The following is a 46303-nucleotide window of genomic DNA, read 5'->3' as shown; positions in this document are numbered from 1 at the left end:
GCTTCGACTGCTGCGTTCAATGCAAGGATGTTCGTCTGGAATGCAATGCCGTCGATCACGCCGATGATGTCCACGATCTTGCGCGACGATGCATTGATGGAGCCCATCGTGTCGACCACCTGCGAGACGACACTGCCGCCCTTGACCGCTACTTCGGAAGCGGACACCGCAAGCTGATTGGCTTGGCGCGCGTTGTCGGCGTTCTGCTTGACGGTCGAGGTGAGCTCTTCCATCGAAGCGGCGGTCTGCTCCAGCGAGCTCGCCTGCTCTTCGGTGCGCGAGGACAAGTCCTGATTGCCCGTGGCGATCTGGCTCGATGCCGTCGCGATGGTGTCCGTGCCCGTACGCACTTCGGCCACGATCTTTGCGAGATTGCTGCGCATGTGCTCGACTGCATGCATGAGGCTCGATTCGTCGCCTGCGTTGACGCGGATGTCCGCCGCAAGATCACCGTCTGCAATGCGGCGCGCCACTTCGACAGCGGTTGCCGGTTCGCCGCCCAGCTGCCTGAGCATCGCGCGCCGGATGATCCAACCGAGAGCCAGCAGGAGCACCGCCAGCAGGAGTGTGACGAGAGAGAAGTTCACCAGCCGTCCGAGGATGGTGGTGTTCACGGTGTCCACGTAGACGCCCGACCCGACGATCCAGCCCCAGGGCTTGAAGCCCTTGACATACGACACCTTGGGCACCGGCTTCTCGCTGCCAGGCTTGGGCCAGTCGTAGGCCACGAACCCCGCGTCCTTCGCCTTGACCGTGTTCACGAACTCGGTGAAGAGCTTCAACACGGACAAGTCCTTGCGTTGCGAGAGGTCCGAGTTTTCGAGCGCCGGGGTGATCGGATGCATCAGAACCAGCGGCCCCATGTCGTTCACCCAGAAATACTCCTTGTCGTTGTAGCGCAGGCCGCGAAGGGACTGCAACGCCTGCTCCTTGGCCTGTGCTTCGCTCAGCTGGCCTTTCTCCGAGAGGCCGTGGTAGTAGGCAACGAGGCCGTAGGCAGTCTCGACGGTCTGGCGGACGCTGGCCTGCCGCTCTTCCATGATGAGCTTCTGCTCGGAATGAAGAAACAACCCTGTCAGGGCGATGACGCCGACGATGGCGCCGCAGACGAGCATGCCAAGCATTCGCGCAATGCTCATGGATGGGGAGTTCGGCGACTCTGGCATGAAATGCTCTTTGGGTGAATTGATCGGGTTGTCTCGTCCGTTGTTATCGGCAGTCGCCAGTGGGTGTTGAAGGGCTGAGTGGTGCCGAACGCCGTACTTTCTGTAATACGCTAACGGACTTCCGATCAAGTCCAAACCGCAAAATCCCAAATACGCCATCTAGAATCAACCCAACATCAAAGGCCGTTAGCGTATTCATGACGCCGATTTCTCTCTTCGACGAAGCACCCGCTGAAACCCATCGCCTCGCATTCGAGCGATGGCTCGATGCGCACCGGGCCTCAGGCTCGATGCGTCGGCCCGCTTCGATTCAGGTCTATCGAGACATGTGGGGCGCGTTCACCGCCTGGTGTCTGGGCCAGTCCCCTGCCGTCACACTGGCCTCGCTCGATCTGCAAGATCTGCAGGCCTTTCAGTCCGCGCGTTTCGGGCGCAAGAGTTCGGACCTTTCGCTCTCGCCCCGCCATGCACTGAAACTGGTGCGGCTGATCGATCGCGTGCTGCGGCACCATGCCGCCGAGACCGACACGCCGCCGAACACGGCAGCGCACGACTGGCTCGCCGCGCATCCCGAGGTGCGCTATGCCGAGTCGGCACACGCCGATCCATTGCCCGAGTTTCTGTCCGTGGCCGAAGCCCGTCTCCTGATCGCCTTTCTGTCCAACGCCCGGCCGCGGCCGGGCCTTTCGGCAGCGCGGAGGGACAGCCATGCGGCTCTCACCTGGCAAGAACTTCGCAATCGCACCTCGGTGGCGTTGCAGTTGGGCGGCGGACTGACGCCCGGCGACGTGCGCGTGCTGACGCTGGCCTCGCCCATATCGCGCGGAGGGCAGGTCCGGGACCGTCCCTGGAAAGTGGCAGTGCCGGGCGACGGCAATTCGCTGGCGCGGGAGACACCGATCGCGGCCTGGGCGGGTGAACTGCTTCAGCACTGGCTGCACGTTCGTGCGAGTTCGCGCATCGAGGGAGGCTTTCTGTTTCCGTCGACGCGCAGCGGAAAGCCATGGGGCAAGGAGTCCCAGTACAAGTGCGCCAAGGCCGTGCTGGAAGATGCCGGCATCGACAGCCGCGAGGGTGGCTCGTTCCGCCTGCGGCATACCTTTGCGCTGCGGCAACTGCGCCGTGGCTTCGAGCCCGAGGCCGTCGCGCGTTGGCTCGGTGTTGAGCCTGCGGTCATGGACCGCTACCGACGCGTGGTGGCCACTCCCATCGACATCGCCTGAAACGGGCGGCGCCAATGTGGACATGCCCGGGATTCACGCCGGTGGCTATGAGGCACGATTGCGAAGCACGACAAGCCGCGAAAGATCCAGCAGGTTGACCGATTCGACATCCACCAATTCCCAATCGTAGGAGAGCACCTGCTCCTCGAAGCGAAAGTCGGAACGAAACCCCACATGTGCCGCAGCGGAGCGGATGGAGCGTTCGAGCAACCACCAGAACTTGCTTCCGCTGAAGTGATTGAGGATGAAGATGGTGCCGTCGGGCTTGCAGACTCTGCGGATCTCTCGCACCAGTTCGGCCGGATGGGGCGTGACGGACAGCACATAGGGCACCGTGACACAGTCGAACGTCGCATCGGCAAAACTCATCCGCTCCGCATTCATCTGCGCAATGCGAATGTCGTGATGCTCAAGACGCGCGGCGCGCTCGCGCGCTCGCGCGAGCATTTGAGGCGACAGATCGATGCCCACGATGCGAGTCTTTGCAGGGTAGCTCGCGAGAGCGAGCCCTGTGCCCACGCCGACTTCCAGCAGCGAAGCCGGCCCGAGTTGACTCACCCGCTCGCCCATGCGCTTGCGCCCTGGTTCCAGCACCTGGCCGAAGAGCAGGTCGTACAGGGGCGCCGCCTGGTTGTAGACGCGCTTGACGCCAGATTCGCAGATCTGCACTTGAGTACGCTTCATCGGCCAACTTGCTGGCGGCGCCGGCTCCTGGCGCGCGTTGCTCGTCGCACGGGCGAGTTGCTGTTGCTCTGCGCGGCTCCTGTCTCTCATAGCGTCCTTTCAGCGGTTCGCAAGAAGCTGTGCCGACACAAAGCCGGGCAGTGTCGGACGCCYCCGATTTCCGATGAAGACGTTGCTCCCCTCTCCGACATGGCGTGTGCTCCGCTTCTCACACCGGGCAGACTCAGCATTGCCAGATTGGGTGGGGTCATCCATAGAAAGGAAAGCCATGGCCACCAGCAGCCTCCTCGGCGGCGAGCATGCTTCGCCCAAGCCCTCAGGCACGGACATCGATGCGCTCGGCCCCAGCGACAGCAGCGACAGCGGCAGCGACGTCCAGACAGATCGAAACCATTCCGCGCTCCCCGACCAGAGTTCCGAAGGCGCCTTGCCGATCGCGCACGAAAGCGATACCGCTGCCTCCGGCACCGGCGAACTGGCATCGGCGGACACGAGCGCGCCGGAAGAAAACGCGGACATCCTGCCTGATCGCGTCGGCTACGTGCCCGGCGATGGCGGGAGCGCAGACGGCATTGCCGACGAAGATGCCGCGCAGCCCGACCAACTCGCGGTGCCCGAAGGCGATCGCTCCGATGAAGACGAAGACGAAGACGAAGACGACGATGACACCGCGTGACCTCGAGATGACTCAGCGGGTCTCTTCGGCCTCGGGCTTGTCTCCGCTCTCCGGCGCGCGCGATGGGTCGTCCTTGGCGCGCTCCGGGCGGGGTTTGCCTTGGGATTTGTCTGTCAATTTGCCGGTCGTGGACGTCTCCGAGTCCTGCCTCGCGCCGCCCGTGTCTCTCGCTTGATCTGCTTGGCCGCCTTGCGGCTTGCCGCCGGGGACTGTCATCCTTGCTGCTCCTTTAAGGCTTTGGAGTGTCAAGGCACAGTCCGGCGCGCCGGACGCGGTGGGCGTAGGAAATCCGCGCATCGCATTACCGGACTGTTCGACGTCGAGCGGTTCCGCCTGCCAAACCGGCAGGCGCCTACATCCCCGGCTTGCGATTCCGGATAGCTTTGCAGCACTCCCATGGCCGAATCCAAACTCGCCGTCTACGGTGCCATTGCGGCGAACGTCGCGATCGCGACCACCAAGTTCATCGTCGCCGGCATCACGGGCAGCTCGGCCATGTTGTCCGAAGGCGTCCACAGTGCCGTCGACACCTTCAACGGCATCCTGCTGCTGGTGGGCCTGCGGCTGAGCAAGCGTCCGGCGACGGACGAGCATCCATTCGGCCACGGCAAGGAGTTGTACTTCTGGAGCCTGATCGTCGCGGTGCTCATCTTCGGACTGGGCGGCGGAGCTTCCTTCTACGAAGGCTTCCAGCACATCGCCCAGCCTGAGCCCATGCGGGACCCCACCTGGAACTACGTCGTACTGGCCGCCGCTGCCCTGTTCGAGGGGTCGAGCTTCGCGATTGCACTCCGGCAATTCAGGAAAGAGGCCGGCGCCCGGCCTTTCTGGCGCGCACTGCATGCGAGCAAGGATCCGACCACCTACACAGTGCTGGCCGAAGATTCCGCGGCGCTTCTGGGTCTCGCGATCGCGGCGGCGGGCGTGTATCTGAGTCATCGACTCGGCATGCCGGAGCTCGACGGTGTGGCATCGCTCCTCATCGGGCTCCTGCTGGCGGGCGTCGCGGTGCTGCTGGTCCGCGAATCGCGCGGGCTCTTGATCGGCGAAGGTGTGCGCCCGGAGACCGCACGAGCCATTCGCGCCATGGCACGCGAGCAGCCCGGCGTGCATGCGGTCGGGCGCGTCCTGTCGATGTATCTGGGGCCGAGCGAGGTGCTGGCGGTGATCGATCTCGACTTCGATGACGGCACCTCGACCGAGGAGGCCGGCGATGCCATTGCCGCGATCGAAGCTCGCGTGCGGTCGCGCTATCCGATGATCAAGCGCCTCTTCATCGAGGCAGGCGCTGCCGCTTCAAGCGAATCGGCGCCTGCCGTTCACTAGGGCGTGGTGCGCATGACGGCCGTGGATTCGCGCGGGCTGGAGGCCTGGAGCCGCTCCAGCAGCACCCCGAGCGCCGTCACCACGATGATCAGCGTTCCCCAGATGGCCAGGGTCAGGAAGGGGCTGAAGTCGAGCAGGTTGAAGGCAGACGAAATCACCTGCAGGATGATCAGGGCCATGATCAGCCCGCCCACCTTGCCGAAGCCGCCGAACGGGTCCACGCCCCCCAGCACGGCCGCCAGGATGGTCACGAGCAGATAGCTCTCGCCGTAGCTCGCGTTGGCCGAGTTGAAGCGAGCCATCATGACCAGCGCCGCCACCATCGCGAGAAGGCTCGACAGCACGTACACGCCCAGCAGAACACGCCGCGTATCCACGCCCGAATAGCGTGTGGCCTTCTCACTCGATCCGATCATGTAGAGCTTGAGGCCGAACGGGCTCTTGCCGAGCATGACCGCCATCGGCACGCACAGCGCCAGAAAAATGAGGAGCGCCACCGGCACACCCAGCAGCGTTCCGTTGCCGAGGAACACGATCGACTCCGGGAAGCCCGAGATCACGTTGCCGCGAGTGAGGCCGATCGACAGGCCCTTGCACATCGTCATCGTGCCGAGCGTGGCGAGGATGGGCGACACCCCCAGCCACGCAATGATGAAGCCGTTGATGAGGCCAACCAGAAGCGCCACGCCAAGGCCGGCAAGGACGGCGATGACCTGCCATGCGACCACCATGGAGCCTTGCGCGCCGGGCACGTGCGTGGTCAGCACCCAAGCCATCGCGAGTGCGCACAGGTTGGCGCAGGCGATGATCGACAGATTGAGTCCGCCCGAGAGCAGGGTGACCATCATCGCCAGCGACAGGATGCCCAGCTCGGGCAGCTGGAAGGCCATCGACTGCAGCGCGCCCACACTGAAGAAGCGGTCGCCCAGCAGCAGGCCGAACAGCGCGAGCAGCGCCACCAGCACCAGCGAAAGCATCGGCACGGTGCCCCCGTGCAGGAAGCGTCGGAAGCTCATCAATTGATCGCCTTTGCCGCGCGGCGCCGGCGCTCCGACCAGGCGGTCATCGAGACCGCCACCAGGATCGTCAATCCCACGAACCATTGGTTCCAGTAAGACGACACACCGATGAGCACCAGCCCGTTCTGCAGGATCGCCAGCAGCGCCACGCCCAGCATCGCACCCCAGACGGTGCCCACGCCACCCGTGAGGCTGGCCCCGCCCAGCACCACCGCCGCCAGCACGTCCAGTTCCTTGCCGACCAGCACCGTTGGCGTGACCGACTGCGCGAGTTGCGCCTGCACGAGCGACGCAACGCCGGCGACGAAGCCAAGATAGCCATACACCAGCAGGTTGAGCCGGAACATGTGAAAGCCGAGCCGTTGCGCCGCTTCCTTGTTGCCGCCCATGGCGTAGATCTGTCGACCGATGTTGGTCCGGTTGAGCAGCAGCCATGCGGCCGCGAAAGACAGCACCAGCACGATGATCTGCAGGTTCAGCGCATAGGGCACGCCGCCTGCGTCTTCCTGCTCGAACCACCAGATGCCGTCGCGGAAGAACTTGGGGAGCGAAGTGATGTACTTCCCGCCGGTGGTGAAGATCAAGAGGCCATAGAAGATGTTGAGCGTCGCGATCGACACAATGATCGACGAGATGCGCAGCTTCGTGATGAACACTGCATTGATGAGCCCGCACATCAGCCCGACCGCCGCTGCAATGGCGAACAGTGGCACCCAGCCGAGCCCATGCTTGATGCCGAGTGTCAGCGCTACGTATTGCGCCACCGATGCTGTCGCGGTGAACGAGATGTCGATGCCGCCCGACACCAGCACGACGAGCAGTCCCGAAGCCAGGATGCCGACGAAGGCATTGGAGGTGAGCAGGTCGTACGCGTTCTGCATCGTGAGAAAGCTGCTTGTCGCCAACGAGAGCACGAGCGACAGGACCAGGATCACCGCCAGCAGCCAGAACTCGTGGCTGCGAACAAAGCGCCTCGCGAAGCCGCTATGCATCGACCACCGCCTGCAACTGTGCCTCGGACGCCTCACCCGGCACGCATTCGCCCGCCATGCGTCCGCGGCGCATCACGAGCACGCGATGTGCGTGATAGAACACTTCCGGTATTTCGTCTGATATCAGCAGGATCGCCATGCCCTTCGCGGCCAGTGCGCGCATCACCTCATAGATCCCGTCCTTGGCTGCGATGTCGACGCCGACCGTCGGGCTGTCGAGGATCAGCAGCCTGGGCTGCGTCGCCATCCATTTTGCAAGCACCACACGCTGCTGGTTTCCGCCGGACAGCGTGCGCACCGCGTTGGCCGGATCCGGCGCCTTGATCGAGAGTTCGCGTATCCAGTGCTGCGCCGTGCGCTCGCGCGCAGGCTCCGGCACGAGGCCGATGCCATTGGCCAGCTTGTCGAGCACCGTCAGCAGGATGTTCGAGGCGATGGGCTGCTCCAGCACCAGGCCCAGGTTCAGCCGGTCTTCGGACACATAGGCGATGCCCTCCTCGATGGCTTGCGCGTTGCTCTTGAGCGCAAGCAGCTTGCCTTCCAGCCGGATCTCCCCGGAGGTGGGGCGGTTCATGCCGAAGAGCGAAAGCGCGAACTCGGTACGGCCAGAGCCGAGCAAGCCCGTGAGCCCGACGATCTCGCCAGCGCGAATGTCCAGGCTGATGTCTTCGTACTGCCCGCGGCGCGTGAGATGACGCACCGACAGCACCGTCTTTGCCTGAGGCATCGCCGACACGGAGGTCTGATAGGCAAACGCCTTTCCGGTCATGAGGTGCGCGAGCTTCCTGTCGTCCATCTCGGAGGCCGGGTAGTCGCCGACCTTCGCTCCATCGCGCAGTACCGTCACGCGCTCGGCAATCTTCATCACCTCATCGAGTCGGTGCGAGACAAAGACGATGCAGATCCCATGGCGCTTGAGATCGGCAACGAGGCGCACCAATGCGTCGACCTCGTGCCGCGACAGGGACGCGGTCGGCTCGTCCATGATCACCAGCTTCGCATCAGCGGCCATTGCGCGGCAGATCGCGACCAGCTGCCGGTTGGCAATGGACAAGTCTTCCACACGTGCATCCGGGTCGAGCGATGCGCCGATGCGCGCCATTGCCTCTGCGGCAGTGGCACGCAGGCGCTTCCAGTTGACCGTCTGCAACGGCCCCAGGTGAGTGGCGACGGAGATGTTCTCCGCAACGGTCAGGTTCGGAAACAGCGACAGGTCCTGGTAGATCACCTGAATGCCTGACGCCGTCGATTGCACCGGATCGAGATGCAGGTACTCCCGCCCGTCGATGGCGATGCGCCCGCCCGGTTCCGGAGCCAGCACGCCCGCGATGATCTTGATCAGCGTCGACTTGCCCGAACCGTTTTCACCGACCAGGCAGTGCACTTCGCCCGCCGGCAACGTCAGATCGACATTGCGCAGCGCGACGACGCCGCCGAAGTGCTTCGAGATGCCCCGCAGTTCGAGGAAGTTGGCCAAGCCCTAGAGCCCACCGGCGATCAGGCCCGCGATCGTGTCGTTGTTGATCCGCATGATCTTGTCGACCTTGATCAGCTTGCCGGGCACGTCGACCGAAGCCTTGCCCAGGCCGGGGATCTCCACGCCGTCGGTGATCGGCTTGCCGTCCACCACCAGGCGGGCGACCGCGACCATTGCATAGCCTGCATCCGTCGGGTTCCAGAGGAAGCCCTCGCGGATGATGCCGTCGGCGATGAGGTCCTTGGCCTGCGAAGGCAGCACCGTGCCGACGATGGCGATCTTCTTTCCAAGCCGCTTCTCGCGCACCGCATTGCCCGCACCGATCGGGCCGTTGGAGCCAAAGCCCAGGATGCCCTTGAGGTTCGGATAGGCCTTGATGACGTCGAGCGTCGTCTTGTAGGAAGAGTCGATCTCGTCCGCGCCCGGAAAGCGATCGGCCGCGAGCTTCATCTTCGGGTAGTTCGCCTTCTGGTAGGCGATCGCCGCGTCGGCCCACTTGTTGTGCAGCGGCGTGGTCAGCGTGCCCACGTACACGACGTACTCACCCGACTCGCCCATGTCCTTGGCGATGCGCTGCATCTGCACTTCGCCGAACTTGACCGAGTCGATGAGCTCCACATTCCAGTCGCGCCCGGCCTGCTCCGGACCTTCGTGCGTGATGACCTTGATGCCGGCCGCCTGCGCGCGCTTGAGCACTGGCTCGCACACCTTCACGTCGAGCGGCACCAGCCCGATCACGGTCACCTTTCGGGCGATCTGGTCTTCGAGCAGCTTGACCTGCTGTGCCGGATCGACATTGGCAGGCCCGACCATGGTGGCGTCGATGTTGAACTCCTTGCCACCCTTCTGGATGCCCTTCTCGACGGCGTTGAACCACGGGATGCCCGCGATCTTGACCACCGTGACCATGGTCGGGTTCGCCGCAAAGGCCATCCTCGCCGTGAGTCCGCTGGTTCCGGCCACGGCCGCGCTTCCCAATACCTTGAGAGTCTTGCGTCTGTTCACTGGATGTCTCCATGTAGTCCCGCTCATGGCAGGTTCTGTTTTCCTCCCAGGTCAAAACAGCAAGCTGAGCGATGCTAGTCCCGCCGCTGCCGGTTGACAACGGGGTCTGTACCGCGAAGACGCAAGCTCGAAGAGGCGCTCAGCCGACGGGCGCAGCCAGATTGAGCAGGCCGGCGGCCTGAAGGTCGCGCCACAGCGCAGGCGGCACCGCCTGGTCGGCATCGGCGGAGTTCGCCAGCGCCTCCTGCGGCGTCACACCGCCGAGCAGCACCGTGACGACGGCGGGATGCGCCATGGCAAAGTGCAGCGCGGCGCGGCGCAGCGGCGTGGCGTGCGTGGCGCAGATGGATTCGATCTTGCGCACGCGCGCCATGATCTCGTCCGGCGCGGCCCCATAGTCGAATTTGGCGCCAGGCATGGCACCCGTCGCGAGGATGCCGGAATTGAACACACCCGCCAACATGACGCCGAGGTTCTTCTCGAGCGCGAGCGGCAGGAATTCGTTCAGTGCGTCTTGAACCAGCAGCGAATAGCGCCCTGCCAATATCGCCACGTCGAAGTCCCCGGCCTTCGCGAACTTCACCGACACGTCCGACTCGTTGATGCCGAAGCCGATGGCTGCGACAGTCTTCTCGCTGCGCAGCTTGTCCAGGGCCTTGTAGGCGCCGTCCATCGCCTCCTTGAAGCGCACTGGGGCATCGACTGGACCGTGTGTCCACACGTCGCAATCGTGGATCAACAGGATGTCGAGTCGATCGAGCCCGGTGCGCAGCAAGGATTGTTCGACCGAGCGCATCGTGCCGTCGTAGGAATAGTCGAAGCGCGCGGCATGGGGGTGGCCTCCCGCGAAGCCGGGAGAAAAGACATCGGGGTTCTTCGGTGGCGGCCTGGAGAAGGGATCCATCACGCGGCCGACCTTGGTCGACACGATCACATCCTCGCGCGGCACGTGGCGCAGACCCGCACCGATGCGCGCTTCGGCGAGCCCGTTGCCATAGTGCGGAGAGGTATCGAACACGCGCACCCCGCTGGCGTAGGCCTGCTCAATGGTGACGATGCAGGTTTTCTCGTCGAGCAGCTCGTACAGGTCGCCCATCGGCGCCGTCCCGAGCCCAAGGGCCGAGAAGGCGAGTTCCGTTCCGTTGCGAGTCGTGAATCGACGTGACTGCATGGCATGTCTCCTCTTTGGGTGCCGGGTAATCAACCTCGGCCCAGAGAATAGCGCCAGACGGACGGGTTCGACACCCTTCCGTCATGCCATGCGGCGCGTCAGGGGTTCCTTGAAGATGTCGATTTCGCGGGGTCTCGCTTGCCGCGCACATCTTCTTCGTCGCCGACACGGTGCCCCTCGGTGACCGGGCCGTTGTAGACGGAATCGAGGACAGGGCCGCGGTCGGTATCGACACTCGTCACCGCGTCGTGATAGGCGGCTTTGCCGACGTGGTCCATTGACGCATTGCCCGGCTCCTGACTGCTGGCGGATTCGTCGATCTCGTTCGGTTGCTGTGGCACCGGCTTCTGAAGCCCCTGTCCGCTGGCTTGCGACCAGCGGGTTTCGCCAGGGGCAGCGGTTTGCTCGGACCTGGTCTTCGCACCGTGGGTTTCGGCTTTCGCGGCTGGATCTTTGCTGTTCATGTGTGGTCCTGTTGGGGCGCACGGGCTGAGACAAAGTCGCTCTAAGCCCGGCGAAACCTTCAGGCTGCGCCAACCGCGGCCGGATCCGGTAGGCGCGTATTTACAGCGTCCGTAGGAAATGTCGCGCGACCGCCAAGCAGGAGCGCGCGTCAACCCGAGATGGAGATGGGGAGATGTGCCCTGCAAAGCAGGTCGGCCATTCAGAGCACGGTTTCGCCCCGGATCACATCCGATGACCTGCGCAGCTGCGCGGCCAGAAGGCGTTCGAGGCGTGTGGGTGGCGTACGGTGCACGAGGAGATCGATGCCCCAGCCGACAGCCACCAAAGCGCCAAGTGCTGCAAGAGTGAAGATTGCTGATTCCATAAAGCCGGCTCCGTCGGTGTGCTCGCTGTCGCAGCGCGCACTTTGCCTGCGTCGGATCGCCCGCCGAAGGCATCAATGACACCTTCGGAAGTGACAAATTCACTTTTCGGACCCGGAGGGATTTGATAAGTCCCGATCGTCGAAAGGTATTGACGAAACGCTGCCTCTCGCATAATCTGCAGGTTATATAACATTTTGGTTATGCACAAGACCATCCGGCTATGCAAGAACAGGCACTGAACGCGGCGTTTGCCGCACTGGCGGACCCCACCCGAAGGGCCATCCTTTCGCGGCTCGCCCTGGGCGAAGCGAACGTCACGGAACTTGTCCAACCTTTCGAGCTGAGCCAGCCCGCGATGTCGAGGCATCTCAAGGTCCTGGAGGAGGCGGGACTGATCACGCGAGGCCGGGTGGCGCAGTCGCGTCCGTGCCGCCTCGCTCCCCAAGCGCTCAAGGAGATGGCCGATTGGCTCGACGGATACAGGGAGTTTTGGGCCGAGAGCTTTGACCGGCTCGATGGCTATTTGGACGAACTTCAGCAACTGGAGAATCAGCATGCAACTCACAAGACAAAACACCGTTGACGCGCGGGCCGACAACGAGCTTTCGATCACCCGCACGTTCAAGGCGCCGCGCAGCCTCGTGTTCAAAGCCTGGACCGAGCCCGAGCACTTGGCGCACTGGTCGGGGCCACTGGGTTTCACGACTCCGCACCACGAGATGGACCTGCGCGTCGGAGGGGTGTATCGCGCATGCCTGCGGGCGCCGGACGGCGTGGACCACTGGGTCAAGGGCAGCTATCGCGAAATCACGCCGCCCGAGCGGCTTGTGATGACGCACTGCTGGACCGATGCCGAAGGGCGCCCGACGGGTCCGGAGACCGTCATCACCGTCACCCTGACCGAAAACAACGGCGAGACACTGATGCGCTTTCATCAAGCGCTCTTCGAGACTTCCGCATCTCGCGACGGGCATTCGCAAGGTTGGTCGCAAAGCTTCGATCGACTCGTCGACTACCTCGGCAACGTTGCACCACGAGCGCAGTCATGAAGCTGTACTACAGCGAAACCATGAACCCGCGAAAGGCATGCGCCGCGGCTCGATACCTTGGCTCGCCTGTTGAGTTCGTCCGAGTGGATCTCCAGGCCGGCGAGCACAAGACGCCCGAATTCCTGAGTCTCAATCCAAACGGACGAGTCCCCGTCTTGCAGGATGGGCCAACGACGCTGTGGGAGGCCAACGCCATCATGTGCCGCCTTTCGGACAAGGCAGGCCGGGATTTCTGGCCCCATGACGAGCGGCAAGTCGAAGTGCTTCGATGGTTCAGCTGGGACTCCCAGCATTTCACGCGCCATGCCGGGACTCTTTATTTCGAGAACCTCATCAAACCGGCCATAGGCTTGGGTCCTGCCGATGTTGCCGTAGTCGAAGCAGCCACATCCAACTTTCGTACGGCTGCGGCGGTGCTGGAGTCTCACCTGGCTCGAAACAGCTATCTGGTAGGCGAGACGTTGACGGTCGCGGACTTCGCTGCCGCCGTGACCTTGCCTTATGCCGAGCAGATTCAATTGCCGCTCGGTGAGTTTCCGGCAATCCGAAGGTGGCATGAGCGGTTGAACGAGTTGCCCGCCTGGCGAGAACCCTTTCCCTGAAGCCATCCACTCGCAGCGAGGTGCTTCAGATGGTTTTCTCATTTCGAATCAACGATTCGGTCGTTTGGGAAACCGGGCCGCGACCACAGAATCGCGCGCTCCGATTCATCACCTTCTTCCGAGCACCATCCGATGAGCACCCATGCACCCTCCTCCAACGACACGAGCTTCGGCGATCTGCGGATTCGCCGGGTGGCCGGCCACATCGGCGGCGAAGTCGAGGATTTCCAGCTCCGTCCTGACCTGGCGCCGCAACAGATCGAGCAACTGAACGCAGCCCTGGTCAGGCACAAGGTTCTGTTCTTCCGCGGCCAAGGCCATCTCGACGACGCGTCGCACCAGGCTGTGGGCGCACGCTTCGGCCGCACGGTGTCGCACCCGACAGTGCCCTCGCCCGAGGGAACGCGGCTCTTCGAGCTCGATGCGTCCAAGGGCGGCGGCCGCGCCGACTCGTGGCACACCGACGTCACCTTCGTGGAGGCATTCCCGAAGATCTCGATCCTTCGCGCGGTGAAGATCCCGGCCTATGGCGGCGATACCGTCTGGGCCAACACCGCGCTCGCTTACGAGCGGCTGCCCGAACAGCTCAAGCAGCTCGCGGATCGGCTGTGGGCCGTGCACAGCAACGACTACGACTATGGCGCCGACCGCGTCCAGGTCGAGTCAGCGCGGCTCGACCATCACCGCAAGGTGTTCGTCTCGGCGGTGTTCGAGGCCGAGCATCCTCTCGTGCACGTTCATCCGGTGTCTGGCGAACGCGCGCTGCTCCTCGGCCACTTCGTGAAGAAGCTTGTGGGCCTGTCGAGCAGCGAATCGGCACGCATCTTCGAGCTGCTGCAGAACCGCGTGACACGGCTCGAGAACACAGTGCGTTGGAGTTGGCGGCAGGACGATGTGGCGATCTGGGACAACCGGGCCACGCAGCACTTCGCGATCAATGATTACGGAGACCAGCCGCGCCTCGTGCGGCGTGTGACGGTGCACGGCGAGCCGGCAGTGTCCATCGATGGCCATCGCAGCCGCACGCGAAGCCGCCCCGAAGCCATCAATGACGCACGCATCGATGAAGTCATCGTTGCCACCGCCTGAATTTCCCGTGACTCCGCAAGCCCTGACCCATGACCCATCCTGATTTTCAGCGCCGCCGTCTACTCCAGACCTCGGCCGCACTCGGCGCCAGCGCACTCCTGCCGCACATCGCCGGTGCCCAGGGCAGTGCCAAGAAGTTCGCAGGCGTCACGCTGAACGTCTCTACGTTCAGCGCGGCCTATCCCAAGCTGCTGCAGCAGTGGCTACCGGAATTCGAGGCGCTCACCGGTGCGAAGGTCAACTTCGATGCGCCATCGTTTCCGGTCTACAACCAGCGCGCGGACCTGGAACTCTCCACCAAGGGCTCTGCCTACGACGTCGTCAATGTCACGTTCATCTACTCGAGCCGCTGGATCAATTCGGGCTGGCTCACGCCGCTGGACGACTACATCCGAAACCCGAACCTCACGCCTGCGGATTGGGACATCAACGACTTCCTGCCCGGCGCGCGCGCGCCGGAGACCGGCAGGGACGGGAGGCTCTATGGCGTGCCATGGACGGCCGAAGCGCTGCTGACGGCATCGTCGCGCTTCGATCTCGTGGAGAAGGCCGGCCTGGCCTTTCCGGACACCACCGACGATCTGGTGAAGGTGCTGCGCGCCGTCAACAAAAAGGAGCGCGTGGCCGGCTTCGTCGCGGACAACCACTATGGCTGGACCTTCGTGCCCTATCTGCAAGCCTTCGGCGGCGACGTGTTCCGGAAGGCGCCGGACGATCTGTTTCCGACCCTTGATACGCCCGAAGCGATCGCGGCCGGCGAGTACTACGCCAACCTGCTGAAGGAGTTCGGTCCGGACGGGGCCATCACCTACCAACCCGACCAGGTGACGCAGGCGCTGAAGCTCGGGCGCGTCAACTTTACGGACGCCGGCCAGCTGTACCTGACGCAGCTCGGCGACCCGGCCATCAGCAAGACGGTCAAGACCGTCAAGTTCGGCCTCGTGCCGAAGGGGCCCGCGGGACGCTTCCCCGGCACCGCCGTGCACGGGCTCGGCATCCCGGCCGGTTCGAAGCAGAAGGAGGCCGCCTGGGCGTTCATTCAGTGGGCGCTGAGCAAGCAGATCACTTCGCGCGCGGTGGCGGCAGGCTATGGCTCGCCGGCGCGGCGCTCCAACATCGACTCGCCGGAGTTCCGCAGGAAGCAGGTCATCAACGGGAGCGACCTCGCGAAGCTGTCGCTCGACTCGATCGAGTTGGCGGCGAAATCGGGCCACATGAAGTACAGGACGGTCTCGGTCTATCCACAAGTCGACCAGCAGATCAACAAGGCGATCGAACTCATTGCGAGCGGCCAGCTCTCCGCGAAACAAGCCTTCCAGCAGGCCCAGGCGAACACCATCGCGGAACTGAAACGTGGCGGCGCCAAGCTGTAGCCGACTCGCCATGGCACATGCACTTCCCGCGGCGCATTGGCAGGCCGAGCGGCGCCGGGCGTTGCTGCTCGGCCTCTCGCCATCGCTGGTCGTCCTGCTGCTCATTACCCTGGTGCCGGCCGCGGCCCTGGTGGTCGCGAGCTTCACGCCGCTGAGCCTGACCGACCCTGTCGCAAGCTTTCGCTTCGATGACCCGCTGGTCAACTACCGGCAGTTGCTGCATGACGACCGGTTCCTGGCGTCTGCCCTCGTGCAGATCAAGCTTTCAGCGTCGAGCGTGCTCCTGCAGTTGATGGCTGGCCTCGGACTGGCCCTGCTGCTCAACGGCAAGTCGCGCCTGCTCGAAGGCATGCGCACGCTGTTCCTGATCCCGATGGTGCTGCCGCCAATCGTGGTCGCGCTGATCTGGAAGATCATGTACACGCCCGAGGTGAGCCCGATTCACCGCACGCTGGAGACACTCGGCTGGCCAATCCGCTCAGTGATAGCGAATCCGGACACTGCGCTGTGGGCCATCTCGCTGGCAGACACCTGGCAGTGGTTTCCCTTCACCATGCTGATGGTGCTCGCGACTCTGCAGATGATCCCGGACGATCCGATCGAAGCGGCCACATTGGAAGGCGCGAACCGCTGGCAACTGTTTCGCCACATCGTCCTGCCGTACCTCCGGCCCGTGCTGGTCGTGTGCGGCTTGTTTCGCCTGATCGACAGCTTCAAGGCGTTCCCGCTGATCTACGTCCTGACCAGCGGCGGCCCCGGATCGGTCACCGAAGTCACCAATTTCTACGGCTTCATCCAGGCCTTCAATTTTTCATACTGGGGCTATGCGAGCGCGATCGCGACCGTGATGCTGGCCGCGGTGTTCGTGCTGAGCTGGCTTGTGGGGCGGCTCGGCTGGAGTGACCATGACCGGCGCTAGTTCCGTGATCGACACCGCCGCCGTGCGGACCATGGGCTTCGACACGCCCCCTCCCCTTCGCGCGACTGAAGCAGGCTGGTTCTCGGCCCATGGACGCGCCATTGCAGTCTCGCTGTTGCTGCTGCTCGTGTTGTCGCCTTTTCTCTGGCTCGTTCAGCTGGCTTTTCGGCCCGCGGCCGACGTCTTCGATGAGCACCTCCTCTTTGTGCCCACTCTGGAGGGCTTTGCGAGCCTGCTGCAAGGCAATTTCCTGAAGTCCTTCTGGAACAGCCTGGTCGTGAGCGCGCTGTCGACCGGCTTCTCGCTGGTGCTCGGGGTGCCGGCGGCCTACGCGCTGACCCGCTGGAATTTCAAGGGCCGCGACCGCATCGCCCTCTGGATCCTGGTCACGCGCATGGCGCCGCCAATTGCATTCACCATCCCGTTTTTCCTCGCCTACCAGTACCTTGGGCTGCAGGACACGGTGATCGGCCTGGCGATCGTCTACCTGACTTTCAACCTCGCGATCGTCATCTGGCTCATGCAGACCTTCTTCGAAGCGGTGCCCGCCTCGCTGGAAGAAGCGGCATGGATCGACGGGTGCGGCATCTGGCAGGCCTTCTGGCGCGTCGCGCTGCCGCTCACTGCACCCGGGCTTGCGGCGACAGCGGTGCTGTGCTTCATCTTCTCGTGGAACGACTTCTTCTACGCACTCATCCTCACGCGTACCAACGCGATCACGGCGCCGGTGGCGATCGTCAACTTCCTGCAGTACGAAGGCTGGGAGTGGACCAAGATCGCCGCGAGCGGCACTCTGGTGATGTTCCCCGTGGTCATCTTCACCGTGCTGGTTCGCAAATACCTCGTGCGCGGCCTCACCGCCGGCGGCATCAAGGACTGACATTCATGGCTTCCATCCAGGTTCGCGGGCTCTTCAAGAAATTCGGCAATACGCCGGTGATCCGAGGCATCGAGCTCGACATCCATGACGGCGAGTTCGTTGCCCTCGTCGGCCCTTCGGGCTGCGGCAAGTCGACGCTGCTGCGCATGATCGCCGGGCTCGAGAGCATCGTCGAAGGCGAGATCGTGCTCGGCGATCGGCGCATCAACGACATGGCACCGCGCGATCGAGACGTCGCGATGGTGTTCCAGAACTGCGCGCTCTATCCGCACATGACGGTGGCGCAGAACCTCGGCTTCGGCCTGAAGATCCAGGGCCACAAGCCCGGCGAGATCGAGCGCCGCGTGCGGCAGGCCGCCGAGACGCTCGGGCTCGGCGGCCTGCTGCAGCGGCGACCGCGCGAGCTGTCAGGCGGCCAACGCCAGCGCGTGGCGATGGGCCGCGCCATCGTGCGCAAGCCGCAGGCCTTTCTCTTTGACGAGCCGCTGTCGAACCTGGACGCCAAGCTGCGCGTGCAGATGCGCACCGAGATCAAGTCGCTGCACCAGCGGCTCGGGACGACCACGGTCTACGTGACGCACGATCAGGTCGAGGCGATGACCATGGCCGATCGCATCGTCGTGCTCAGGGACGGACGGGTCGAACAGGTCGGCACGCCGCTGGAGCTCTATGACCGCCCTGCAAATGCCTTTGTCGCGGGCTTCATCGGTTCGCCGTCGATGAACCTGCTTGCAGGTCGGCTGCAGTTGGACGGGGCTCCACACGTGCTGACGGACGACGGACTGCAGCTCCCCCTTGCACAGGTTTCGCGCGGAGCCCATGGCGATCGCGTGCTGTATGGCGCCCGGCCGGAACACTTCACGATCGACGCGGAGCGCGGCGTAGCGGCTGACGTGGTGGTCGTCGAGCCCACCGGTTCCGAGACGCAGGTGGCGTTGCGATTCGGGGGCCAACAGGTGGTGGCGGCCTTTCGGGAGCGCATTGCCGCGCGCGCCGGAGACCGCCTGGCGCTTCGGCCGCTCGCGCATGAAGCGCATCTCTTCGATGCCGTCGGAGGACAGCGGCTCAACTGACAACATCGCATCCCTGCCGACGAACCGCCCGGACCTTCGCTTCGCCATAGGCCTTTTGCACACTGCCCGCCGCATTCGATCACTGCCATCATCAAACCTCGCAAGCAAACCTGCTTTCGCTTTGGGGCGGACATGCAGGGCAAGGAGGTATCTCGTGGCAACGACTATCGAAGCGCAAGGCGGAGCGAGGCTCGCTGCCGTTGACGAACACACCTCCGCCAGCCTCGTCGTTCAACCCACGGCTTCGCATCCGATGCCGCAGTTGATGTCCGGCGTCACTCAAGCTCATGCAGCGCCTGCATCCCTGGCGATCCAGTCGAATCTCGCCGCCGGCACCCTGCTGGCGACGCCGGACAGTTCTCTGGACGTCCTCGCCTTCGGTCGTCAGGCGGCCCAGTTCACTGCGCCCGCCAATCAAAAGCCCTTGGTCGAACCGACCGACAGCTTCATGGCGTACATCAATGCGAACCTCTACCTGCCGCAGGTCGAAGGCCCTGCCATCCAGGTGCCCGGAGCACTGCCACGCCGCGTGGACCATCGCGCCTGGCAAACCGATTTCCGAGTCAGCCAGGGCGGTCGCGGAACCTGCTGGGCTTTCGCGGGCTGCGCCGCGCTCGAGGCTGCGTATGCGCGCCAGGGCATTCATGTGAAGCTTTCGGAGCAATATCTCTTTCATATCTCGAAGGCGCACGAGAACCAGCGCGCGGGCGGCGGCATCAATTCGCTCATCGGCTTTCAGGGAAGCGCCGACGTCGTGCATCACATCAAGTATTGGTACCTGCCGATCTACGACTATGGGCCGTACATCGACCAGGGGCCGCTGCAGCAGCTCGCGGACTCGATCCCGGGCACGGGCGGCGGACTCGCCAATGCGGCCGGCGGCACGCTGGCGCAGGCTGACTGGTTCGAACACGACCTGCGCAACATTCCGCTGAATGCCTCGTGGTTCTGCCAGTACAGCGTGGACAACTTCAGCGTCATCACGAACTACACCGACAACGACCTGAAGAAGGTTCTGGCCGCGGGCTATGACGCCGTCATCGACGTGCCTGGCCACACGATGGTCTGCTATGGCTACGACGATGACCTCGGGGTATGGCTGATCAAGAATTCACAGGCATTGCCGGGCTTCCAGACGATGAAGTATTCGGGCGATCCGGTGTTCACGCTGACGAGGAATGCGGCCTACTACATCACCTCCGTGCGCGCGCCGCAGATCCAGTGGGGGCCGCTGTGGGTTGGCCGCTGGGAGATCGATCATGACGGCTGGCGCGGCCGGCTGGTGATTCGCCGCTATCTGGACATCCGAGCGGAATCTGGTCCGCCGCCCGCCAGCGCCCCGATCTCCCTGGGCACCTGGTATGGCCTCGATGGCGGCGTGCTGCCGGTGAGCGGCGGCTTCGTCGATGGCGGCCGGGGTCTCAGATGCAACATTGGCACGCAGCCTTTCGAGATCTATCTGCACTCCAGCGATCCTTACCGTGCCGCGGGCCGATGTCTCTGGAACAACATCTGGTTCGGCGTGGTGATGTCGCGCGGGACCGAGCTCGGCGCCGGCGCGGCATTCGACCGCAGCGAAACGATCGGCCTGTGGGACACGGTGCACGATGGCTGGAAGGGCCAGGTGCGCGTGGGCGTCGACGCCAGCTACAAGCAGGCCGCCGATGGTGTGGCGCGCGCTGCGTGGATCGATGCAGCCCCCGCGAATGCATTGCACCAAGTCGACCTGCACGTGGACTTCGGCGGCGACAACCGCAACCAGCACTTTCAGCTGCTGCATCACACGCGCGAAGATGGCCTGATGGGCGGCGTCACTCAATGGAGCCAGCGCGACTGGCCGGTCGAAGCGAGGATGTCGGCCAATTTCTATGTCGTTCGCGATGACGGCACGCTCAACTGGTATCGCCATCTCGGACGCTACACCCGGAGCTTCGATTGGGACCCGCCGAAGGCTGTCGGCACCGGATGGAACGGCTTTCACTCGATGTTCGGTGGTGGCGATGGCGTCATCTACGCCATCCGAAACGACGGCGTGCTGCTCTGGTACTACCACGAGGGCCGCAACCAGGGCGCCTTCCAATGGAATGGACCCAAGGAAGTGGGCACCGGCTGGAGCCAACTCTCCCGCGTGTTTGCCGGTCCGGGCGGAGTGATCTACGCTGTGAAGTCCAACGGCGACCTGGTGTGGTATCGCCATCTGGGGCGGCGCGACGGCGCCTTCTCATGGGAGGGGCCCTACACCGTCGGCTCAGGGTGGAACGCCTTCACCGACGTGACGGGGACACCCGGCGGGTCCATCTATGCACTGACGCCGGACGGCCGGCTGCTGTGGTACAGACACTATGGCCTTGACCATGGCTATCCCGTCTGGGTCGGCGCCGTTCAGGTCGGCGTGGGTTGGCAGGCGTTCGACCGCATCTGGGCGGCAGGCAACGGCTTCGTCTACGGCCGCAATCGCAATGGTCAGCTCTGGGTCTGGCGGCACCACGGTTTCGAGACAGGCGCGGGCGATTGGACGTCGGGGGTGCAGGTGGGAACGGGCTGGGGAGGCCAGGGAGTTCGGGACGTGCTCTTGACCTGATGCCTGGTCAATGAGGCCGAGCGCGGATCATTGCGTTCATTGCGTTCATTGCCTCGCCAGGTTTTCTTTTCGCGCGATCTGGCCAAGCGTCTCATACACCAGGCGGATGGGTGCGATGTTCCAGCCCAGGCGTTCGCGAATGCGCAGCACCGCGCGCATGGCCAGCAACGAGTGGCCTCCCAGGTCGAAGAAATTGTCCGCGGGCGAGATGTCTTCCTGGCCAAGCAGGTCGGACCAGATTTCAGCAATGGCGATTTCTTCGGGTGTCGGCAACCGATCGCTGGGTTGCTGCGATGCCGCCCCCGCATCGCTGGCGGGCTTTGGCAGCGCGCTGCGGTCGATTTTGCCGTTTGGAAGCAGCGGCAGTTGGTCCAGGCAGACGAAGTGCTGCGGCAGCATGTAGTCCGGCAGGCGCTCGCGAAGAAACTGCCGTAGCGCGGCCGGATCGGTCCCCTGTGTGTGCGTTACGCAATAGGCAACCAGTCGGACATCGTCTTCGCCTTCGGAGCGCGTGTGGACCACGCACTCGCGAACCGAAGGGTGTGCCGACAAAGCCGCCTCGATCTCGCCCAGCTCGATGCGAAAGCCGCGCACCTTCACCTGATGATCCAGCCGGCCCATGTGTTCGAGCACGCCGTCGTGGCGCCATCGAACCAGGTCGCCCGTACGGTACAGGCGCGCGCCGGGTTGGTCGCTCCAGTGATCGGGCACGAAGCGCTCGGCCGTCAATTGATCGCGCCGGTGGTAGCCCAGCGCGACACCCATTCCGCCAATGCATGCTTCACCAGGCGCACCGATGGCACACGGCTGGCCAAGCGAGTCGAGCACCCACACAGAGGTGTTGCCGATTGGGCGGCCGATGCTGATGCCCTGCTCTGGCGACTGCACCTGCCAGCACGTCGACCACACGGTGGTTTCGGTCGGGCCATACATGTTCCACAGCGCCGTGCTGCGTTCCATGAGTTGCTCGGCCAAGGCGGGCTGCAGCGGCTCGCCGCCGATGAGCGCGCGAAAGCCCGGCCCACCGGTCCAGCCGGTGTCGACGAGCGCGCGCCAGGCCGACGGCGTGGCCTGCATCACGGTGGCCTCATGGCGCTCCAGCAGTTCGCGCAATTGCGTCGGGTCACCGACCTGCTCCCGGCTCGCCACGATGACCTGCGCGCCCACTGCAAGCGGCAGCAGGAGTTCGAGCACCGCGATGTCGAACGACAGGGTGGTCACCGCAACCAGCCGATCGCTCTCGAGCAGTCCTGGCTCACGCGCCATGGCCACCAGGAAATTGACCACGGCCCGGTGCGGCAACGCGACGCCCTTGGGTTGGCCCGTTGAGCCCGACGTGTAGATGATGTAGGCCGCATCCAGCGGCTGGGCATCCAGCGCCGCATCCGGCGCCAGCGCGAGGGTCGATGCATCGGCCGTTCCGAAGGCATTCGGGTCGAGCAATGGCACATCGACGCCGTCGAAAGGTGCGGCCAGAGTCTGCGGGACCAGGATGGCGGAAAGGTCCGCGTCCTTGGCCATATAGCCAATGCGGGCCGCAGGAAAGGTTGGGTCCAGCGGAACATAGGCTGCGCCCGACTTCAGCACGCCGAGCAGCGCCACCAGCATGCAGGCGTCGCGCGGCAGGCTGAGCCCGACGCGGTGCCCCCGCGCGATGCCACGCGCACGCAGCGCGCGGGCAAGCATGTTCGATTGCGCCTCGAGTTCGCCGTAGCTCATCTCGCGCCCGGACGCATCCACCACGGCGACCTTGTCGCGCCATGCTTCGCTGGCCGTGCGCAGATGCCGATGCAAGACCTGCTGCTCTGGCAGCGCCATCTGCGTGGCGTTCCAGTTGTTGCGAAGCAGGGCCAGTTGAGCCGGAGCAACCACCGAGTAGGCGGACAACGGCCGCTCCGGGTCGGCCAGCACCTGTTCGATCAGGGCAATGAAGTTCTCCAGCATGCGCTCGGCGGTGACACCCGCATAGAGCTCGGTCGAGTATTCGAGGTGGATGCGGTGCGCGAACTCGGTGTCGATGTGAATCGAAAAATCGAACTGCGATGCCGTGCGCTCGTGCTCGAATTCCTCGTAGCTGAAGTCGACGGGCTCCAGTCCGCCCACCGGCGCATTGAGCACATTGAACAGGACGCGCACCAGACCTTCGGATTGCGTCATTCCGCCCTGCCCCAAGGCTTCCACGAGTTCGTCGTAAGGCGCGTCCTGGTTGGCATAGGCCTCGAGCGCCGTGTCGCGCACGCGCCGCACCAGTTGCAGGAAGCCGGGGTCGCCGGAGAGATCCGTGCGCATCACCAGAGTGTTGACGAGCGTTCCGACCAACTGCTCGGTGGCCAGATGGTGACGGTTGGCGATGGGCGTGCCCACGGCGATGTCGGTCGTGCCCGCTTGCCGTGAGAGCATGAGCTTGAAAGCCGCCAGCAGCATCACGAACGGCGTCACGCTGTGCCGTGAGCAGAAATCACGTACTGCTTCGCGCAGCCGCAAGGGCAATGCGGCCGAGACTTTCGCGCCTTGGTAGGCGCCCTGCTGGGGCCGCGCAAAGTCGATCGGCAGCGACATCGGCTCCAGGCCGCGCAGGCGATCGAGCCAATAGTCCATCTGGCGCTGGCGCTGCAACACCATCTGCGGCGAGCGCTGCCACACGGCATAGTCGGCGTACTCGATGGGCATGGGGGCAAGCCGGGGCTCGCGACCGTCGCGCAACGCCGAGTAGAGAGCAAGCATCTCGCGCATGAGCACCGCCATCGACCAGTTGTCAGTGATCGCATGGTGCATGAGCCAGAGAAACACGTGGTCGTCCGCGCCCAGCCGCAGCAGCGTCACCCGGTGAAGCGGCGGCTGTGCCAGATCGAACGGCGTGGCCGCGCGCTCGCGCAACAGCGCACGGGCAGTGGCCAATCGTTCGCCGGGCTGCAGCGCCTGGAGATCGATGTGCTCCACCTGCACTGGAAAGCTCGGCAGGATCAACTGGACCGGCTCGCTGCCCTCCATCCTGAAGTAGGTGCGCAAGCCCTCGTGGCGCTCGACCAACCGTTCGGCCACTCGCTGGAAGAGCCCATGGTCGAGCGGCCCTCGCAGCCGAAGCGAGACTTCGACGTTGTACGCGACGGAGGCCGGGTTGAACTGCTGGATCACCCACATGCGCCGCTGCGAAAGCGAGACGGGCAGCGGCTGGCCCCGCGGTACGGTGACGATGGTCGCGGCCGCCGCGGGCGCATCGTCTCGCATCGCCTCCGCGACACGGGCAGCCAGCGCTGCGACCGTGGCGTGCTCGAAGAGCGCCTCCAGGGGCAGCAGCACGCCCAGCCGATCGTGAAGTCGCGATGCGACCTGCGACATCATGAGCGAATTGCCACCGAGTTCGGCAAAGGTTTCGAGCACGCCGAACGCGCTGGTGCCTAGCACCTCTTGCCAGATGTCCCACACGGCCTGCTCGCCGGCATCGCGCGGCGCAACCTGCGCTGTCCCGCGGCCCTGCCGCTCCACCGCCAGCAGGTCGAGTTCGCCGGCCAGCCACGCTTGGCGGGTCGACTGGCGCTGGACCTTTCCGCTGGACGTGCGAGGCAGGACGCCGGCCCGAACCACCGCCACCGCTTCAATGGGCACCTCATGCGCCTGCGCCACTGCCCGGCGCACTGCGCGCGCAATGTCTGCAGCGTCTGCGCTGGCGGCAAGACGCTCGATTTCGAGCACGACCACGACGGCCTCGCCCTGATCGCCCTGCTCGCCTTCAATCCCGCCTTCAACGCCGAAGGCCGTGCTGAAGCCCGCGCGAATCGCGGGATGAGCCAGCTCGGCCGTTTGTTCGATGTCCTGCGGATAGTGGTTCTCGCCGCGGATGACGATGAGATCCTTGTGCCGGCCGGTCACGAACAGTTCGCCGTGATCGACAAAGCCCAGGTCCCCGGTGCGCAGCCATGGGCCCGGTCCGTCGGCCAGCGTGGCGCCGAAGACGGCGCGCGACTGCTCGGGCTGACGCCAGTACGCCTCCGCGACTGCGGGCGAGCGCACCCAGATCTCGCCAACGCGATCTGCCGGACAACGCATGCGAGTGTCCGTGGCAACGATCGCCACTTCTGTGTCCCGCAGAGGCGCTCCGCAGCTGACAAGCGTGCGCGTCGTGCCATCTGCAACGAACTGCTTGCGCACCTGGTGCGTCTGCAAAGCCGCAGCGTTCAGGTGGAGCAGTCTCGGAGGCTTGTCGTGCGCGACGCAAGTCACACCGAGCACCGATTCGGCCAACCCGTACCCTGGCGAGAACGACGCGGGCCGCAAACCTGCCGGCGCACAAGCCTGCAAAAAACGCTGCACCGTACCGGGACGGATCGGCTCGGCGCCGCAACTGAGCGACACCACAGTGGACAGATCGCCGCCATAAGGCTGCCCCGCCAAGTGGCGCAGACAGGTGGCATAGGCGGAATCCGGCGCGCCGCTGTGTGTGATTCGCAAAGCGCCGAGCGCGTCCAGCCAACGCAGGGGCCGGCGCAAGAAGGTCAAGGGCGACATCAGCCAACTGGCGATGCCGAGTTCCATCGGCGCCAGGACGCCGAACATCAGTCCGTAGTCGTGAAACTGCGGCAGCCACGTGAGTACCCTGCTCTGGGCGTCTGCGCCGCTGGCGACGATCAGAGCGCGTGCATTGGCAAGCGCGTTGCCATGGGTGATGCACACGCCGCGCGGCGCCAAGGTCGATCCTGAGGTGTATTGCAGATAGGCGAGTGTGTCGGGCGCCACGGGCCCCTCGGGCGCTTCGGCTGGCGGCAGGGCCATGAGTTCACCGGGCGTGAGCCAGCGCGCGTGGGCGGCGTCTTGCGGGCCGAGCAGATCGCCCGCGGATTGGCGGATCGATTCACCGATCAAGACGAGGCTTGCACCCGCGTCGTCCACGATGAGACGCAGACGCGGACCTGCGCGCAGCAGCCGGATCGGATCGGGCGGCGGAACAGGTACGGCCACACGGCCGGTCAGCATGCAGGCCCAGAAGGCGCGCACGAAGTCCAGCCTGGTCGGCAAGGCGAGCAACACCCGGTCGCCCGGCTGCGTGACCGTGACAAGACGTGCGGCCATCGCGCGTGACTGCTCGCCCAGTTCAGCGTAGGTCAGGCTTTCGGCCGTCGTCAGGTCGTCTCGCAGCACCGCGTAGGCTGGACGATTGCCGCCGCCAGCGCATCGGGCTTCGAAGAGCGAGGCCAGGGTGCCGGATGAGACCACCTGCTGCCCGCTGTTTCGGGAAGGGACGCCTTGAATCAAGAGAAGTCGAGCGGTCATTGATCGCGAACTGCGACAGTGGCAGATGTGGGTGCACTGCACAAAAGATTAGTCGGACGCATGATAGTGACGCCTGCATCCGCTCTGCGCCCCTTGCGGCGGGACGGTCGCAAGTCCTACAAAAGTCGACAACCACCACTGACTCGGACGCCCCGTTTACGCTAACGCCGACCTCGATACCCGGCCTTAATCCGCATAGCGCAGAAAGACAGGCGTCACTTCCCGCAAGAACTTCACCTCGTCCGGCGAAATGATTCGCGGCTCGACGTCGAAATGGATGAAGGTTCCATACGGCGTGCCATCGCTGCGGGTGAGCAAGCGTCCGTAATAGGACTCGATGAGACCGGCATGGGGATGGTCCGCCAACGCCAGATCCTTGGAGGCGTGGCTCGTCATGAATTGCCCCTTCTCGATCGCGAACCTGCAAAGGCTCTTGCTGAGCGGAACGACTTTCAGCCACGTGCGGTATTCGGCGCTCCGGTCGAACACATGCGCCGCGCGCATTGTGTCGCCGTCCAGCTTGTAAAGGCCGGTGTACCGATATTCGGTCCGGTCGTTGAGCATTGCCAACGCACGGTGAATTCCGTGAGTCGCAAGGACATTGCGAACCGCGTCGGCTTGCACGGACAAGTCAATCTCAAGCATGGAGGAGTCTTGGAAAGGAGGGCAGAAGGACTGGCGCCGCCAGTGGCTGCGGATTATTGGCGCGGGCGACAAAACCCCGCCCTGGCGGGGGCACTCGGTGGCCGTGACCTCAGCACCCTTGGCTCGCCGGAGGCGGCTCGTTCCACCGCTTTCGGGCAAAGGCTTCGACGAAGCGGGGTAGCTCTTCCAGCGCCAGGCCGTCGATGCCTGCGGCTCGCGCTCGGCCTCCGCCGCCGAATTCGCGGCACAACTCATGCGCTCCCCACGGCGAGGCCAGCGGTGCGCGGACGCTCACGGCATACCCCTGCCCCTGCGCTTTCAGCACTGCGTGCGCGCGCTCGGGCTCGGCGTTCGCGAGTTCGTTGGCAAAGCAGCCGAGCACGCGCCGGCTCCAGGGCGCATCGGGCAGCAGGTGCGCACTGGCGAGCGCACCCTCGCACAGCGGAGGCACCACGAAAGCCTGCCGGAGATCCCTGCGGCGCATCGCATCGATCTCGTCGACGACAGGCTCGTGCGCCAGCATGTCACGCGGGTCCTCATAGCGCACCATGACTTCATACAAGCGCCGCGGCGCGATGCACACGTCGCGCTCGTCGTCGCCATAGGCGTTGTAGTTGATGGCCTCGCCGAGCCGCTGAAGCAGCGCATGGTCCCCGGTGTCGAAGCCGGTGCCTGGCGACAGTCGCTCGACGGTCATCGACAGGTTGTCTCCATACGCGCCCACCATGGCCCAGGCACGATAAGCGCCGTCGAGATGCCGATCGACGAGCAGGCTGGTGCAGACGTCGCTCGCGCAATCGATGTGCGATTCAAGCAGCCGGTGGTCGGGAATGCGCTTGACCACATGGTGATCGAAGTAGCGCACGCGAACGCCGGCACCCAGCAGGCGAAGCAGGTCGGCGCTGTTGCGCTCCATCGAAAGATCGAACACGTTGACTTCATCACCGGGCTCGGCGTCCACCTGCGCGAGCAAGGCGATGTCATGCTTCAGGCCGGTCAACAGAGTCGCCGGCGAGGGATCGTGCCAGTGCCATTGCACGGCCGCACAGAGGCCGTCCGCGTCACCGTTGCACACGTCGATGCGTCGCGGGCTTTGTAGGTTTCTCGGTTGACCTGGAACGTGCAAGCGAATCCTTTCAATCAAGGACTTGACCGAAGCCGCCGTCATGAGCATACGCACAGCGCGCGAGCGGTCAAGCACCCGACGCGCGCGAGGGCCCTGCCGCGGACCTGAGAACTAGGGCACCAGAATGGCCGACCCCGGGCGACGGCGGGCCGCGATGTCCTGGTGCGCCCGGGCTGCTTCGGTCAGCGGATACCGGGTGATGTCGATCTGCCCAAAAGTACCGGCGCGAAGCGCATCGAAGACGGCTTTCGTCGCCTCGGCACGCGCGTCACCCTTCAGGTGCTGCGCCATTGGGCCGCCCGTCAACTTGACGCCACGCGCCGCGAGCGCAGAAGCTTCGATGTCCGGGGCGCCCGAGGCCGCGCCGATGTTGACGATCGTGCCCCCTTCGCGAACGGCCTGTGCCGATGCTTGAAAGGTCGCCCTCCCCACGAACTCGTAGACGACGTCCACGCCTCGCGGCGCGATCGCGCGAACCTGCGCCGCCAGGTCTTGATCGCTTGAGACGAGCGCGTGGTCTACATCCGGCCGCAGCGCGTCACGCTTATTCGCGCCAGCCGTGCCGATGACGGTCGCACCTCTGGCTTTGGCCCAGCGCGACAGCAACAGGCCGACGCTGCTGGAGGCGCCTTGCACAAGGATCGTTTCGCCCGGCTGGAGCCTATGGAATCCGTTCAAGGCGGTCCAGGCGGTCAGGCCTTTGGTCAACACGGCGGCGGCCTCTTCCGTCGATACATCCTCGGGGAGGCTCACCAGCGCTTCGGCCTCGATCAGCCGCTCGGCTGCATAGCTGCCCGGCGACAGGAAATAAGCCACGCGGTCGCCAACGCCAAACTCGCTGACACCAGGACCCACTGCCTTGACGACGCCGGCGCCTTCGACGCCGGGGACTGAAGGCAATGCAACCGGATAGATCCCTTGGCGAAAGATCGTGTCGATGAAGTTGATGCCGATGGCCTCGTGCCGCAGATGCACCTGGCCTGGCCCTGGATCGCCAACCGTGGCTTTCCACTTGGAGGACTTCGGGTCCACCGTATGCGTGAAAACGAATGACTGTGCTCATGGCTGACTTTCCTGGTTTCTAGTGGACGAGTAGTGCAAGGCCGTATGCGATGAGTGCCGCCACGAACGGAACCACAAGGCACGGAAGAATGAACAACGCGGCGCCGAGCTTCTCGTGGTGCGTTTCGACAAGTCTCCAAAGCTTCATTTCGGTCTCCTGTGATGAGTCAAGCCTGCACACACGCGTCGCCTGGTCTAACGCAGGCGACCCTCCGCGCGAAGCCGCCTGCCGATTCGAGCGATCTCCGCCTCGCCTTCCTGGAGAGCTGCGCGCGACGTGTGAACGGAGTAGTAGCCCAGCACCAGGTCGTGCGGATGCGGGACCGCCGATCCGAGGATGAAATCGGTCATGCCGTCCGCCGTGAACGCCAGCGCATCTTCCGATGGCTCGAAGACACCGAGTTCATCCTGCAGGCGCTCTCCGGACACCTGCAAGGCGCCTTCAAGCGCGATGTGCAACATCCCGCCGCACGTCATGGAGCCGATCCTGCTCGATGTGGCGCGCGAACTCGGGGGCAAGTTCCTCTTCAATACCGAGCTGGTTTCGATGACGCAGACCGATGATGCCGTTCGGTCCATCTGCCGTGACCGGCTCAGTGGCGAAGAGTTCGAGGTCGTGTCTCGCTATGCGATCGGATCAGACGGCGACAACAGTGTGGTCGCAAGTTCCATGGGTTTCGAGATGGAAGGAGAGATGGGCCTGGGCGCGGCACTGAACGTCTGGATCGAAGCGGATCTCACTCCCTACGTAGCCCATCGGCCCGGAGTCCTCTACAGGATCACTCAACCGGGCAATGACTACTTCGTGGGCAGCGGAACCTACATCTGCGTGAAGCCCTTCACCGAGTGGGTGATGGTCTCGATGTACGACCCCGCCGCCGGGGAACCCGACTTGAGCGAGCAAGCCCTCATCGCCCGGGCCCGCGCAACCATCGGTAGTGACGACGTGGCCATCCACATCAAGGGCGTATCGAAAAAAACATGCGCCCGATTTCCAGGGCACTCGGATTCGCACCGGGGCAGACTGAAGCCGAAGGCTGGGCCAATCTCGACGAGCTATTCAGCGACACGGCGCGCGGCCGCGAGCGGCGTGATGCACTGCGCGATGCGGTCGATCTGCAGAACTATCAGTTCAACTGCCACGGTGTGGAACTCGGCCAGATGTACGACTCCGGCGCAGTCGTTCCGGACGGGCGCGTGCGCCCTCCCCCGGTGCGAGACAGCGAGCTCTACTACACGGCCACGACGCAGCCGGGCGCCAGCCTTCCGCATGCGTGGCTCCAGCAGGGGCACTCGCGGGTATCGACCCTGGACCTGGTTGGAAACGGCCGCTTCACCCTGCTGACCGGGGTCGGCGGCGAAGAGTGGCGCATCGCGGCTGCGGCAGTCGCCCGGCGCCTGGGCATCGACCTCGACGTCCATTCCATCGGCGGACCGAACTGCGACGCCCATGACGTCGACGGACGCTGGCACAAGGTCTCCGAACTGTCGGATACCGGCTGCGTGCTCGTGCGCCCGGATCGCCACATCGCCTGGCGAGAGCGGGACATGCCTGACAAGCCTGCCGAAAGGCTCGAACTGGCGATGCGCACCGTGCTCGCATTGCCAACACACCCCTGACACCACCCCCAAGGAGACCGCCATGTCGTGGAACATCGCTGACGAGTCACGCTTCGGAATTCACTCCATCGACCATTTCGCCCTCGAAGTGCCTTCGCTGCCGGAGGCCGAGGCATTCTTCTCGAGCTTTGGACTGCGGGTTGCCAAGCGGCAGCAAAGTCTCGAGCTCAGCGCGCAAGGCCACTCGCACACCTGGGCGCGCATTCACGAGGGGGCTCGCAAGCGACTGGCTTACCTGAGCCTCAACTGCTTCGCGGAAGAGTTCGAAGGCTTGTGTTCCCAACTGCAACGTGCTGGTGCGCGTCCTGCGATAGGGTTGCCCTATGTGGATCGCATAGGCACATGGTTTCTCGATCCGGACGGGAACCTGCTTCAGCTCAAGATCGGACCCAAAACAACCCCCTCGGGCCTGGCGCCCATTGAAGGGATTGCCCGGCGCGCCGGTCAGCGTGGCTCGCAGTCCCGCGCAGGCGCCAGTCGAGTACACCCTGGACGCCTGTCGCACGTCGTCCTGTTCACATCGAGCGTCGACATGTCCCTCGCGTTCTATCGCAACGCCTTGGGGTTGCGCCTGTCGGACCGCTCGGGCAATGCCGTCGCCTTCACACACGCGCGACACGGCAGCGACCATCACCTCATCGCATTCGCCGCAGGCGGCGCCAAAGGCTGGCACCACAGTGCATGGGACGTGGCCAGCGTCGACGAGGTGGGCGCTGGTGCAGAGCAGATGCGCAAGGCGGGCTACACGCAAGGCTGGGGTACCGGCCGTCACGTTCTCGGCTCCAACTACTTTCACTACGTGCGAGACCCCTGGGGATCGTTCGCCGAGTACTCCGCCGAGATGGACTTCGTTCCGAGCGGCACGCTATGGCCCGCCGCGGACCACCCGCCCGAAGACTCCATGTACCTCTGGGGTCCGCAGCTGCCGGCGGACTTCGTGAACAACAACGAGTTCGTCGCATCGCGCGGCGCATCCGCATCCGCATCCGAGATTCGCAACTCCCAACTCAACCGCAAGGAAGCCAGATGATCCCGATTCCAACCATCGCAGCCGCCGCCACGCCCGCAGCCTCCGACTCGGATTCCGATCGGCCCAAAGGCTATGAATGGGATCTTTCTGCTTGTCGCGGTTCCCGGACTCATTGTGGCGATGCTGTCGCAGAAGGTCCTGCGCCAGTCTTCGCCGCGCCAGATCGCCGCTCACAGCATGACGCATGACGCATGACGCCGGGCAGCATTGCTGGCACGAGGTCTTCAGGTACCGCAACGTGCCACTCGCGGTCCTCTGTCAGTTGTTCTGGCCGACCTGCATCGTCGTTGTCGCGGCACTCTTTCCAAGCTATCTCGTCGACTATCTGCACCTCGGCATGGACCAGATGGGCTTTGTGCTGTCTTCGCTTGGTTTCGGGGGAGCGATCGGCGCGTTGACTTTGCCGGCGCTGTCGGACCGCATCGGCCGAAAGCCCGTCATGCTTCTGTCAGCAGTAGGTGCCTTCGTATCGTTCTGGATCTTCCTGCGCACGGGAGCGGAAACGACAACGTTGTTTTTCTGCCTGTTGATTGCAATGGGATGCCTCTGCAGTCTGTTGACGCTGACCGTCGGCCCGATCACTGCCGAGGCGGAGGGCTCTGACCTCGAACGCCTTGCGCCTTATGCGGGGAAGGCTGAACTTCGACAGTCAAGGAAGAAGCTCGAACTTCAGGTCGGAAAGTGGTGTGACCTTTTCCTCGCGAGTCATCTTGTACTCGGTGTTCGGGCCTAGCCATTTGTTCCAGATTTTGTCCAACTCGCCCTTCTTCTCCAACGAATAGAGCGCTTCATTCACCTTGGCCAGCAGCACGGGCTCGTCCTTCTTCATTCCGACACCGACGGGCTGGAAGACCATCGGCTCCTTGATCATCTTGAGTGCGACGCCCTCGCTCTTCGACTGATTGACCAGTTTCGTGATGGTCATGGTGTTTGCCACCATGCCTTGCGACTTGTTCTGCTGGACGGCCATGAAAGCGGACCCGGTATCCTGGAACGTCACCGGGTCGGAACCATTCATCTTGATCGAGAGCTCCGATGTCGAGCCTTTGGTCGAGCTCAAGCGCTTGCCCTTGAAGTCGGCCTTGGTCGTGCCTGGGTCCGAAGCCTTCACCGCCAGCATTTCCTTCGCGACGTAGTACGGATCGCTGAACTGAATCTGCTCGCCACGACTCTTCGTATAGGCCAGGTTGGCAATGGTCACGTCAACCCGGCCGAGCTTGACCTCCGGCACCCGCGCTTCAACCGACAACGGAGTGACCTTGGCCGTCAGACCGAGTTCCTTCGCGATCGCGTTGCAGAGGTCAACGTCATGACCCACCATCTCGCGCGTCTTGGGGTCCGGCGCTGCGAAGGGCGGCACGTCGGCGAAGGTGCCGCATTTGAGTTCCTTGCGCGCACTGATCTCGGCCCACTGGTCGGCTTGTGCCGCGAGCGAGCATGCGCAGAGGACCGCGGTGAGAGCGGCATGACGGGTGACGTTGGTTTTGGGCATGGAAACTCCTGGAAGATGTTCAGGCGTGAAAGAGCGAATAGGTCCGGCGGTCAATGCGCACGCAGGTCAGACAGGAAGCGCTGTGCGCGCGGATGCTGGGGCCGGGTGAAAAAGGTTTCCGGGTCGGCCTTTTCGAGGATGCGGCCGGCGTCCATGAACCAGACCCGGTCAGCCACCTCGCGCGCGAAGTTCATCTCATGGGTGACGCACATCATGGTCATGCCGTCATTGGCCAGACTTCGCATGACCGAGAGCACCTCTCCCACCATCTCCGGGTCGAGCGCACTGGTCGGCTCGTCGAAGAGCATCGCGGGCGGCTCCATCGCGAGGGCGCGGGCGATCGCGACGCGTTGCTGCTGACCGCCAGACAGTTGCGCTGGATATGAATTGGCCTTGTTCGACAGGCCCACGCGCTCCAGCAACTGGCCGGCCCGGACTTTGGCATCACTGCGCCTGACACCCAGCACGCGCACGGGAGAAAGCACGATGTTGTCGAGCACGGAGAGATGCGGGAAAAGGTTGAAACTCTGAAAGACGAAGCCAATGCGGCTGCGCAGCTTGTTGAGTGCATTGCCGCTCATCGGCGCATGGATGTCATGGCCGTCGAAGAGCAACTGGCCGGACCTGATTTCCTCGAGCCGGTTGACCGTGCGGATGAGGGTCGACTTACCGGAGCCCGAAGGACCGCAGACCACGACCACCTCCCCCTTCTTGACCTCGGCGTTCACATCCGTCAGGGCCTGGTACTCGCCATACCATTTGTTGATGTTCGAAAACAGAATCATGGTGTCGTCCTCGCCCGGCGGTTTGAGCTCAGCAGCTTTGTGTTCAAGAGAATCCATGGTTTTGTCTCCGTTTGGCATAGGGTTCACCGTCGAATCGCGGTGTCACGGATTGGCTGCTACCGAGGGCAGCGGCGGGTCGTCTTCCGAAGTGGCGGGGGTTGTCGTTCCAAGGCGCTTGTGGGCGACGCGCCGCTCGAGCCATTGCGCGAGTTGCGTGAGGCTGAAGCACACCACGTAGTAGGTCATCGCGAGGATGAAGAAGACCTGGAACGGCTTGGTCAGCAGCTGGTTGTTGATCTGGTTCGCCGCAAAGGTGAGTTCCTGCACGTTGATGACATAGCCCAACGTGGTCTCCTTGATGGTGGAGATGAACTGGCTGAGCATGCTCGGGAGCATGTTGTAGAGGGCTTGGGGCAGGATCACGAAAGCCATGGTGCCCAGGTGGCTGTGGCCCAGCGCGCGGGCTGTTTCCGTCTGTCCCTTGGGGAGGGCCTGGATGCCGGCGCGGACCACTTCCGACAAATACGCGCCTTCATAGATAACCAGCGTGCACAGCATGGTCGTGAAGCCAGAGATCTCCGTTCCGGTCAGAAGCGGCAGAAGGAAGTAGACCCACAGGATGACCATCAGCAGAGGCACACCGCGCACGACGTACACGAGCACAGTGGTAGGCCAGCGCAGCGCGCGCCAGGGAGACAGGCGTGCCAGCGCGAGCGCCACCGATACAGGAAACGCCAGCACAATGCCGAGCACCGAGAGAATGAGGGTGGCGCATATCCCCCCCAGCGGCCCGTTCGGATATTGACCTACCAGAAGCAGCAGCCAGTTGTCGCGCAGGATGTCGAAGATGCCGAACATGTGCCTTACCTCGCCGCGGCAGTGCGATAGTGCCGCGAGATCGCCGCGCCGACGGCCATGATCAGCAGCGAGACCAGCAGATACATCACCGTCGCGAGGCTGTAGGTCTCAAAGGTACGGAAGCTCTGGCTCTCGATCTCCTTGACCGCGTGGGTCAGTTCCGCCACGCCGATGGCCATCGCAAGGCTGCTGTTCTTGAACAGCGACACGCTGTGGTTCACGAGCGCGGGTACGGCGTTGCGCACCGCCTGTGGCAGCAAGACATGCCGCATTGCACCGAAGTAGCCATGGCCGAGTGCACGCGCTGCCTCCGATTGTCCCGGCGCAATCGCACGCAGCCCCGAACGCATGTCTTCGCTGAAGTAGGCCGCCTGGCAAAGGCCCAGCGCGACCACCGAAATGAGTGCCTCTGCGTTGTTGTTTGACAGCCAGGCCTGAACGGCGTCAGGCAACAGGCTGAAGATGCCGAAGTACCAGAGCATCAGCTGCACCAGCGTCGGCACGTTGCGGTGGTAAGACACATAGGCTGCTACCACGCGCTCCGCCACGCGGTTGGTGCCGAGACGGACCACCAGCAGAAGGATGGCCATCGACATCGCGAGCAGCCATGAGCCGAGTGCGATCTTCAGGGTCAGCGCCAATCCATGCAGGAGCATGGCGCCGAAATCGGGCTTCAGCAGGATGGCGAAGAGGTCGAAGTCCTTCATGAGGTCCTCTCGTTGGACAGGCGGCTTGGTCAGGCCCGCACCATCTCCGGCTTGGCGGTGGAAAGGCCGCCGGGTACCTGCAGCGTGGGCGTGATCTCCATGTGGCCGATGTTCACAGCGACAGGTGCCGCGATCGCGAAAGCAATGGCGCTGGCGATGTCCGGGGCCTCTGGCAATTCGTAGCCATCGACGAAGCGCTTGCGCGTCTCCTCGGAGTCGCCATGAACGTGCGCGAAGATATCCGTAGCGACCCGCCCCGGGCAGATCTCGGTCACGCGCACTCGCTTGCCGAAGCAGTCCACGCGCAACTGGCTCGATAGCATGCTGACGGCGGCCTTCGTCGCGTGGTAGGTACTGTTGCCGCCAAAGTTGTAGGCGGCGGCGATCGAACTGATGTTGACGACGTGACCGTTGTCGCGGGCCACCATGCCCGGAACGACGAGGCGGCAGAGATGCAGCACGGCGCGCAGGTTGACGTCCACCAGGAGGTCGATTCCTTCGGCATCGGCCGTCAGGATCGAGCCAGGGCGATCGACGCCGGCGTTGTTCACGAGCACATCGAACTTGACCTCCTTCGTGAGCCTGGTCACGCCTTCCAGGTCGCTCACGTCGATCGCGTGAGGGATGCAGCCCGTGCGCGCGGCGAGTTCCTTGAGCTTGTCGCCGCTCCGGGCCAACGCGTGGACCTCCAGGCCTTCCTTGCGAAGGCGCTCGACGACTGCGGCGCCGATGCCGGAGGAGGCCCCTGTCACGAGGGCGGTCTTGTAATCGGAGAAGGGCATGGGATCACTTTCTTTCTGAAGAGGGGCGACCTGTTTGACCGTGGCTATTTGGCCCTTTTTCGTCGGCTTGAATTCACTGTATCGACCGCACGTCGGTCGCGCCAAGACGGATTGGCTGTGGAGAGATAAGCCACTCTTATGTCGCCCTCGAAGGGTGCAGGTGGGCTTAGGGAAAGCACCATGTCCGTGCCGTTTCAACGGGCTGCGTCAAGCAGACTGGCGCGAGATCGGAACGACGCAACCGTGCGCCTCGACCACCTCGCGCACCCCGCGCGCGAGGGTCACTGCGCCCGGGGTGTCGCCGTGGACCAGGATGGAGTGCACGCGCATCGGTATCTTGTTGCCGGTATAGGTGGTGACGGTCCCCTCTTCCAGCAATTGACGCACACGAGCCAACACCTGATCCGTGTCGTGGATCACCGAGTTCGGCAGCTTGCGTGGGACCAGCAGGCCAGTGTCATCACAGGCGCGATCGGCCAGGAAAGTAGTGCGGATACGCAGCCCACAGCGATCCGCCGCATCCTCGATGGCCCGGCTGGCCGAAGAACTGATCGTGAGCGACGAATCGAAGTCCGCCACCGCCCGCACCAGCGGCGCCGCGAGTTCCGCATCCGCCGCCGCCATGTTGCCGAGCGCGCCGTGAAAGCTCATGTGCGTCATGCGGTGCCCGACGGTGCGTGCGATGCCGGCCAGAGCACCGAGCTGGTAGACGACCGCCGCGACGAGTTCGCGCGTGTCCATCTGGATGGCCCGGCGGCCGAAACCGACCAGGTCCGGAAAGCCGACGTGCGCGCCGACGTCGACGCCGCGCTCCAGTGCGGTGCGCACGGTGCGGTCCATCGTCTGCGGGTCGCCTGCATGGAAGCCGCAAGCGACGTTCGCGGATGAGACGATGCCCAGTAGAGCCTCGTCATCGCCCATGCGCCAGCAGCCGAATCCCTCCCCGAGGTCTGCGTTCAGGTCCATGTCCATGAGAGCGTCCTTGGATGTCAGAGGGGGTGCAGGTCGACCAGTGCAGCGCCATAGCCCACTGTTGCGCCATCCTCCACGCGCAGCGCGGCGACGGTGCCGGCTCTGGAGGCGGTCACCGGCAACAGAAGAACGCCGATGCGCAGCAGTCCCAGCGTCTTCCCGGCGTGTACGTGCGTGCCGGCGCGCACGAATGGCGCCGAGGCGCAAGGGTGTGCATGAAGGAACACTCCGACCGAAGCGGAAGTCACGGTGTCCAGAGGCGGCGCATCATCGTTGCGTTGACCGCCGTTCCCCAGCCGCACGGTCGCCTCCGGCATACGCAACTCGAGAAAGCCGATGCCGTACGCCGCCATCCAGCGGGCGATCTGGTGCAGTTCGTCGGGCGCCTTCTTCACGCGGCGACTCCCGTTGGCGCGGTGCGTTGCAGCGCCACCATGCGCGCCACCTTCGCGAGCCAGCCTTCCTTCTCATCGAGCGCGGCCACAGCCTCTTCCCAGGTGGTCTCGATGAAGCGAATTCGGCTGCCGATCGGCGCCTGGCCCAGACGCCATAGATCGGCTTCGATCACCGCGCCAAATTTAGGGTAGCCGCCCGATGGTTGTGCATCTCGCATCTGGATGATGGGTTGACCGCTGTGAGGCACCTGGATCACGCCCGGAACGATGCCATGCGAACGCAATTCCATCGGCGCGAGCGGCCTCAACTCGGCGCCGGACAGCCGGTATCCGTAGCGGTCACTCTGGGCCGTGATGCGCCACTCGCCGGCCCAAAAAGCCTCGCGCGACGTCGCCTCGAAACCCAGGTACTCGGCGCCAGGAAGCACCCGCAGTGCGACTTTTCCGTCGCGTTGCTGAGGCAAGGCGATGGATGGCGGCACCAGCCCGAAGCCGGTGCGGCAGGCGCGCTTCGGATCGGCGGCCCGCAGGACGTCTCCCTTGCGCAGCGCCCGGCCCGCATGGCCGCCGAAGGCGCCACGCAGCTGCGTGCTTCGAGATCCAAGCACCTCCGGCACGTCGATTCCGCCCGGCAGGCACAGCACGGCGCGGCTCGCCCGCTGATTACCCTGCGGGACGCCCAGCGTCAGCACCTGACCGGCGCGTGCATGGTGCGACCACCACGGAAGCAGCGATTCGGCATCCAGCTTTGCGCCCCAATCCGCGCCGGTCAACGCAAAGATGCTGTCTTCGGCGAAGCGAACCTTGAATGGAAAGACAGGGATCTCGATGCCCGCGGCACCCGGGTCATTGCCCAGCAGCAGGTTGCCCGCGGCCAAGGCCAGATCGTCCATGGCGCCGGCCGTACCGACGCCAAAGCGCAGGCTGCCCACGCGCCCAAGGTCCTGCACGGTCGCGAGCGCCGCATTGGAAAGTATTTCGATCATGCGTCTATCCCTTCGACAAGAAATCGAATGCGGTCACCCGGCTGCAGCGTGGCTGGCGGGTTTCGCCCCGGGTCGAAGAAGCTCATGGTGGTGCTTCCGATGGTGTTCCAGCCGCTCGGGCCCGCCGACGCCGAAACCCCGGTCTGTGCGCCGCCGATCGATACCGCGCCGCCCGGAATGCTGAGCACCGGCACCTGGCGCCGCGGCGTTGCAATCCGAGGATCCATGCCGCCGAGATAGCAGTAGCCCGGATGGCTGCCAAGCGCGTACACCAAGTACAGCGGCGCGCTGTGCAACTCCACGATCTCCTCGACAGACAATCCCGTGTGCGCAACGACGTCCCCCATGTGTGGGCCGGCCATACCTCCATAGCGCACCGGCAACTCGACGATGCGGCCCTCGCGGGTGAGCGGCGTGACGGCTTCCCACGAAGCCGCCAGGCGTGCCTTCAGCTCGTCAAGCACGCGCGGCGGACGAACGAAGCTCAGCATCAAGTTGTTCATGCCGGGGACCGCCTCGCGCACCTCGGGCCATGCGGCCACCTCCTGCGCGAGTGCCCAGATGCGCTGCTGTGAACCAAGCTCCATCGCGCCGGGCGCTTCGAAGAGCAGCGCAGTGGTGCCGAGCGGGCTCATCGTTGGAGCCGATCCAGATGTCGAGAGGGTCACTGCGTGCTCCTGCGCTGCAGCCAGCGCTCGAGGTGGTGGATGTCGACCCCCCCGGTGACGAAGCCGTCATCCTGAAGGAGCGCGCGATGCAGCGCTACGTTGGTTGCGATGCCCTCGACTTCCAGTTCGCTCAGCGCGAGCCGCATGCGGTCAAGCGCGTCCTCGCGGCTCGCGCCGTGCACGATCAACTTGCCGATCATCGAGTCGTAGTACGGTGGAACGCGATAGCCCACCCCCGCGTGCGAATCGAAGCGCACGCCAAAGCCTCCCGGCACGCGCCAGCCCGTGATGCGTCCCGGTGACGGAGCGAAGCTGTTGGGGTCCTCCGCATTGATGCGGCATTCGATCGAATGTCCCGCACAAAGGACGTCGGCCTGCGTGATCGTCAATCGCTCGCCGCGCGCCATTCGCAGCTGTTGCTGCACGATGTCGATGCCGGTGGTCATCTCGGTCACCGGGTGCTCGACTTGCAGCCTGGTGTTCATCTCGATGAAATAGAAGGCGCCCTTCTCGTAGAGAAACTCGAAAGTGCCGACGCCGCAGTAGCCGATCTGCCGGCAGGCCGCCGCGCAACTCTCCCCGACCTCCGCCATCAGCGCCTCGTCGATCCCCGGTGCTGGGGCCTCCTCGATCACCTTCTGGTGCCGACGCTGGAGGGAGCAGTCCCGGCTTCCGAGCCAGATGGCGTGACCATGCCTGTCGGCAAGCACCTGGATCTCGACGTGCCGCGGATGCAGCAGGAACTTCTCGATATAGACCTCCGGATTGCCGAAGGCGCGCCGTGCCTCCTCCCGTGTGAGCGCGAGCGCCTCCAGCAGCTCGCCCTCCTCCCGCACCACGCGCATGCCCCGACCGCCTCCCCCGCCGGCCGCCTTGACGATCACCGGGTAGCCGACTTCGAGTGCAAGTGCTCGGACGGCCTGAGGATCGTCGGGCAGTCCATCATCGGGCCCCGGAACGCAGGGCACGCCGGCGCGTCGCATTGCGCGCTTTGCCGACACCTTGTCGCCCATCACCCGAATGCAGGCGGCGCTCGGTCCGACAAACTGAAGTCCGGCCTGCTCGACTTTTTCCACGAAGCCCGCGTTCTCCGAAAGAAAGCCGTAGCCGGGATGGATCGCCTGCGCTCCGCTCACCTCCGCCGCATAGAGCAGCGCCGATTGATTGAGGTAGCTATGGCCAGGACTGGCCGGCCCGATACACAGCGCCTGGTCTGCCTGTTGCACATAAACGGCGTCGCTATCGGCCTCGGAATGCGCGACCACGGTCTTGATGCCGAGGCCGTGACAGGCGCGCAAGATACGCAATGCGATTTCGCCACGGTTTGCAATGAGAACGGTGTCAAACATGGCGACCTCAGGCCAAGCGAAACAAGCGCTGGCCGGCTTCGACCTCCTGGCCCGAATGCACGAGCACTTCGGCGATGGTCGCGTCGGTCTCTGCCCGAACTTCGTTGAAGACCTTCATCGCCTCGATCACGCACAGCGTGTGCCCCGCCAGCACCGATTGCCCCAGCTTCACGAACAAGGGCTCACCCGGCGCGGGCTGGAGATGAATTACGCCGTAAAGCGGCGCGAGGCACTCGATGGGGCTCGCGCCCGAGCCGTCGCCCGACGGGTCTGCTCGAGGCAGCCCGCCGTGATCATCGCGGCGGTCGTTCGCCTTTCCAGGCGCGTCCGCAGAATCCCCATCGACGACCGGATTGAGCGGGGTCAAAGAGTTCGAAGTCGCTTGCTTCACGAGCCGCAGCGTGCATCCGTCTTCGCTGTACTCCAGCTCCGACAGCTCCGATGCCGCCAATGCCTCGATGAGGATCCGAATTTGTTCCTGGTTCATGCCGGACCCGCCGAATCACGGCGGGATCTCCTTGGTGGCCGACGCATTCCGCGAACACGTGACGGCAGACATGAAAGGTAGCCCGCGAAGGCTGCAAAGCCAAAGACGGATTGACTGTGCCGGGATAAGGCCCGCTTATGACGCCGTGGCGATCGGCGGTCCGCCGTTCGCAACGGCGTTGCTCGACAGCTCCGTGACCAACTCCAGCAGAATGTCCTTCACTGCCTGGGCAGGCTCGGACAGCGGCAGGTGGTCCGACTGGCACAGCGCCAGAGGCGCCTCGATCACAGGGTCGACGATCTGGAACTGCCAGGCACCACACGCGGCCACCACCTCGCGGGCCATCGAGGCGGGCAGGATCGTGGCACCCAGTCCATCGGCCACGGCCGCAGTCAACGTGAAGGCCGACTCGATCTCTGCCGCAATGCGCGGCGCGCCGCCGATCCTGCTGAAGGCCGCATCGACCAGCTTGCGTACCACGTTGTAGGGACGCGGCAGGAACAGCTCCATCTCCCGCAGATCAGCCAGCCGGACCGGCTGAGCCGGCGCCGGGATCGACGCCGGCCCGACCAGATACAGCGGCTCCTTGAGCAGCGGCAGGAAGGTCAGCCCGTGGATAGCCTTGTCACCATAGAGCACGGCCAGGTCCATGCGGCCGTTCATGATCAGCTCGCTCAGCGTGGTGCCGTAGTTCTCATTGAGGTAGAGCAGGATGCCCGGGTGGCGCGCACGAACGGTGCGCAGCAGGGGCAGCGAGAGCGCCGCCGCCGCGGTGCCCGGAGCAAGACCGACCGACACCTGGCCCGAGACGCCCTGCCCCGCGGCCTCCATGTCGGTTTGCGCCTGCTCGCACTGGCGCAGGATGATCTGTGCATGGCGGTACAGCACCTTGCCCGCCTCGGTCGGGGTCACCCCTCGCTTCGTACGCACCAGCAGTTGCTGCCGCACCTCGCCCTCGAGCGTGGCCAGTTGCTGGCTCAGCGCCGGTTGGGCGATGAAAAGCACCTCGGCGGCCTGGGTCAGGCTGCCAATGTCCACAATCTTGACAAAGTACTTGAGTCGCCGCAGGTTCACGCCGGCCTCCGAAGCAAAAGTCGAGCCTAGCACTGGCGAAGCGAGGGGGTCATCAGGGGGTTCCATAAGCTCTCCCTATACGACCAGAGCGATCTCGTCTTGGCGTCGAAAGCGCGATCTGCGTACCGTAGGGTCCTGCCATCCCACTCCAGGAAGTCATGACCACCTCCCGCATTGCACAGCGCGTACGGCGCATCAAGCCCTCGCCCAGCACCTCCGCCGCCGATCGCGCCAACGAGCTGCGTCGCCAAGGTAAATCCATCGTCAACCTGGTCGTCGGCGAGCCGGACTTCGACACGCCGCTGCACATCCGCCAGGCAGCGGCCGCAGCGATGAACAAGGGCGCCACGCGCTACACGCTGATGGCAGGAACGGTCGAGCTGCGGCAGGCGATCGCAGGCAAGCTCCAGCGTGAAAACAGCTTGACCTATGCGATGAACGAGATCATCGCCACCAATGGCGCCAAGAGCGCGATCTTCAATGCCTTCGCGATCACGCTGGAGGCGGGCGATGAGGTCATCGTGCCTGCGCCCTACTGGGTCTCCTACCCGGACATGGTTCTGGCTTGCGATGGCAAGCCGGTGATCGTCGCTTGCCCCGAGGTCAACGGTTTCAAGCTCACGCCCGCTCAACTGGAGGGCGCCATCACTGCGCGCACACGCTGGCTGCTCATCAATTCCCCGAGCAATCCGACCGGCGCGGCCTACACCGCCGACGAATACCGCGCACTGGCCGATGTGCTGGTGCGCCATCCACACGTCATGGTGATGACCGATGACATCTACGAGCACATCCGCTTCGACGGCGAGACGACGCCACATGTCCTGGCTGTGGCACCCGAGTTGCGGGATCGCACGCTGGTGGTGAACGGCGTCTCGAAAACCTATGCAATGACCGGCTGGCGCATCGGCTACGTGGCCGGTCCCGCCGACCTGATTCGCGCGATGGACACGCTGTTGTCGCAGTCGACCGGCAACTGCTGCTCGATCAGCCAGGCCGCCGCGGCCGCCGCGATGAACGGGGACCAGTCGTTCGTTGCCGAGAGCGTTGCTGTGTACAAGCAGCGCCGGGATCGAACGCTCGCGCTGATCAACGCGATCCCCGGCCTGAGCTGCGCCACGCCGCCTGGCGCGTTCTACCTGTACATCAACTGCTCGGGCTTGATTGACAAGACCACACCGGCCGGCAAGAAGTTGAGCGAAGACGGCGATGTCGTCATGTATCTGCTGGAAAGCGCCGGGGTCGCCACCGTCGCCGGCACAGCGTACGGCCTCTCACCTTACTTCCGGCTGTCTATCGCAACCTCCATCGACATCCTGGAAGAAGGGTGCTCACGGATTGCCCGTGCGGTCGCCGAGCTGCACTGAACACGTCGCGCGCTGTCCCGCCATCCAACCAAGAACCCGCGAAGCACCATGCCATACCAAGCCATCCGCAAGAACCCGTCGGCCGCGCAGGTCGATCCCGAGATCCTCGAGGCCCTGCGCGAGATCCCCGTCGCCGCGCTGAGCGACAACATGCATCGCAACATCGGCACCACCGGTCTCATCCCTTACCACCGTCCTGTCGCGCAGACCATGGCGGGCACTGCCGTCACCGCGCGCTCGCGCGGTGGCGACAACCTGACCTATCTGCGTGCGCTCGAGTTCTGCCGGCCCGGCGATGTGCTGGTCATCGACGCCGGGGGCATCCTCAACAACGCCGTTGTCGGCGGCATCCTGTCCTTCTACGCAGCCCATATCGGCGTCCGGGGGGTCGTCGTGGATGGCGCGATCCGTGATGTGGCCGAGATCCGCGAACGCGAGTTTCCGGTTTACGCGCGCGGCATCACCCATCGTGGCCCCTACAAGGACGGCCCCGGAGAGATCAACGTTCCTGTGTCGGTGGGCGGCATGGTGGTCAATCCGGGCGACATCGTGGTGGGTGACCAGGACGGCTTGATGGCGTTTTCGCCGGAAGAGGCCGAACTGCTCATCAAGAAAGCGCGTGCCCATCTGGACACCGAAGCAGAGACGATCCGCGCCATGAAGGAAGGCCGCTGGGACCGGTCGTTCATCGATGCGCTCGAGGCGCGCTGCCCGAACTGAGGGAAAAGACAATGCGACCCTCCATTCTTCTGACCAGGGCCACCTTTCCCGACATTGCAGACCGCCTCCGGACGCACTTCGAGGTCGAGGACAACCCCGAGGACACCATCTGGAGCGCCGATGAACTGAATCGCCGACTCCAGGGCAAACATGGCGTGATGAGCACTGGCAGCGAGCGCATCGACGCCACGTTGCTGGACGCCTGTCCCCAACTCAAGGCCGTCTGCAATGTCGGCGTGGGCTACAACAACGTGGATGTCGCCGCCTGCACGGCACGGGGCGTGCTGGTGACCAACACGCCCGACGTGCTGACCGAAACCACCGCCGATTACGGGTTCGCCCTGATGATGGCGACCGCGCGCCGCATTGGAGAGTCCGAGCGCTTCCTGCGCCGCGGCGAGTGGACCAAGACCGGTATCTACGACATGTTCGTCGGTGGCGACGTGCATGGCGCCACGCTGGGCATCCTCGGGATGGGGCGGATCGGACAGGCGATTGCGCGCCGAGGCGCAGCCGGGTTCGGCATGAACGTGATCTATCACAATCGTTCGCGCCTGCCCGAAGCGCTCGAAGCCAAAAGCGCGGCCCGGTATGTCGACAGGCAGACACTGCTGAAAGAGGCGGACCACCTCGTGCTCGTGGTGCCCTACTCCTCCGCGTCCCACCACGCGATCGGCGCTGCCGAGCTGTCGCTGATGAAGCGCTCCGCGACCCTTACCAACATCGCACGCGGGGGCATCGTCGATGACGCTGCATTGGCGCAAGCACTGCGAGATGGCACGATCGCCGCAGCAGGCCTGGACGTGTTCGAGGGCGAGCCCGGCATCCATCCCGATCTCCTTGCCGTGCCAAACGTCGTACTGACCCCGCACATCGGCAGCGCCTCGGTACGCACGCGTCATGCCATGGCGGCACTCACGGCGGACAACCTGATCGCCGCGCTCGGCTTCGGCCCGGCCGCCGGGCGCCCATTGACGCCCGTCAACCCGCAAGTCCTGGAAAACTGAACGATGCCGCACAAGCTACTCGTCATGGGCGTGGCAGGTTGTGGCAAGTCGAGCGTCGCCGCGTCGCTGGCGCGCGCCCTGCAAGGCCGGCTCATCGAGGGCGACGACTACCACCTGCCGGAGAGCCAGGAGAAGATGCGGCGAGGCATTGCCCTCGAGGACCGTGACAGGGACCCATGGATCGCCAAGCTCGGTTCGCTGATGTCCGCGGCTTCCGACCACACGGTGCTCACCTGCTCCGCGCTCAAGCGCAGCTACCGCGAACGCCTGCGCAGCGCCGAGCCGGCAATGAAGATTGTCTTCCTCGAAATCAGCCGCGAAGCATCCAAGGCCCGCGTCGCTGCGCGCCCGGCGCATCTGTTCCCGGCCAGTCTCGTGGACAACCAGTTCCAAGTGCTCGAGCCGCCCGTCGGCGAGCCCGGCGTGTTCCGGACAGATGCATTGCAGCCGATTCAGGCGCAGTGCGATGCCGTGCTGGGCTGGCTCGGCGAAACCCCCTTTCCTGTTGGAGATTCGTGTGCACTCCGTCCTCAAGTCGTTTGATCTCACCGGCCGAACCGCACTCCTCACCGGCTCCAGCGCCGGCATCGGATATGCACTCGCGCGAGGCCTGGCAGGGGCGGGCGCCCGCGTGATCCTCAATGCCCGTTCCCCTGACAAGCTGGAGAAGGCCGCAGCGCAATTGCGCGGCGAAGGCGGCACGGTCTTCACCGCGGCTTTCGACGTCAGCGATGGCAATGCCGTGAACGCTGCGGTCGAACGGATCGA

General features: G+C 64.5%; 48 protein-coding genes and 1 pseudogene. 21 read left to right on the top strand and 28 right to left on the bottom strand.

Annotated elements, in window-relative coordinates; translation table 11 throughout:
• The coding region (locus tag AC1DMA_RS29430; RefSeq protein WP_478146369.1) for a cache domain-containing protein at window positions 1-1166 on the bottom strand (1166 nt) is incomplete at its 3' end.
• A 197-nt stretch (window positions 1167-1363) separates the two neighbouring features.
• Here AC1DMA_RS29430 and AC1DMA_RS29425 point away from each other — a divergent pair.
• Window positions 1364-2389 (top strand): tyrosine-type recombinase/integrase, encoded by a 1026-nt coding sequence (locus AC1DMA_RS29425; RefSeq protein WP_478146368.1) that lies wholly within the window; start codon window positions 1364-1366, stop codon window positions 2387-2389.
• A gap of 45 nt (window positions 2390-2434) precedes the next feature.
• On the opposite strand, the gene AC1DMA_RS29420 is transcribed toward AC1DMA_RS29425, so the two are convergent.
• Window positions 2435-3073 carry a class I SAM-dependent methyltransferase gene (locus tag AC1DMA_RS29420; protein WP_478146367.1) on the bottom strand — a complete coding sequence of 213 codons (639 nt, stop codon included), beginning with the start codon at window positions 3071-3073 and terminating at the stop codon, window positions 2435-2437.
• Between the two features lie 268 nt (window positions 3074-3341).
• Here AC1DMA_RS29420 and AC1DMA_RS29415 point away from each other — a divergent pair, with 268 nt between their 5' ends.
• Entirely contained in the window at window positions 3342-3749 is a 408-nt protein-coding gene (locus tag AC1DMA_RS29415; protein WP_478146366.1) for a hypothetical protein, read from the top strand.
• A 12-nt stretch (window positions 3750-3761) separates the two neighbouring features.
• On the opposite strand, the gene AC1DMA_RS29410 is transcribed toward AC1DMA_RS29415, so the two are convergent.
• A complete protein-coding gene (locus AC1DMA_RS29410) occupies window positions 3762-3965 on the bottom strand; it encodes a hypothetical protein (RefSeq protein ID WP_478128801.1) in 204 nt (67 codons plus the stop codon).
• Window positions 3966-4145: 180 nt separating this feature from the next.
• Here AC1DMA_RS29410 and AC1DMA_RS29405 point away from each other — a divergent pair, with 180 nt between their 5' ends.
• Window positions 4146-5075, top strand: a complete 930-nt coding sequence (locus AC1DMA_RS29405) for a cation diffusion facilitator family transporter (protein ID WP_478128800.1) — start codon at window positions 4146-4148, stop codon at window positions 5073-5075.
• Here the strand turns inward: AC1DMA_RS29405 and AC1DMA_RS29400 are convergent.
• The 7 genes from AC1DMA_RS29400 to AC1DMA_RS29370 form a co-directional block, all read right to left on the bottom strand.
• Window positions 5072-6091 (bottom strand): ABC transporter permease, encoded by a 1020-nt coding sequence (locus tag AC1DMA_RS29400; RefSeq protein ID WP_478146365.1) that lies wholly within the window; start codon window positions 6089-6091, stop codon window positions 5072-5074. The two genes, AC1DMA_RS29405 and AC1DMA_RS29400, sit on opposite strands and share 4 nt — an antisense overlap.
• Window positions 6091-7086 (bottom strand): ABC transporter permease, encoded by a 996-nt coding sequence (locus tag AC1DMA_RS29395; protein ID WP_478146364.1) that lies wholly within the window; start codon window positions 7084-7086, stop codon window positions 6091-6093. The genes AC1DMA_RS29400 and AC1DMA_RS29395 overlap by 1 nt, the downstream gene beginning before the upstream one ends.
• Complete coding sequence (locus AC1DMA_RS29390) at window positions 7079-8563, bottom strand: sugar ABC transporter ATP-binding protein (protein WP_478146363.1); 1485 nt, start codon at window positions 8561-8563, stop codon at window positions 7079-7081. The genes AC1DMA_RS29395 and AC1DMA_RS29390 overlap by 8 nt, the downstream gene beginning before the upstream one ends.
• A 3-nt stretch (window positions 8564-8566) precedes the next feature.
• Window positions 8567-9568, bottom strand: coding sequence for a substrate-binding domain-containing protein (locus tag AC1DMA_RS29385; protein ID WP_478128796.1), 1002 nt, complete (start codon window positions 9566-9568; stop codon window positions 8567-8569).
• 139 nt (window positions 9569-9707) lie between these two features.
• On the bottom strand, window positions 9708-10739 hold the full coding sequence (locus AC1DMA_RS29380) for an aldo/keto reductase (protein WP_478146362.1): 1032 nt from the start codon (window positions 10737-10739) through the stop codon (window positions 9708-9710).
• Window positions 10740-10837: 98 nt separating this feature from the next.
• On the bottom strand, window positions 10838-11203 hold the full coding sequence (locus AC1DMA_RS29375; RefSeq protein WP_478146361.1) for a hypothetical protein: 366 nt from the start codon (window positions 11201-11203) through the stop codon (window positions 10838-10840).
• Window positions 11204-11403: 200 nt separating this feature from the next.
• Window positions 11404-11568, bottom strand: coding sequence for a hypothetical protein (locus AC1DMA_RS29370; RefSeq protein ID WP_478128793.1), 165 nt, complete (start codon window positions 11566-11568; stop codon window positions 11404-11406).
• 221 nt (window positions 11569-11789) lie between these two features.
• Here AC1DMA_RS29370 and AC1DMA_RS29365 point away from each other — a divergent pair, with 221 nt between their 5' ends.
• The 9 genes from AC1DMA_RS29365 to AC1DMA_RS29325 all read left to right on the top strand — a co-directional run bounded on the left by AC1DMA_RS29365 (window position 11790) and on the right by AC1DMA_RS29325 (window position 21135).
• Window positions 11790-12152, top strand: a complete 363-nt coding sequence (locus tag AC1DMA_RS29365) for an ArsR/SmtB family transcription factor (RefSeq protein ID WP_478128792.1) — start codon at window positions 11790-11792, stop codon at window positions 12150-12152.
• Entirely contained in the window at window positions 12124-12618 is a 495-nt protein-coding gene (locus AC1DMA_RS29360; RefSeq protein ID WP_478128791.1) for an SRPBCC family protein, read from the top strand. The genes AC1DMA_RS29365 and AC1DMA_RS29360 overlap by 29 nt, the downstream gene beginning before the upstream one ends.
• Window positions 12615-13220, top strand: coding sequence for a glutathione S-transferase family protein (locus tag AC1DMA_RS29355; RefSeq protein WP_478146360.1), 606 nt, complete (start codon window positions 12615-12617; stop codon window positions 13218-13220). Before AC1DMA_RS29360 ends, AC1DMA_RS29355 begins: the two co-directional genes overlap by 4 nt.
• A 132-nt stretch (window positions 13221-13352) precedes the next feature.
• A complete protein-coding gene (locus tag AC1DMA_RS29350; protein ID WP_478146359.1) occupies window positions 13353-14309 on the top strand; it encodes a TauD/TfdA dioxygenase family protein in 957 nt (318 codons plus the stop codon).
• Between the two features lie 29 nt (window positions 14310-14338).
• Window positions 14339-15682 carry an ABC transporter substrate-binding protein gene (locus tag AC1DMA_RS29345; protein WP_478146358.1) on the top strand — a complete coding sequence of 448 codons (1344 nt, stop codon included), beginning with the start codon at window positions 14339-14341 and terminating at the stop codon, window positions 15680-15682.
• 10 nt (window positions 15683-15692) lie between these two features.
• Window positions 15693-16601: a carbohydrate ABC transporter permease gene (locus AC1DMA_RS29340; RefSeq protein WP_478146357.1), complete on the top strand. Its 909-nt coding sequence runs from the start codon at window positions 15693-15695 to the stop codon at window positions 16599-16601.
• Window positions 16602-16632: 31 nt separating this feature from the next.
• On the top strand, window positions 16633-17481 hold the full coding sequence (locus AC1DMA_RS29335) for a carbohydrate ABC transporter permease (RefSeq protein ID WP_478146370.1): 849 nt from the start codon (window positions 16633-16635) through the stop codon (window positions 17479-17481).
• Window positions 17482-17486: 5 nt separating this feature from the next.
• The gene (locus AC1DMA_RS29330) at window positions 17487-18554 is read left to right on the top strand and encodes an ABC transporter ATP-binding protein (protein ID WP_478146356.1); all 1068 of its coding nucleotides are present in this window, start codon (window positions 17487-17489) and stop codon (window positions 18552-18554) included.
• Between the two features lie 154 nt (window positions 18555-18708).
• Window positions 18709-21135, top strand: coding sequence for a tachylectin-related carbohydrate-binding protein (locus AC1DMA_RS29325; RefSeq protein WP_478146355.1), 2427 nt, complete (start codon window positions 18709-18711; stop codon window positions 21133-21135).
• Between the two features lie 45 nt (window positions 21136-21180).
• On the opposite strand, the gene AC1DMA_RS29320 is transcribed toward AC1DMA_RS29325, so the two are convergent.
• The 6 genes from AC1DMA_RS29320 to AC1DMA_RS29295 form a co-directional block, all read right to left on the bottom strand.
• A complete protein-coding gene (locus tag AC1DMA_RS29320) occupies window positions 21181-26403 on the bottom strand; it encodes an amino acid adenylation domain-containing protein (RefSeq protein WP_478146354.1) in 5223 nt (1740 codons plus the stop codon).
• A gap of 186 nt (window positions 26404-26589) precedes the next feature.
• Window positions 26590-27048 carry a hypothetical protein gene (locus tag AC1DMA_RS29315; RefSeq protein ID WP_478128783.1) on the bottom strand — a complete coding sequence of 153 codons (459 nt, stop codon included), beginning with the start codon at window positions 27046-27048 and terminating at the stop codon, window positions 26590-26592.
• Window positions 27049-27157: 109 nt separating this feature from the next.
• A complete protein-coding gene (locus AC1DMA_RS29310; RefSeq protein WP_478146353.1) occupies window positions 27158-28123 on the bottom strand; it encodes a DHHA1 domain-containing protein in 966 nt (321 codons plus the stop codon).
• Window positions 28124-28285: 162 nt separating this feature from the next.
• A complete protein-coding gene (locus AC1DMA_RS29305; protein WP_478128781.1) occupies window positions 28286-29206 on the bottom strand; it encodes a quinone oxidoreductase family protein in 921 nt (306 codons plus the stop codon).
• Window positions 29207-29255: 49 nt separating this feature from the next.
• Window positions 29256-29384, bottom strand: a complete 129-nt coding sequence (locus AC1DMA_RS29300) for a hypothetical protein (RefSeq protein WP_478128780.1) — start codon at window positions 29382-29384, stop codon at window positions 29256-29258.
• Between the two features lie 47 nt (window positions 29385-29431).
• Entirely contained in the window at window positions 29432-29713 is a 282-nt protein-coding gene (locus tag AC1DMA_RS29295; RefSeq protein WP_478146352.1) for a hypothetical protein, read from the bottom strand.
• Here AC1DMA_RS29295 and AC1DMA_RS29290 point away from each other — a divergent pair.
• The 4 genes and pseudogenes from AC1DMA_RS29290 to AC1DMA_RS29275 form a co-directional block, all read left to right on the top strand.
• Window positions 29688-30167: pseudogene (locus tag AC1DMA_RS29290) on the top strand (FAD-dependent monooxygenase); the annotation flags it as partial. The gene AC1DMA_RS29295 and the pseudogene AC1DMA_RS29290 sit on opposite strands and share 26 nt — an antisense overlap.
• A 50-nt stretch (window positions 30168-30217) precedes the next feature.
• On the top strand, window positions 30218-30856 hold the full coding sequence (locus AC1DMA_RS29285) for an aromatic-ring hydroxylase C-terminal domain-containing protein (RefSeq protein WP_478146351.1): 639 nt from the start codon (window positions 30218-30220) through the stop codon (window positions 30854-30856).
• A gap of 22 nt (window positions 30857-30878) precedes the next feature.
• Entirely contained in the window at window positions 30879-31886 is a 1008-nt protein-coding gene (locus tag AC1DMA_RS29280; RefSeq protein WP_478146350.1) for a VOC family protein, read from the top strand.
• A 184-nt stretch (window positions 31887-32070) separates the two neighbouring features.
• Window positions 32071-32619: an MFS transporter gene (locus AC1DMA_RS29275; RefSeq protein WP_478146349.1), complete on the top strand. Its 549-nt coding sequence runs from the start codon at window positions 32071-32073 to the stop codon at window positions 32617-32619.
• Here AC1DMA_RS29275 and AC1DMA_RS29270 read toward each other — a convergent pair.
• From AC1DMA_RS29270 to nac, 12 genes are all read right to left on the bottom strand, one after another.
• Entirely contained in the window at window positions 32536-33378 is an 843-nt protein-coding gene (locus tag AC1DMA_RS29270) for an ABC transporter substrate-binding protein (protein ID WP_478128775.1), read from the bottom strand. The two genes, AC1DMA_RS29275 and AC1DMA_RS29270, sit on opposite strands and share 84 nt — an antisense overlap.
• 50 nt (window positions 33379-33428) lie before the next feature.
• Window positions 33429-34163 (bottom strand): amino acid ABC transporter ATP-binding protein, encoded by a 735-nt coding sequence (locus AC1DMA_RS29265; RefSeq protein ID WP_478128808.1) that lies wholly within the window; start codon window positions 34161-34163, stop codon window positions 33429-33431.
• 102 nt (window positions 34164-34265) lie between these two features.
• The gene (locus AC1DMA_RS29260; protein ID WP_478128774.1) at window positions 34266-35021 is read right to left on the bottom strand and encodes an amino acid ABC transporter permease; all 756 of its coding nucleotides are present in this window, start codon (window positions 35019-35021) and stop codon (window positions 34266-34268) included.
• Between the two features lie 5 nt (window positions 35022-35026).
• The gene (locus tag AC1DMA_RS29255; RefSeq protein ID WP_478128773.1) at window positions 35027-35728 is read right to left on the bottom strand and encodes an amino acid ABC transporter permease; all 702 of its coding nucleotides are present in this window, start codon (window positions 35726-35728) and stop codon (window positions 35027-35029) included.
• Window positions 35729-35757: 29 nt separating this feature from the next.
• Window positions 35758-36510 (bottom strand): SDR family oxidoreductase, encoded by a 753-nt coding sequence (locus tag AC1DMA_RS29250; protein WP_478128772.1) that lies wholly within the window; start codon window positions 36508-36510, stop codon window positions 35758-35760.
• A 207-nt stretch (window positions 36511-36717) separates the two neighbouring features.
• On the bottom strand, window positions 36718-37482 hold the full coding sequence (locus tag AC1DMA_RS29245) for a LamB/YcsF family protein (RefSeq protein ID WP_478146348.1): 765 nt from the start codon (window positions 37480-37482) through the stop codon (window positions 36718-36720).
• A gap of 17 nt (window positions 37483-37499) precedes the next feature.
• Window positions 37500-37877 carry an acetyl-CoA carboxylase biotin carboxyl carrier protein gene (locus tag AC1DMA_RS29240; protein ID WP_478128770.1) on the bottom strand — a complete coding sequence of 126 codons (378 nt, stop codon included), beginning with the start codon at window positions 37875-37877 and terminating at the stop codon, window positions 37500-37502.
• On the bottom strand, window positions 37874-38863 hold the full coding sequence (locus AC1DMA_RS29235) for a 5-oxoprolinase subunit C family protein (protein WP_478146347.1): 990 nt from the start codon (window positions 38861-38863) through the stop codon (window positions 37874-37876). Before AC1DMA_RS29235 ends, AC1DMA_RS29240 begins: the two co-directional genes overlap by 4 nt.
• Entirely contained in the window at window positions 38860-39498 is a 639-nt protein-coding gene (gene pxpB / locus AC1DMA_RS29230; RefSeq protein ID WP_478128807.1) for a 5-oxoprolinase subunit PxpB, read from the bottom strand. The genes AC1DMA_RS29235 and pxpB overlap by 4 nt, the downstream gene beginning before the upstream one ends.
• 29 nt (window positions 39499-39527) lie before the next feature.
• The gene (gene accC, locus AC1DMA_RS29225) at window positions 39528-40880 is read right to left on the bottom strand and encodes an acetyl-CoA carboxylase biotin carboxylase subunit (protein WP_478128768.1); all 1353 of its coding nucleotides are present in this window, start codon (window positions 40878-40880) and stop codon (window positions 39528-39530) included.
• A gap of 7 nt (window positions 40881-40887) precedes the next feature.
• Window positions 40888-41367, bottom strand: a complete 480-nt coding sequence (locus tag AC1DMA_RS29220) for an acetyl-CoA carboxylase biotin carboxyl carrier protein (protein ID WP_478146346.1) — start codon at window positions 41365-41367, stop codon at window positions 40888-40890.
• Between the two features lie 135 nt (window positions 41368-41502).
• Window positions 41503-42441 (bottom strand): nitrogen assimilation transcriptional regulator NAC, encoded by a 939-nt coding sequence (gene nac, locus AC1DMA_RS29215; RefSeq protein ID WP_478146345.1) that lies wholly within the window; start codon window positions 42439-42441, stop codon window positions 41503-41505.
• A gap of 158 nt (window positions 42442-42599) precedes the next feature.
• Here nac and AC1DMA_RS29210 point away from each other — a divergent pair, with 158 nt between their 5' ends.
• From AC1DMA_RS29210 to AC1DMA_RS29190, 5 genes are all read left to right on the top strand, one after another.
• Window positions 42600-43808: an aspartate transaminase gene (locus tag AC1DMA_RS29210; protein WP_478146344.1), complete on the top strand. Its 1209-nt coding sequence runs from the start codon at window positions 42600-42602 to the stop codon at window positions 43806-43808.
• A 48-nt stretch (window positions 43809-43856) separates the two neighbouring features.
• Window positions 43857-44528, top strand: a complete 672-nt coding sequence (locus AC1DMA_RS29205) for an RraA family protein (protein ID WP_478146343.1) — start codon at window positions 43857-43859, stop codon at window positions 44526-44528.
• Window positions 44529-44539: 11 nt separating this feature from the next.
• The gene (locus AC1DMA_RS29200; protein ID WP_478146342.1) at window positions 44540-45535 is read left to right on the top strand and encodes a 2-hydroxyacid dehydrogenase; all 996 of its coding nucleotides are present in this window, start codon (window positions 44540-44542) and stop codon (window positions 45533-45535) included.
• A gap of 3 nt (window positions 45536-45538) precedes the next feature.
• The gene (locus AC1DMA_RS29195; RefSeq protein ID WP_478146341.1) at window positions 45539-46078 is read left to right on the top strand and encodes a gluconokinase; all 540 of its coding nucleotides are present in this window, start codon (window positions 45539-45541) and stop codon (window positions 46076-46078) included.
• Window positions 46053-46303: SDR family NAD(P)-dependent oxidoreductase (locus AC1DMA_RS29190; protein ID WP_478146340.1), on the top strand; the 251-nt coding region annotated here is incomplete at its 3' end. The genes AC1DMA_RS29195 and AC1DMA_RS29190, both read left to right, overlap by 26 nt.

This window comes from Variovorax sp. 05N34 (assembly GCF_056397405.1).
Note: the sequence above shows the minus strand (reverse complement) of the source record. Positions and strands in the feature narration are given on the sequence as shown.

Coding starts and splice junctions, on each gene's coding strand:
- AC1DMA_RS29425 (WP_478146368.1), top strand. CDS start 1,364: ATGACGCCGATTTCTCTCTTCGACGAAGCACCCGCTGAAACCCATCGC.
- AC1DMA_RS29420 (WP_478146367.1), bottom strand. CDS start 3,073: ATGAAGCGTACTCAAGTGCAGATCTGCGAATCTGGCGTCAAGCGCGTC.
- AC1DMA_RS29415 (WP_478146366.1), top strand. CDS start 3,342: ATGGCCACCAGCAGCCTCCTCGGCGGCGAGCATGCTTCGCCCAAGCCC.
- AC1DMA_RS29410 (WP_478128801.1), bottom strand. CDS start 3,965: ATGACAGTCCCCGGCGGCAAGCCGCAAGGCGGCCAAGCAGATCAAGCG.
- AC1DMA_RS29405 (WP_478128800.1), top strand. CDS start 4,146: ATGGCCGAATCCAAACTCGCCGTCTACGGTGCCATTGCGGCGAACGTC.
- AC1DMA_RS29400 (WP_478146365.1), bottom strand. CDS start 6,091: ATGAGCTTCCGACGCTTCCTGCACGGGGGCACCGTGCCGATGCTTTCG.
- AC1DMA_RS29395 (WP_478146364.1), bottom strand. CDS start 7,086: ATGCATAGCGGCTTCGCGAGGCGCTTTGTTCGCAGCCACGAGTTCTGG.
- AC1DMA_RS29380 (WP_478146362.1), bottom strand. CDS start 10,739: ATGCAGTCACGTCGATTCACGACTCGCAACGGAACGGAACTCGCCTTC.
- AC1DMA_RS29375 (WP_478146361.1), bottom strand. CDS start 11,203: ATGAACAGCAAAGATCCAGCCGCGAAAGCCGAAACCCACGGTGCGAAG.
- AC1DMA_RS29370 (WP_478128793.1), bottom strand. CDS start 11,568: ATGGAATCAGCAATCTTCACTCTTGCAGCACTTGGCGCTTTGGTGGCT.
- AC1DMA_RS29365 (WP_478128792.1), top strand. CDS start 11,790: ATGCAAGAACAGGCACTGAACGCGGCGTTTGCCGCACTGGCGGACCCC.
- AC1DMA_RS29360 (WP_478128791.1), top strand. CDS start 12,124: ATGCAACTCACAAGACAAAACACCGTTGACGCGCGGGCCGACAACGAG.
- AC1DMA_RS29355 (WP_478146360.1), top strand. CDS start 12,615: ATGAAGCTGTACTACAGCGAAACCATGAACCCGCGAAAGGCATGCGCC.
- AC1DMA_RS29350 (WP_478146359.1), top strand. CDS start 13,353: ATGAGCACCCATGCACCCTCCTCCAACGACACGAGCTTCGGCGATCTG.
- AC1DMA_RS29345 (WP_478146358.1), top strand. CDS start 14,339: ATGACCCATCCTGATTTTCAGCGCCGCCGTCTACTCCAGACCTCGGCC.
- AC1DMA_RS29340 (WP_478146357.1), top strand. CDS start 15,693: ATGGCACATGCACTTCCCGCGGCGCATTGGCAGGCCGAGCGGCGCCGG.
- AC1DMA_RS29335 (WP_478146370.1), top strand. CDS start 16,633: ATGGGCTTCGACACGCCCCCTCCCCTTCGCGCGACTGAAGCAGGCTGG.
- AC1DMA_RS29330 (WP_478146356.1), top strand. CDS start 17,487: ATGGCTTCCATCCAGGTTCGCGGGCTCTTCAAGAAATTCGGCAATACG.
- AC1DMA_RS29320 (WP_478146354.1), bottom strand. CDS start 26,403: ATGACCGCTCGACTTCTCTTGATTCAAGGCGTCCCTTCCCGAAACAGC.
- AC1DMA_RS29315 (WP_478128783.1), bottom strand. CDS start 27,048: ATGCTTGAGATTGACTTGTCCGTGCAAGCCGACGCGGTTCGCAATGTC.
- AC1DMA_RS29300 (WP_478128780.1), bottom strand. CDS start 29,384: ATGAAGCTTTGGAGACTTGTCGAAACGCACCACGAGAAGCTCGGCGCC.
- AC1DMA_RS29295 (WP_478146352.1), bottom strand. CDS start 29,713: ATGACGTGCGGCGGGATGTTGCACATCGCGCTTGAAGGCGCCTTGCAG.
- AC1DMA_RS29285 (WP_478146351.1), top strand. CDS start 30,218: ATGCGCCCGATTTCCAGGGCACTCGGATTCGCACCGGGGCAGACTGAA.
- AC1DMA_RS29280 (WP_478146350.1), top strand. CDS start 30,879: ATGTCGTGGAACATCGCTGACGAGTCACGCTTCGGAATTCACTCCATC.
- AC1DMA_RS29275 (WP_478146349.1), top strand. CDS start 32,071: ATGACGCATGACGCCGGGCAGCATTGCTGGCACGAGGTCTTCAGGTAC.
- AC1DMA_RS29270 (WP_478128775.1), bottom strand. CDS start 33,378: ATGCCCAAAACCAACGTCACCCGTCATGCCGCTCTCACCGCGGTCCTC.
- AC1DMA_RS29265 (WP_478128808.1), bottom strand. CDS start 34,163: ATGATTCTGTTTTCGAACATCAACAAATGGTATGGCGAGTACCAGGCC.
- AC1DMA_RS29260 (WP_478128774.1), bottom strand. CDS start 35,021: ATGTTCGGCATCTTCGACATCCTGCGCGACAACTGGCTGCTGCTTCTG.
- AC1DMA_RS29255 (WP_478128773.1), bottom strand. CDS start 35,728: ATGAAGGACTTCGACCTCTTCGCCATCCTGCTGAAGCCCGATTTCGGC.
- AC1DMA_RS29250 (WP_478128772.1), bottom strand. CDS start 36,510: ATGCCCTTCTCCGATTACAAGACCGCCCTCGTGACAGGGGCCTCCTCC.
- AC1DMA_RS29245 (WP_478146348.1), bottom strand. CDS start 37,482: ATGGACATGGACCTGAACGCAGACCTCGGGGAGGGATTCGGCTGCTGG.
- AC1DMA_RS29235 (WP_478146347.1), bottom strand. CDS start 38,863: ATGATCGAAATACTTTCCAATGCGGCGCTCGCGACCGTGCAGGACCTT.
- pxpB (WP_478128807.1), bottom strand. CDS start 39,498: ATGAGCCCGCTCGGCACCACTGCGCTGCTCTTCGAAGCGCCCGGCGCG.
- accC (WP_478128768.1), bottom strand. CDS start 40,880: ATGTTTGACACCGTTCTCATTGCAAACCGTGGCGAAATCGCATTGCGT.
- AC1DMA_RS29220 (WP_478146346.1), bottom strand. CDS start 41,367: ATGAACCAGGAACAAATTCGGATCCTCATCGAGGCATTGGCGGCATCG.
- AC1DMA_RS29210 (WP_478146344.1), top strand. CDS start 42,600: ATGACCACCTCCCGCATTGCACAGCGCGTACGGCGCATCAAGCCCTCG.
- AC1DMA_RS29205 (WP_478146343.1), top strand. CDS start 43,857: ATGCCATACCAAGCCATCCGCAAGAACCCGTCGGCCGCGCAGGTCGAT.
- AC1DMA_RS29200 (WP_478146342.1), top strand. CDS start 44,540: ATGCGACCCTCCATTCTTCTGACCAGGGCCACCTTTCCCGACATTGCA.
- AC1DMA_RS29195 (WP_478146341.1), top strand. CDS start 45,539: ATGCCGCACAAGCTACTCGTCATGGGCGTGGCAGGTTGTGGCAAGTCG.